General features: G+C 71.2%; 42 protein-coding genes (1 of these 42 cut by a window edge). 28 read left to right on the forward strand and 14 right to left on the reverse strand.

What is annotated here, in order from left to right; all coding sequences use genetic code 11:
• Positions 1–299 carry the beginning of a hypothetical protein gene (locus tag OM076_RS20940; protein ID WP_270042005.1) on the reverse strand. The gene continues 724 nt to the left of window position 1, outside the view, so 299 of the gene's 1,023 nt are visible here — the first part of the coding sequence; the start codon lies at positions 297–299; the stop codon falls past the left edge of the window.
• Positions 300–342: 43 nt separating this feature from the next.
• A complete protein-coding gene (locus OM076_RS20945) occupies positions 343–852 on the reverse strand; it encodes a DsbA family protein (protein WP_270042006.1) in 510 nt (169 codons plus the stop codon).
• Positions 853–907: 55 nt separating this feature from the next.
• Between OM076_RS20945 and OM076_RS20950 the strand changes: the two genes are divergently transcribed.
• Positions 908–2,431, forward strand: coding sequence for a Na+/H+ antiporter (locus OM076_RS20950; protein ID WP_270042007.1), 1,524 nt, complete (start codon positions 908–910; stop codon positions 2,429–2,431).
• On the opposite strand, the gene OM076_RS20955 is transcribed toward OM076_RS20950, so the two are convergent.
• From OM076_RS20955 to OM076_RS20965, 3 genes are all read right to left on the reverse strand, one after another.
• On the reverse strand, positions 2,424–2,999 hold the full coding sequence (locus OM076_RS20955) for a DNA-3-methyladenine glycosylase family protein (RefSeq protein ID WP_270042008.1): 576 nt from the start codon (positions 2,997–2,999) through the stop codon (positions 2,424–2,426). The two genes, OM076_RS20950 and OM076_RS20955, sit on opposite strands and share 8 nt — an antisense overlap.
• Positions 3,000–3,051: 52 nt before the next feature.
• Positions 3,052–3,990 (reverse strand): exopolyphosphatase, encoded by a 939-nt coding sequence (locus OM076_RS20960; protein ID WP_270042009.1) that lies wholly within the window; start codon positions 3,988–3,990, stop codon positions 3,052–3,054.
• Positions 3,991–4,056: 66 nt separating this feature from the next.
• Entirely contained in the window at positions 4,057–4,743 is a 687-nt protein-coding gene (locus OM076_RS20965) for a chlorite dismutase family protein (protein ID WP_270042010.1), read from the reverse strand.
• Between the two features lie 75 nt (positions 4,744–4,818).
• Here OM076_RS20965 and OM076_RS20970 point away from each other — a divergent pair, with 75 nt between their 5' ends.
• Positions 4,819–7,125 carry a flippase-like domain-containing protein gene (locus OM076_RS20970; protein ID WP_270042011.1) on the forward strand — a complete coding sequence of 769 codons (2,307 nt, stop codon included), beginning with the start codon at positions 4,819–4,821 and terminating at the stop codon, positions 7,123–7,125.
• Here the strand turns inward: OM076_RS20970 and mug are convergent.
• Positions 7,122–7,631: a G/U mismatch-specific DNA glycosylase gene (gene mug / locus OM076_RS20975; RefSeq protein WP_270042012.1), complete on the reverse strand. Its 510-nt coding sequence runs from the start codon at positions 7,629–7,631 to the stop codon at positions 7,122–7,124. The genes OM076_RS20970 and mug overlap by 4 nt on opposite strands.
• 20 nt (positions 7,632–7,651) lie before the next feature.
• Between mug and OM076_RS20980 the strand changes: the two genes are divergently transcribed.
• Entirely contained in the window at positions 7,652–8,743 is a 1,092-nt protein-coding gene (locus tag OM076_RS20980; RefSeq protein ID WP_270042013.1) for an epoxide hydrolase family protein, read from the forward strand.
• 87 nt (positions 8,744–8,830) lie between these two features.
• Here the strand turns inward: OM076_RS20980 and OM076_RS20985 are convergent, their stop codons facing one another.
• The 3 genes from OM076_RS20985 to OM076_RS20995 all read right to left on the reverse strand — a co-directional run bounded on the left by OM076_RS20985 (position 8,831) and on the right by OM076_RS20995 (position 15,170).
• Positions 8,831–12,367 carry a methionine synthase gene (locus OM076_RS20985; protein ID WP_270042014.1) on the reverse strand — a complete coding sequence of 1,179 codons (3,537 nt, stop codon included), beginning with the start codon at positions 12,365–12,367 and terminating at the stop codon, positions 8,831–8,833.
• A 374-nt stretch (positions 12,368–12,741) separates the two neighbouring features.
• Positions 12,742–14,316: an ABC transporter permease gene (locus OM076_RS20990; protein ID WP_270042015.1), complete on the reverse strand. Its 1,575-nt coding sequence runs from the start codon at positions 14,314–14,316 to the stop codon at positions 12,742–12,744.
• Positions 14,313–15,170: an ABC transporter ATP-binding protein gene (locus OM076_RS20995; RefSeq protein WP_270042016.1), complete on the reverse strand. Its 858-nt coding sequence runs from the start codon at positions 15,168–15,170 to the stop codon at positions 14,313–14,315. Before OM076_RS20995 ends, OM076_RS20990 begins: the two co-directional genes overlap by 4 nt.
• Before the next feature lie 54 nt (positions 15,171–15,224).
• Between OM076_RS20995 and OM076_RS21000 the strand changes: the two genes are divergently transcribed.
• Complete coding sequence (locus OM076_RS21000; protein WP_270042017.1) at positions 15,225–15,680, forward strand: GbsR/MarR family transcriptional regulator; 456 nt, start codon at positions 15,225–15,227, stop codon at positions 15,678–15,680.
• A gap of 57 nt (positions 15,681–15,737) precedes the next feature.
• Complete coding sequence (locus OM076_RS21005; protein ID WP_270042018.1) at positions 15,738–16,715, forward strand: dienelactone hydrolase family protein; 978 nt, start codon at positions 15,738–15,740, stop codon at positions 16,713–16,715.
• Here the strand turns inward: OM076_RS21005 and OM076_RS21010 are convergent.
• Together OM076_RS21010 and OM076_RS21015 are read right to left on the reverse strand one after the other, a co-directional pair.
• The gene (locus OM076_RS21010; protein WP_270042019.1) at positions 16,712–17,794 is read right to left on the reverse strand and encodes a carboxylate-amine ligase; all 1,083 of its coding nucleotides are present in this window, start codon (positions 17,792–17,794) and stop codon (positions 16,712–16,714) included. The two genes, OM076_RS21005 and OM076_RS21010, sit on opposite strands and share 4 nt — an antisense overlap.
• Positions 17,791–18,564 (reverse strand): NAD-dependent epimerase/dehydratase family protein, encoded by a 774-nt coding sequence (locus OM076_RS21015; protein WP_270042020.1) that lies wholly within the window; start codon positions 18,562–18,564, stop codon positions 17,791–17,793. Before OM076_RS21015 ends, OM076_RS21010 begins: the two co-directional genes overlap by 4 nt.
• Before the next feature lie 100 nt (positions 18,565–18,664).
• Between OM076_RS21015 and OM076_RS21020 the strand changes: the two genes are divergently transcribed.
• The 6 genes from OM076_RS21020 (at position 18,665) to OM076_RS46220 (ending at position 24,804) form a co-directional block, all read left to right on the forward strand.
• The gene (locus OM076_RS21020) at positions 18,665–19,705 is read left to right on the forward strand and encodes a PspC domain-containing protein (protein WP_270042021.1); all 1,041 of its coding nucleotides are present in this window, start codon (positions 18,665–18,667) and stop codon (positions 19,703–19,705) included.
• Positions 19,687–20,919, forward strand: a complete 1,233-nt coding sequence (locus tag OM076_RS21025) for a sensor histidine kinase (RefSeq protein WP_270042022.1) — start codon at positions 19,687–19,689, stop codon at positions 20,917–20,919. The genes OM076_RS21020 and OM076_RS21025 overlap by 19 nt, the downstream gene beginning before the upstream one ends.
• Positions 20,916–21,566, forward strand: coding sequence for a response regulator (locus OM076_RS21030; RefSeq protein ID WP_270042023.1), 651 nt, complete (start codon positions 20,916–20,918; stop codon positions 21,564–21,566). The genes OM076_RS21025 and OM076_RS21030 overlap by 4 nt, the downstream gene beginning before the upstream one ends.
• Before the next feature lie 207 nt (positions 21,567–21,773).
• On the forward strand, positions 21,774–22,640 hold the full coding sequence (locus OM076_RS21035) for a DUF1963 domain-containing protein (RefSeq protein ID WP_270042024.1): 867 nt from the start codon (positions 21,774–21,776) through the stop codon (positions 22,638–22,640).
• Positions 22,641–22,829: 189 nt separating this feature from the next.
• The gene (locus OM076_RS21040; protein WP_270042025.1) at positions 22,830–23,459 is read left to right on the forward strand and encodes a hypothetical protein; all 630 of its coding nucleotides are present in this window, start codon (positions 22,830–22,832) and stop codon (positions 23,457–23,459) included.
• Positions 23,460–23,526: 67 nt separating this feature from the next.
• Entirely contained in the window at positions 23,527–24,804 is a 1,278-nt protein-coding gene (locus tag OM076_RS46220) for an SGNH hydrolase domain-containing protein (protein WP_270042026.1), read from the forward strand.
• 456 nt (positions 24,805–25,260) lie between these two features.
• On the opposite strand, the gene OM076_RS21050 is transcribed toward OM076_RS46220, so the two are convergent.
• Entirely contained in the window at positions 25,261–27,411 is a 2,151-nt protein-coding gene (locus tag OM076_RS21050) for a glutamine synthetase III family protein (RefSeq protein ID WP_270042027.1), read from the reverse strand.
• 105 nt (positions 27,412–27,516) lie between these two features.
• Entirely contained in the window at positions 27,517–28,638 is a 1,122-nt protein-coding gene (locus OM076_RS21055) for a sensor histidine kinase (RefSeq protein ID WP_270042028.1), read from the reverse strand.
• An 81-nt stretch (positions 28,639–28,719) separates the two neighbouring features.
• On the opposite strand from OM076_RS21055, the gene OM076_RS21060 reads away from it, so the two are divergent.
• From OM076_RS21060 to OM076_RS21085, 6 genes are all read left to right on the forward strand, one after another.
• Positions 28,720–31,110 (forward strand): SpoIIE family protein phosphatase, encoded by a 2,391-nt coding sequence (locus OM076_RS21060; RefSeq protein WP_270042029.1) that lies wholly within the window; start codon positions 28,720–28,722, stop codon positions 31,108–31,110.
• 52 nt (positions 31,111–31,162) lie between these two features.
• On the forward strand, positions 31,163–32,638 hold the full coding sequence (locus tag OM076_RS21065) for an ammonium transporter (RefSeq protein ID WP_270042030.1): 1,476 nt from the start codon (positions 31,163–31,165) through the stop codon (positions 32,636–32,638).
• Positions 32,635–33,009, forward strand: coding sequence for a P-II family nitrogen regulator (locus tag OM076_RS21070; protein WP_270042031.1), 375 nt, complete (start codon positions 32,635–32,637; stop codon positions 33,007–33,009). Before OM076_RS21065 ends, OM076_RS21070 begins: the two co-directional genes overlap by 4 nt.
• Positions 33,010–33,094: 85 nt before the next feature.
• Positions 33,095–34,288: a PucR family transcriptional regulator gene (locus tag OM076_RS21075; RefSeq protein WP_270042049.1), complete on the forward strand. Its 1,194-nt coding sequence runs from the start codon at positions 33,095–33,097 to the stop codon at positions 34,286–34,288.
• 31 nt (positions 34,289–34,319) lie between these two features.
• Positions 34,320–35,129: a calcium-binding protein gene (locus OM076_RS21080; protein ID WP_270042032.1), complete on the forward strand. Its 810-nt coding sequence runs from the start codon at positions 34,320–34,322 to the stop codon at positions 35,127–35,129.
• A 64-nt stretch (positions 35,130–35,193) separates the two neighbouring features.
• A complete protein-coding gene (locus OM076_RS21085) occupies positions 35,194–35,397 on the forward strand; it encodes a cold-shock protein (RefSeq protein ID WP_270042033.1) in 204 nt (67 codons plus the stop codon).
• Here the strand turns inward: OM076_RS21085 and OM076_RS21090 are convergent.
• On the reverse strand, positions 35,378–35,956 hold the full coding sequence (locus OM076_RS21090) for a COG1361 family protein (RefSeq protein WP_270042034.1): 579 nt from the start codon (positions 35,954–35,956) through the stop codon (positions 35,378–35,380). The genes OM076_RS21085 and OM076_RS21090 overlap by 20 nt on opposite strands.
• Positions 35,957–35,998: 42 nt before the next feature.
• Between OM076_RS21090 and OM076_RS21095 the strand changes: the two genes are divergently transcribed.
• The 11 genes from OM076_RS21095 to OM076_RS46225 all read left to right on the forward strand — a co-directional run.
• Positions 35,999–36,544, forward strand: a complete 546-nt coding sequence (locus tag OM076_RS21095) for a GNAT family N-acetyltransferase (protein ID WP_270042035.1) — start codon at positions 35,999–36,001, stop codon at positions 36,542–36,544.
• 126 nt (positions 36,545–36,670) lie between these two features.
• Positions 36,671–37,411, forward strand: coding sequence for an MlaE family ABC transporter permease (locus OM076_RS21100; protein ID WP_270042036.1), 741 nt, complete (start codon positions 36,671–36,673; stop codon positions 37,409–37,411).
• Positions 37,408–38,205 (forward strand): ABC transporter permease, encoded by a 798-nt coding sequence (locus tag OM076_RS21105; protein WP_270042037.1) that lies wholly within the window; start codon positions 37,408–37,410, stop codon positions 38,203–38,205. Before OM076_RS21100 ends, OM076_RS21105 begins: the two co-directional genes overlap by 4 nt.
• Position 38,206: 1 nt before the next feature.
• Positions 38,207–39,019, forward strand: coding sequence for an ABC transporter ATP-binding protein (locus tag OM076_RS21110; protein ID WP_270042038.1), 813 nt, complete (start codon positions 38,207–38,209; stop codon positions 39,017–39,019).
• Between the two features lie 4 nt (positions 39,020–39,023).
• On the forward strand, positions 39,024–40,370 hold the full coding sequence (locus tag OM076_RS21115; RefSeq protein ID WP_270042039.1) for an MlaD family protein: 1,347 nt from the start codon (positions 39,024–39,026) through the stop codon (positions 40,368–40,370).
• Positions 40,371–40,437: 67 nt separating this feature from the next.
• The gene (locus tag OM076_RS21120) at positions 40,438–42,087 is read left to right on the forward strand and encodes an MlaD family protein (RefSeq protein WP_270042040.1); all 1,650 of its coding nucleotides are present in this window, start codon (positions 40,438–40,440) and stop codon (positions 42,085–42,087) included.
• The gene (locus OM076_RS21125; RefSeq protein ID WP_270042041.1) at positions 42,084–43,493 is read left to right on the forward strand and encodes an MlaD family protein; all 1,410 of its coding nucleotides are present in this window, start codon (positions 42,084–42,086) and stop codon (positions 43,491–43,493) included. Before OM076_RS21120 ends, OM076_RS21125 begins: the two co-directional genes overlap by 4 nt.
• Before the next feature lie 12 nt (positions 43,494–43,505).
• Complete coding sequence (locus OM076_RS21130; protein ID WP_270042042.1) at positions 43,506–45,083, forward strand: MlaD family protein; 1,578 nt, start codon at positions 43,506–43,508, stop codon at positions 45,081–45,083.
• Positions 45,080–46,411, forward strand: coding sequence for an MlaD family protein (locus OM076_RS21135; RefSeq protein ID WP_270042043.1), 1,332 nt, complete (start codon positions 45,080–45,082; stop codon positions 46,409–46,411). Before OM076_RS21130 ends, OM076_RS21135 begins: the two co-directional genes overlap by 4 nt.
• 6 nt (positions 46,412–46,417) lie before the next feature.
• Positions 46,418–48,052 (forward strand): MlaD family protein, encoded by a 1,635-nt coding sequence (locus OM076_RS21140; protein ID WP_270042044.1) that lies wholly within the window; start codon positions 46,418–46,420, stop codon positions 48,050–48,052.
• A gap of 16 nt (positions 48,053–48,068) precedes the next feature.
• The coding region (locus tag OM076_RS46225; RefSeq protein WP_270042045.1) for an MMPL family transporter at positions 48,069–49,437 on the forward strand (1,369 nt) is incomplete at its 3' end.

Consider the following 49,437-nt stretch of genomic DNA (forward strand, 5'->3'; position numbering starts at 1 on the left):
GCGATCATCCCGAACGCCATCCGGCTGTCACCGGGGCTGGTGAAGACGGAGCTGGCGAGCGCCAGCTGCGGTCCGGCGGCCATCTTGTCGGCGAGCTCCTGGAGCGTCGCGCCCTTGGCCGTCGGGAAATCGGCGACGGTGGGCGTCGAGGCCTTCTTGACGTTCTCGCGCACGCCGTTCTCGCTGGGGACGTTCTGCACGGCGTCGGACTTCGGCGTTGCCGAGTCCTTCGAACTTCCGCCGCAGGCGGCGACGAAGAGGGCCAGGAACGCAGTGAGAATGGTTGTGGCGCGCAGCATCAGCCGGGCAAGGGTAGTCGGCGCTCCGCGAATTCGACATGAATCACCTCGTCAGCGCGTCGACCAACGATCCGGCGTCAAAGGACTCGGTGTGACGGACGCCGTTGACGATGAACGCCGGGGTCGCGGCGATCCCCGCCGCACGCGCGCCTTCGGCGTCGCGCTCGACCCGCCCGGTGTACGCCCCGTCGATCAGCTCGGCGCGGAAGCGCTCGACGTCCAGGCCCAACCGACCCGCCACCTCGGCCAGGTCGTCGAACGAGAAGCGGCCGCCGTTGGCGTAGAGCGCGTCGTGCATCTCCCAGAACTTGCCCTGGGCGGCGGCCGCCTCGGAGGCCTCGGCGGCGCGCTGCGCGTCCGGGTGGACCTCATGCAGCGGCAGGTGGCGAAACGCGAACCGCAGCCGGCCGTCGAGCCGCTTGCGCACCCGCGCGACGATCGATTGCGAGGCGGAGCAGTACGGGCACTGGAAGTCGCCGTACATGATCAGCTCCAGCGGGGCGTCCGCCGGGCCGGAGACGTGGTCGTCTGAGTTCAGCGGGGGCACGGGCATGGCGTCGCCGGCGATCTTAGGAGTTCTTCGACGGGCTCTTAGACTCCCGCGCTCCGTGGGCGACCTCGAGCTCCTCTTCGCGCTGCTGTTCGCGGCCGTGCTGCTGGTCCGCGGCGCCGACCACGTCGGCGTGCCGTACCCGATCGTGCTCGTCCTCGCCGGGCTCGGCATCTCGTTCATCCCCGGCGTGAAGCCGATCGAGCTCGACGCGCACGTGGTGCTGCTGGTCTTCATCCCGCCGCTGCTGCTGTCGGCCGGCTGGTACTCGTCGCCGCGGGAGCTGCGCGCCGAGAGCCGCGCGCTGGGCCTGCTCGCACTCGCCCTCGTGCTGGTGACGACCGTGGTCGTCGCGGTCGCCTCGCACGAGCTGGTGGCCCAGCTGACCTGGCCGGCGGCGTTCATGCTGGGCGCCGTCGTCGCCCCGACGGATGCGGTCGCCGCCGTCGCCACGTTCGCCTCCGTGCGCGTGCCCGAGCGCGTCAAGCTGCTCGTCCAGGGCGAGTCGCTGATCAACGACGCGACCGGGCTGACCGCGTTTCGCGTTGCGGTGGGCGCGGCCGGCATCGAGGGCTTCCAGTCGGGCCACGCGCTGGGCGAGTTCGTGCTCGCGACCGCCGGCGGGACGCTCGTGGGCATCGGCGTCGCGTGGGTGATGCTGCGGCTGATCCGGCGGCAGCCCGACGTCACCGTCTCCGTCTTCCTGACGATCGCGGCGGCCTACGGGAGCTACATCATCGCCGAGGAGCTCCACGCCTCGGGCATCCTCGCCGCGGCGGTCGCGGGCCTGTACTCCGGCTGGCATCAGTCCGAGTTCTTCGACGCCGACACCCGCCTGACGGCCAGCGCCTTCTGGAGCATCATGGTCTTCGGGCTGGAGGCGCTGCTCTTCATCCTGCTCGGGCTGCAGCTGGACTCGATCCTCAACGACGTCGGGGACGGCACCGCGGGGACGCTGCTGGCCACCGGCGCGCTGCTGGCGGCGCTCGTGATCGCGGTCCGCGTCGTCTTCGCCCTGCTGCCGCTGGCGCCGGGACTCTCCCTGCGCGAACGCATCGTGGTCGGCTGGTGCGGGATGCGCGGCGCGATCTCGCTGGCCGCCGCGCTCTCGATCGACGAGACGATCGACGGCCGCGCGGAGGTCATCTTCCTCACGTTCGTCGTGATCCTGATCACGCTCCTCGGCCAGGGTCTGACGCTGCCGCCGCTGATCCGGGCACTGCGGCTCTCGACTCCGCGCGAGTGGTCACCTGAGGAGGCGATCGCGCGCCTGGAGGCGGCGCAGTCGGCGCTGGACCGCCTCGACGAGCTCGAGGACGAGGATCGGGTGGGAGACGAGCCGCTGCGGCGGCTGCGCGACCTCTACCGGGCCCGCTTCCGCCAGTGCATGGCGGTGATCGGCGGCGAGAAGGCACCCGACGCGCTGGCCGAGCAGCGGATGCGCTTCGGCGAGGTGCGGCGCGACCTGATCCAGGCCGAGCGCGCCGCGGTGCTCGGGCTGCGCAACGACGGCAAGGTCAGCCAGGACGTCCAGCGGCTGATCGAGCGCGACCTCGACCTCGAAGAGGCGCGCCTCAGATAGGGGCGTTGTTGAGCGAGCGCCAGAGGTACTCGCAGGCACGCGTCCGGTAGGGACGCCACGGCTCCGCGAGCTCGATCATCGCGTCCGGCTTGGGCACGACGTCGAGGCCGTATGCCCGCTTGAAGGCGTTCTTGATGCCCTGGTCGCCGGTGGCGAGGATGTCCTGCCGGTGCAGGGTGAACATCAGGAACATGTGCGCCGTCCACTCGCCGATGCCCTTGACGGCGACCAGGTCGCGCATGACCTCGTCGTCGGACTGCGCTTCGAGGTTGGTGAGCTGGAGCTCGCCGGCGAGGATGTGCTCAGCGAGTGAGCGCAGGGCGTTGACCTTGGCGTGCGAGAGGCCTGCCGCGGTGCGCATCGCGTCCGGGTCGTCGGCGAGCAGCTGCTCAGGCGTCGGTGGGTGGCCGCCGAAGCGCTCGATCAGCCGCCCGTAGATCGCCTGGGCGGCCTTGACCGAGAGCTGCTGGCCGGTGATCGCGCGCAGCAGCGCGCTATAGACGTCGGTGGGCCGGCTCCGTGACTCCTTCGGGAGCGGCCCGCCGAAATCCTTGATGAGCCCCGCCATGACGGGGTCCTTCGCGAGGTGTGAATCTGCGGCGTTCAAAGCCGCGCGGACACTACCCGTCGGCGTTGATGGCCCCGATCAGCTCGACCAGGACGCGCGCCGCGTCCTCGTTCTCCACCTGGCAGGTGCCGGCCGCATCGTGCCCGCCGCCGCCGTAGGTGAGCATCAGCGAGCCGACGTTCGTCTTCGAGCCGCGATCGAGGATCGACTTGCCCGTCGCGAACACCGTGTTCTGCTGGCGCAGGCCCCAGAGCACGTGGATCGAGATGTTGCACTGCGGGTACAGCGCGTAGAGCGTGAAGCGGTTCGTCGGGTGGATGACCTCCTCCTCGCGGAGGTCGAGGACGACGAGGTTGCCGTGCACGGTCGAGCAGCGGCGGATCTGCTCCTCGGCGGCTTCGGCGTGCGCGTTGTAGAGCTCGACGCGCTCGATGACGTGCGGGTTCTCGAAGACCTCGTCGATCGACATCGCGACGATCACGTCGATCAGCTGCATCATCAGCTGGTAGTTGGAGATCTCGAACTCGCGGAAACGACCGAGGCCGGTGCGCGGGTCCATGAGGAAGTTGAGCATCACCCAGCCGGTGGGGTGGCGGATCTCCTCGAGCGAGAACTGCGCGGCGTCGCCCTTGTCGACGGCGTCCATCAGCTCTTCGATGCCGGGGAAGGCCTCGGCGCCGCCGTAGTAGTCATAGACCACGCGCGCGGCGGACTGGGCGCCCGGCACGATGACGTGGTTCTCGCGCGGGCCGCCGACCCGCTGGGCCTCAGAGCTGTGGTGATCGAAGGAGATCGCCACGTCCGGGTTGTACGGCAGATTCGTCGTGACGTCGTTGGGGCCCATCTCGACCTTGCCGTCCTGGACGTCCTTCGGATGGACGAACAGGATGTCGTCGAGGATGCCGAGATGCTTGAGCAGGGCCGCGCACACGAGTCCGTCGAAATCCGACCGGGTGACGAGCCGGTAGCGCTCGGCGTGGGTGGAAGTCATAACTGGAGTCATCCCCCAGGGAGATCGGCCGCACGCCGGGAAAGTTCAGCCGCGGCTGCGGCGGGACTACGCGGAGACGTGGACCGCGGCGCCGTCGAGCGCGTTCAGCGCGCGTTCGACGGACATCGACACGCACGTGAACGTGGGGGTGTCGCGCTTGGTGAACAAGCTCGACTCGGTGGTGCGCAGGCGCTGGACGAGATCGAGGAAGACCGCGGGCTCGTCGCCCTCGAAGGCGACGACGAACTCCTGGTCGTCGAGCCCGAAGGAGTAGCTCGTGTTGAGGTCGATGCTCGGGTATTCCTTGCCCATGCGGATGTGCTCCTGCATGATCCGCCAGCGTTCCTTCGGATCGAGCCCGTACCACTCGCGGGTCTTCACGAAGGGGTAGACGAAGAGGTACTTGGAGTGCGCGGGGCGGACCTCGAGGCGCGACTCGTCGCTGTACTCCGACGGCTTGGTCATCGCCAGGAAGCTGTACGGCGTGTCGCACCAGGCCATCAGCCCGCTCTGGGCGAGGACCACGTGGAACTCGTGGATGCGCTCGAGGTTCTGCGCCTGACTGAGCAGCAGCAGATCGGCGTCACCTCGCGTACCCACCAACGAGAAAGCCCGCAAAAGCCGCTCTTGCGCGTAGTCCTCGCAGGCGGCGATGACCTCGCGCTTGTGGGCCTCGCGCTCGGCCGGATCCAGGCGTCGCCACGCGGGATCGACCTTCAGGAAGGTGTACTTGACGAAGTGTCGTTCAGGCATGTCTCGGGTCTTCAGCATAGGTGAAGAGCGGTTAGCCGTACCGGAGTCGTCGTTCGCGTTTCATAGGATCGCCGCATGCGGGTCGCCCTGGTTTCCCCGTACTCGTGGACATACCCCGGCGGAGTAACGCGCCACATCGAAGCCCTCGCGACCGAGTTGGATCGCTCTGGGCACGACGTGAAAGTGCTCGCGCCCTTCGATCCGGATCGCCGCCGGACGGCTCTGCTGCACCGTGGAGCGCGGCCTCAGGTGCGGGATCTGCCGGAGTGGCTGGTCCCCCTGGGCGGCACGATCGGCTGGCCGTCCAACGGCGCGGTGTCCAATCTCGCGGGGACGCCGTCGGGCGTCGCGACGCTCCGGCGCGAGCTGCGAGCGGGCGGTTTCGACGTCGTCCACGTTCATGAGCCGGTCGCGCCTGCCATCGGTTGGGACGCTCTGACGAGCGCCAACGCGCCACTTGTGGGCACGTTCCACTGCTATTCGGAATCGGTCGCGCCGCACAAGATCGCGGCGCTGCTCGGCGCCCGGCGCAAGCTGAACCACTTGAACGTCCGCGTCGCGGTGTCCGAGGCCGCGGCCTGGACCGGGCGGCGCTTCTACGGCGGCCGCTACCGGGTGATCCCCAACGGCGTCGTCATCCCCGACGGCGGCGTGCCGGCGCCGAAGGTCCGGCGCCCGGGCCAGCCGCTGCGGATCGCGTTCGTCGGCCAGGCCGTCGAGCGCAAGGGCCTGCCTGTGCTGCTGCGCGCCTTCGAGGCGCTGCGCCGCGAGGTGCCCGCCGAACTGATCGTGATCGGCTCCACCGCCGAGGAGCTCGCGCCGCTGCTGGTCGAGAGCGAGGGCGTGATCGCGCTCGGCCGCGTCGACGACGCGGCGAAGGAGCTCGCGCTGCGCTCGGCCGACCTCCTCTGCGCGCCGTCGCTCGGCGGCGAGTCCTTCGGGATGGTCCTGACCGAGGCGTTCGCCGCCGGCACGCCGGTCGTGGCGTCCGACATCGCCGGCTATCGCGACGTCGTCTCCCACGGGCACGACGGGCTGCTGGTCCCGCGCGCGGACGCGACGGAGCTGGCCGAGACGCTGCGCGATCTCGCCCTTGACCCGCGCCGCGTCGCCGCCATGGCGGTCAACGCCCGCGAGAGCGCCGAGCGCTACACGTGGCCGCGGATCGCCGAGCAGCTCGTGTCCGCCTACGAGGACGCGCAGGTCGTGCCCAAGCCGGAGACGGCGGGAGAGCGCGCGGCGGTCAAGATCGGCCTCAAGCCGGCCGACGGGCTGGAGCGCATCCCCGCGCGGCGGCTGCCGTCGCTGGAGCCGATGCCGTCCGGCGGCCGCGGGCGGTTCGTGCGCCGCGGGCTGCTCGCCGGCGCAGCACTGACCACCGTCGCCGGCTCCTACCTGGCGGTCCAGCACATCGGGCTGCAACGGATCGGGGACGCGCTGGTGCGCTCGAGCCCCGCGTGGGTGCTGGTCGCGTTGGCTTTGATGTGCGCCTCGATGCTGCTGCGCGCCGTCTCCTGGCACGCGATCCTGAAGGCGGCGATGCCCGACGCGCGGCCGCGGATGGTCGACGCCGTCCAGGGCATCACGATCGGCGTGCTGATGTCGGCCACGCTCCCGGCGCGCCTGGGTGAGCCCTCGCGCGCGCTCGTCGTCGCCCGGCGCCTGGGCCGTGCGCGCGACCGGTTGCCGGTCGTCCTCGGCACGCTGGTCTCACAGACCCTGATCAACGTCCTCGCCCTGGTGATCCTCGGCGCGGTGATGTTCACCACGATCGGCCTCTTCGCGGGTCGCCAGCAGGCGCTGCTCTGGTACGGCCTGGCGCCGTTCGGGGTCCTGTGCCTGGTGCTCGTCGCGCCGGCGCTGATCCGCAGTGGCTTGCCGTCACGCTCCGCGCGGGTGGCCAAGTGGGTCGCCCAGGGGCGCGAAGCGACCTCGCGCGTGCGCTCCGGCCTGACCGTGTTCACGCGTCCGCGTGAGGGCGCCGTCGCGATCTCGATGCAGCTCGCGGCATGGGCGCTGCAGTGGGTCTCCTGCTACGTGCTGCTCGTCGCGCTCGGGCTCGAGCACAAGGCCGATCTGGGCGCCGCGGCCGCGATCCTCTTCGCGGTCAACGTCACCGCCGTCCTCCCGGTCACCCCGTCGAACCTCGGTGTGTTCCAGGCCGCCTGCATGGCCGTGCTGGTCGGCGCGTACGGCGTCTCGCCGGCGCAGGCGCTCGGCTACGGGATCATCCTGCAGGCCGTCGAGGTCGCGACCGCCGTGATCATGGGCGGGCCCGCGCTGCTCAAGGAAGGCCTGTCGTGGCGCGAGGTGCGCCTGCGCGCCCTGCACAGCGCACCGGTCTCGCTCAGTTCGCGCCAGCCCGCGGAGGCCGACGTCTAGAGCTGCTCCGCGTGTTCGCGGGCTTCGGCGTAGAGGCGGGCGAAGTCGGCGGGCTTGTAGTGGGCGTTGAGGCCGCTCGGGTTGGGGAGGATCCAGACCGGCCGCCCGCCGAGCGTCGATTCCTGGAGGCCGAGCGTGGCCTTCGGGCGCGCCAACGCCGTGCGATAGGCGGTCAGGCCGAGGAAGGCGACCAGGCGGGGCTGCACCTCCGCGACGAGGCGCTCGAGGTCGGCTGCGCCCTCGCGCAGTTCTTCGTTGGAGAGCTCCGCGGCCGCGCGGGTCGGGCGGGCGGCGATGTTCGTTATGCCGACGCCGTAGCGCGGCAGCGTCGCATCCTCCTCCGGCGCCAGCCGGCGCGGGGTGAACCCGGCGGCGTGCAGCGCCGGATAGAAGCGGTTGCCGGGGCGGGCGAAGTTGTGGCCCACCTCCGCCGAGCGCAGTGACGGGTTGATGCCGACGAACAGGACCTTCAGGTCCGGGCCGACGATCGGTTCCAGCGCGGGCACGTCCCTTAGGATGCCCGGCGATGCACGTCGAGCCGTTCGTGATCGATGTCGAGGAACCGGTGCTCTACGACCTGCGCGCGCGGCTGGAGCACACCCGCTGGCCTGGCCCGGCGCCCGGCGCGCCGTGGGCGCAGGGCACCGATCTCGCGTGGCTGAAGTCGCTCGCGGCCTATTGGGAAGACGGCTTCGATTGGCGGGCGCGCGAGCGGGCGCTAAACGCCTGGCCGCAGTTCGTCGCCGACGTGGACGGCGTTCGCGTCCACTTCGTGCACGTCCGGCGGGGCGGGCTCCCGCTGATCCTCACCCACGGCTGGCCGAGCGCGTTCACCGAGCTGCTGGGGCTGATCGACCGGCTGCCGGCGTTCGACCTCGTGATCCCGTCGCTGCCCGGCTATGGGTTCTCCTCGCGCCCGCCGGTCTGCACCACCCGCGACGTCGCCTCGCTCTGGCACACGCTGATGCAGGGTCTCGGCTACGAGCGCTACGGCGCCGGCGGCGGGGACTGGGGTGCGGCGGTCACGACCTACATGGCGCTCGAGGCACCGGAGCGGCTGCTCGGCATCCACCTCTCCAACCTGGACAACGCGCCGACGCCGACGACGCCCCTTACCGCCGCCGAGCAGGCGTTCGTGGCCGCGACCGAGCACTGGGACGCGACCGAGCGCGGCTACAGCTTCGAGCAGGGCACGAAGCCCCAGACCCTCGCCTACGGCCTCACCGACTCGCCGGTCGCGCTCGCGGCCTGGCTCCTCGAGAAGTGGCGCAGCTGGGCCGACACCGGCGGCGACCTCGCCCGCTTCGACCGCGACTTCCTGCTCGAGCTGGTGACGCTCTACTGGGTCACGAACACGATCGCCACCGCGAACCGCGACTACTTCGACAACCGCGCCGCCGGCACCGCGCTGCTCGGCCCCGACGACTTCGTGACCGTCCCGACCGCGATCGCCAACTTCCACTCGAACTTCGTCTCCGAAGGCTGCCTGCCGCGCGAGTGGGCCGAGCGGATCTACAACGTCCAGAGTTTCAGGAACCTGCGCCACGGCGGCCACTTCGCGGCCGCCGAGGAACCGGCGCTGCTCGCCGCCGACATCTCAGCGTTCTTCGCGCCTTAGAGCGAACACGGCGAGCGGGAGCAGGAGCAGTCGGCGCACGCAGCGAGTCTATTTCGCTGAGCGTGCGCCGAACACTCCGACGATTGGCTAGCCGGTGACGCCGGCGGGGGTGGCGCTGTCGAGCGTCTCCGCGTCCGCGAAGCGCGAAGGGTCGCGCGGCGTGCCGCGGATCACGTCGTCCGGGGAGCCGTCGGGCAGCAGGCGGCCGTTGCGCATGCCGTAGTAGCCGGCCTGCGGGTGGTGGCAGATCAGGGCGAGGGTGGACTGCTCCGGGATCGGCGCGTAGCCGTCGGAGATCTCCATGCCGATCTGGGAGATGTTCAGCAGGCGCTCGACCTTGAGGTGCTCGGACTGGTCGGGCACGGCCGGGTAGCCCCAGGAGTAGCGGCGGCCCTGGGTGACCGGGATGCCGAGGTCGTTGCGGACGCGCCAGTGCAGCCACTCGGCGAGGCCCTCGGCGGTCTGGACGCCGAGGCCGTGGACGAAGAGCTGCTCGGCGAACTCGCCCTCCTGCTCCAGGCGGGCCATGATCTCGGTGACCTCGGAGCCGACCGTGACCGTCTGCAGCGCGACGACGTCGAGCTTGCCGGAGTCCTTCGGCTGGTAGAAGTCGGCGAGGCAGAGGCGGTCGCCCTTGGGCTGGCGCGGGCAGGTGAAGCGCTCGATCACCGTCGAACGGTCTTCCGGGTCGAGCACGACGATGTCGTTGCCCTCGCTGTAACAGGGGAAGTAGCCCAGGAGCGCGCGGGGGTGCAGGTAGTCGGACTCGGCCCACATCCGCTCCAGCCGCGGGCGGAAGTCGTCTTCGAGCAGCTTGCGCCACTCCTCGCCCTTCACGCCGCGCCCGCCCCAGTGCAGCTTGAACAGCACGTGGGTGTCGAGGTGGGTGTAGAGCTCGTCGCGGTCGACCTCGATCTCGCGCACGCCCCAGAAGGGCGGCTCGGGGATCTCGACGTCGGTGCGGACGGGGGAGCGGACGGTGTCGTCGGTCGTGTCGAGGACCTCTTCCTCCTCGCCCACCTCGCGCAGGCGGGTGGCGGCCTCGCGGACCTCCTTGACGATCTCCGCGCGGCGCTCGGGCTCGATCAGGCGGTCCATCACGGCCAGGCCCTCGAAGGCGTCCTTGCAGTAGAAGACGCCCGGGTCGTACTGGACGTCGGACTCCTTGCCCTCCGGGTACAGCGTCCGCAGCGCGAACTTGCGGTTGATCGCGGCGCCGCCGAGCAGCACCGGGAACTCGAGGTTCTGTGAGTGCAGCTCCTGGACGGCGAGCGGCATCTGCTTGGACGTGCTGACGAGCAGCGCGCTCAGCCCGATGGCGGTCGCGTCGTGCTCCTTGGCGGCGTCGAGGATCGTCGAGATCGGCACCTGCTTGCCGAGGTCGACGACCGTGTAGCCGTTGTTGGTCAGGATCGTGTTGACCAGCGACTTGCCGATGTCGTGCACGTCGCCGAACACGGTCGCCAGCACGACGGTGCCCTTGGTGTAGCCCTCGAGCTTGTCGAGGTACTGCTCGAGCTGGGCCACGGCGCGCTTCATGACCTCGGCGCTCTGGAGCACGAACGGGAGGATCAGCTCGCCGGCGCCGAACTTGTCGCCGACCTCCTTCATGGCGGGCAGGAGCACCGTGTTCAAGGTCGGAACGGCGCCGATCTTCTCGACCGCGGCGTCGATCTGCGCCTCGACGCCCTCGCGCTTGCGGCGCAGGATGTGCCAGTGCAGCGCCTCTTCGGGCTCCATGCCGGCCGTCGGGTCGGCGGCCTCGGCCTCGGCCTCCGGGCCCTTGGCCTCGAAGTGCTGGATGAAGATCTCCAGCGCGTCGTCGCGGCGGTTGAAGACCAGGTCGTCGGCGAGCTTGCGCTCCTCCTCGGAGATCTCGCCGTAGGGCGTGATGTGGTTCGGGTTGACCATCGCGAGGTCCAGCCCCGCCTGCACACAGTGGTGCAGGAAGACGGAGTTCAGGACGCTGCGCGCGGGCAGGCCGATGCCGAAGGAGACGTTGGAGACGCCCAGGGATGTCTTGACGCCCGGCAGCTCCTGCTTGATCAGCCGGATGCCCTCGATCGTCTCGACCGCCGACGGCTTCCACTCCTCGTCTCCGGTGGTGAGCGTGAAGGTGAGCGCGTCGAAGATCAGCAGCTCGGGGTCCATCCCGTGCTGCTTGCAGACGAGATCGACGATCCGCGTGGCGACCTCGAGCTTGCGCTCGCGGGTCTTGGCCATGCCGACCTCGTCGATCGTCAGCGCGATCAGCGCGGCGCCGTGCGCCATCGCGATCGGGACGACCGTGTTGAGCTTGTCCTCGCCCGCCTCGAGGTTGACCGAGTTGACGATCGCGCGGCCCGGGATCTGGTCCAGCGCGGTGGCGATGACGTCGGGCTCGGTCGAGTCGACCTGGATCGGCGCGGGCTGGGTGAGCGAGACCTTCTTGGCCACGCGCCGCATCTGCTCGTCCTCGTCGGAGCGCTCGGTCAGCGCGACGCAGAGGTCGAGCACGTGCGCCCCGCCCTCGACCTGGTCCTCGGCGACCTGCAACAGGCCGTCGTAGTCGTCGGCGAGCAGCAGCTCCTTGGCCTTGCGCGAGCCCTGCGAGTTGACGCGCTCGCCCACGATCGTGGGCGCCGGCTCCTGCACGAGCGGGGCGGCGGCGATCATCGAGGACACGTGCGGCGGGCGTGGGGCGGGGCGGGCGCCGATCTCGTGGGCGCCGCAGCGCTCCTTGATCGCGCGGATGTGCTCCGGCGTGGTGCCGCAGCAGCCGCCGACGATGCCGACGCCGTAGCGCTCGACGAACTCGCCTAGCGCCTCGGCGAGCGGGCCCGGCTCCTCCGGGAAGACCGTCTCGCCGTCCGGCCCCTGGTGCGGGATGCCGGCGTTCGGGATGCAGTGCACCGGCAGCGGCGAGTACTCGCCGAGGAAGCGGATCGCGTCGCGCATGTCCTCGGGGCCGGTGGAGCAGTTGAGGCCGATGACGTCGACCTTTAGCGCCTCGAGCGTCGCGAGCGCGGCGCTGACGTCCGTGCCCAGCAGCATCTTGCCGCCGTTGGGCAGCAGGGAGATGGAGGCCTGGATCGGCACGCTGCGGCCGACCTGCTTGAACGCTTCGCGCATGCCGAAGATCGCGGCCTTGACCTCGAGGATGTCCTGCGCGGTCTCGACGATCAGGAGGTCGACGCCGCCCTCGAGCAGGCCCTGGGACTGCTCGCGGAAGACCTCGACGAGCTCACGGAAGCGGATCTGGCCGAGCGACGGGTCCTCGGACGCGGGGAGGAAGCCGGTCGGGCCGATCGAGCCCGCGACGAACCGGTGCTCGCCGACCGCCTTGCGGGCGATCTCGGCGGCCTTGCGGTTGATCTCGAGCGTGTGCTGTGCCAGGCCCCACTCGTCGAGCTTGAGGCGGGAAGCCTGGAACGTGTCGGTCTCGACGACCTCCGCTCCGGCCTCGACCATCGACTCGTGCACGCCCTGGATGACGTCCGGACGGTTGAGCACCAGCGCCTCATGGCAGCGGCCGGGCAGCTTGTAGTCGCGCTCGAGGGATAGGTCGAACTGCTCGAGCGTCGCGCCCATGCCGCCGTCGAAGACGACGACGCGGTCACGTGTGGCGGCAAGGAAGTCGCGCATTACCGACATAGGCTAGCGCAACCTTGACACAAGTTTGGCAAGGTTGGCCGATGTTCGCGCGCTGACGCGGCTTGGGGAGCCAATTTGGGGCCGGGCGAGATGCAACGGAATCCCGCCTGTCGACCGCGGTTAGCGTTGTGCTCGGTCGAGTTTGCGGAGGGAACGAGGGACGTGGAGCGCAGGCCGCATGCGACGGCCTCGCTCCCGTGCCCTCAGCCTGAATCCACCGATCCCCGCGGCGCCTCGCCGCCGTCGGCACCGCCCCTGACCGATCGGCCGGAACCCGAAGGGATCACCCTGCGGGTGCCCGGCCGATCGGCCATGGACGCGGCCCACGACGCCGAGTCATCCACGGATCATCGGCGGATTCAAGCTCAGTCGACGTCGCGTCGCTGGAGCGCCGCCAGACCGGCGGCGCCCAGCGCCACGGCGATCGCCGCGAGCGCGAGCGGCGCGGCGGTGACGCTCCCGCCCGGCAGCTGCGGCGAGTGCGCGAACGGAGAGAGGTCGACGACGGCCTTGGAGAGCTTGAGCACCGGGCCGAGCTCCGCGAGCGCGAGGCAGAGGGCGAGCGCGGCCCAGCTGGCGGCGGACGCCCGCGGGGCGATCCCGAAGAGCGCGAGCGCCACGCCCGCGAGCACCCACGCGGCCGGAACCTGCGCCAGCGCGGCGCCCAGCACGCGCGGGAACTGTCCGACGTCCCCTGTCTGGGCGGCGTGGGCGAGGCCGGCGGTCAGACCGGCGGCCGCGAGCAGGACCGCGGTGCCGGCGAGCGCGATCACCGTGTGACTGAGCGCCCAGCGGGTGCGCGAGACGGACGTCGCGAGCAACGGCTCCGCGCGCCCGCCGCTCTCCTCGCTCGAGAGTCGCAGGACGGCCTGGATCGCGTAGCCGGCGGCGATCAGGGCGAGGACGCCGAGCGTGGCGGCGAGGTAGGCGTCGGCGAGCGAGCGTTCGCCGCCGAGGCGCTTGATCGCATCGCGGACCTCCGGGCTGTCGCCGATCACGTCGCCGATGTCCTTGGCGATGCTCCCGAACGCCGCGCCGAGGATTGCGAACCCGGCGGTCCAGGCGGCGAGCGCGCCGCGCTGGAGACGCCAGGCCAGCTGGAGCGGGGTCGCGAGCGCGCCGCGCGCGGGACCGGGGCGCGGCGGGACGATGCCGGCGCCGAGGTCGCGCCGGATCGCGAGGTGCGCGGCGGCGACGGCGGCCGCCGCCGCGAGGGCGAGCAGCGCGAGCAGCAGCCACCAGCGCTCGTGGCCGAACGGGCGGATCGCCTGGCCCCAGCCCAGCGGGGAGAACCACGCGACGGCGTGCGGACCCGCGTCACCCACCGCGCGTAGTGCGAAGGACGCGCCGAGCACCCCGACCGCGAGCCCGTTCGCGCCGCGACCGGTTTGTGCGACCTGCGCCGCGATCGCGCCGACGCCCGCGAACACCAGCCCGATCGCCGCGAACGACGCGCCGAGGGCGGCGGCGCCGCTCAGCGCGAGCCCGTTGGCGACGACCGCCAGCGTGACGATCAGTCCGAGCGCGAGGCTCGCGGACGCCGCGGTGATCAGCGCGGCGGCCAGCGGCGCATGGCGACCGACGACGCCCGCCCCGACGAGCTCCGCCCGCCCGGTCTCCTCCTCCGCGCGCGTGTGCCGGACGACGATCAGGATGCTCATCAGCCCCGCGAGCGCGAGCGCGATCCCGCCGAGGCGCCACGCGACGAGCCCGCCGACGCTGTCGGCGTAGATGCGCCCGTAGAGCGCGAGCGTCGCCGGTGTGGTGCCGAGCGTCTGGACGACCTCGCGCCGCGAGGACTCCGTGGCGTAGAGCGACGAGTAGGACGAGGCGGTGACCGCGACCGCGGCCCCGAGCCCGAGCACCCACGCGGGGATCATGACCCGGTCGCGCCGGAGCGCGAGGCCGACGAGGATGCGCGTGCCGGTGAGCGCGGTCACGGCACGGGTTCCTTCCCGGCCTGTTCGGGGGTCTCGTAGTGGCGCAGGAACAGTTCTTCGAGCGTCGGCGGGCGACTCACGAGCGACTTGACGCCCACGCGCACGAGCTTCTCGAGCGTCGCCTGCAGCTCGCCCGGCGAGACCTGCTCGACGACGTGCTCGCCGTCGGCGGTCTCGGCCTCGATCGTGATCTGGGTCAGGTGGCGCAGGCTCGCGAGCGTGCCGGTCTCGACCGTGCGGCCGGAGCGGATGATCGTCACGCGGTCGCACAGGGCTTCGACCTCGGAGAGGATGTGGCTGGAGAGCAGCACGGTGCGGCCGCGGCGGCGCTCGTCGGCCACGCACGCGCGGAAGACCTCCTCCATCAACGGGTCCAGGCCCGAGGTCGGCTCGTCGAGGATCAGCAGCTCGACGTCGGAGGCCAGCGCGGCGACGAGCGCGACCTTCTGGCGGTTGCCCTTGGAGTAGGCGCGGCCCTTCTTGGTCGGGTCGAGCTCGAAGCGCTCCAGCAGCTCCGCCCGCCGCGTCTCGTCCAAGCCGCCGCGAAGGCGTGCCAGGAGGTCGATCGTCTCGCCGCCGCTGAGGTTCGGCCACAGCGTGACGTCCCCCGGCACATAGGCGAGGCGGCGGTGGAGCGCCGTCGCCTCGCTCCACGGATCGCCGCCGAGCAGAACCGCGCTGCCGCTGTCGGCGCGCAACAGACCGAGCAGCACGCGGATCGTGGTCGACTTGCCCGCCCCGTTGGGCCCGAGAAAGCCATGCACCTCGCCCTCGGCGACCTCCAGGTCCAGCCTGTCCAGCGCGCGCGTCGAACCGAAGGTCTTGACGAGGCCGGAGACGGAGATCGCGGACACGGTTCACAACCTACACGAAAACGTGAAAGTTCTGAAGCTTGTAAAGTCTGTGAGGTGACCGAGGAGGTCTCTCGTTTCGTCGAGCGCTTCGCGTCCGTGCTGGTGGACGCGGGCATGCCGCGCATGCCCTCGCGCGTGTTCGCGCTGCTGCTCGCCACCGACAGCGGCCGGCTCACCTCGGTGGAGCTCGCCGAGCGTCTCCAGGTCAGCCCCGCCGCGATCTCGGGTGCGGTCCGCTACCTGACGCAGGTCAGCCTGATCAGCCGCGAGCGCGAGCCCGGCTCGCGCAAGGACGTCTATCGGCTCCACGACGACCAGTGGTACGAGGCGATCGTCCGCCGCGAGCCGTTGCTCACCCGCTGGGAGCGCGCGGTTCTCGACGGCATCGACGCGGTCGGCCCCGACACGCCCGCCGGGCGGCGTCTGCGCGACACGGCGTCGTTCTTCGAGTTCCTCGCGATCGAGATGCCCGCCCTGCTGACACGCTGGCGCGAGCAGCGTTCTCCTTGAACTCTCATGTGGCACCCTGCGTAGGGCGTTCAGACGTTCTCGAACAGGGGAGGCCGGATGACGGAGCTTCAGCAGTACCTGGCGGAAGAGGTCGCCGAGGACCACGTCGACGGGATCATCACGCGGCGGGAGGCGATCCGGCGGCTCGGATTGCTGGGCGTGAGCGCCACGGCGGCGTCGGCGATGATCGCGGCCGAGGCGGCCGCAAAAGGCGGAGGAGGGCACGGCGGCGGACATGACGGCGGCGGCGGGCCGGGTCACGGCCACGGCCACGGCCATGCGCCGGAGTCGGCCACCTCGACCTGGGCGCCGGTCCCGCGCGAGTCGATCACGTTCGCCGGGCCCAACGGCACGCTGATGGCGGCCTGGGCGCCCGCGACCACGCCGCGCGGCGGCGTCCTCGTCATCCACGAGAACCGCGGCTTGACCGAGCACATCCGCACCGTCGCGGGCCGCTTCGCCGCGAGCGGGTACTCCGCGCTCGCGCTCGACCTGCTCTCCGAGGAGGGCGGCACGGGCGCGTTCCCCGGCGAGGCCGAGGTCGCCGCCAAGCTCTCGGAGATCTCCGGCACGACCCCGGAACGCTTCGACAACGACATGAAGGCCGCGGTCACCGAGCTCGCCAAGCGGCTGCCGCGCAAGAGCTCGCTCGGCGCGATCGGCTTCTGTTTCGGCGGCGGGATGATCTGGCGGCTGCTCGCCGCCAAGGAACCGCGATTGTCAGCGGCGGCGCCGTTCTACGGGCCGTTCCCGACGACGCCCGGCGTGAGCCTGAAGGGCAACAAGGCGGCGGTGCTCGGCGTCTACGGCGGGCTCGACGCGCGCGTGAACGGCACGATGCCGGCGGCCAAGGCGGCGCTCGACGACGCGCGGCTGGACTACGAGCTGCTGACCTTCAACGAGGCCGACCACGCCTTCTTCAACGACACCGGCGCGCGCTTCCAAGTGCAGGCGGCCGGGGAGGCGTGGCGCCGCGTGGTCGGCTGGTTCGACGACGCGCGCGACGACGACGACCACGACCACGGGCGCCGCTAGAAGCGATCGGCCAGCCATGCGGCGACGCCGCGGACCCCCGCGTCCGCGGCGACCGCCCGCGTGCGGATCGCGCCGTTGGAGCGCACGAGCGCGCGGGTGTGTTCCAGGCCGGGGGCGTCCGGGAGCGAGGCCAGGCGGGCCAGCAGCACCTCGCGCGTGTTCACCCGCTCGCCGGTCTCCAGATCGGCGAGCGTGCCGGTGACGCCGTCGCGCATCGCCGCCCAGCGGTTCTCCTCGATCCGCCAGTCGTCGGCGACCGGGAGCGTCTCGCCCGCGTCGAAGCGGCCGGCCAGCCAGTGGATCAGGCCACACGCGAACGCCGCGACCCCATGCAGGTCGTCGATGCTCGACTGCGCGTCCGGCACCCGCAGCTCGAGCGTGCCATAGGTCGCGTGCAGGCGCAGCTCGAACCACCACTTGCGCGGGTCCGGCACGGTGTCTGACACCTCGCCCCAGCTGAGCGCGTCCGCCATCCACTCCCAGCTCGGGATCGCCGGCGGCACGCCCTGGCGCTGGAGATAGACCGCGATCGTGGGCCGGATCGAGGCCAAGCCGGTGTCGCGGCCCGCGTACAACGGCGCGTTGGCCGCCAGCGCGGCCAGCTCGGGCAGGAACGAGCGCATGGCGTTGTAGACCGCCAGCGTGCGGTCCGCGCCACCCAACGAGACGTGCAGGTGCAGGCCGGAGACCAGCTGCCGGCGGGCGCGCTCCCCGTACTCGGCGAGCGTGCGGACGTAGCGCGGGTCGTCGGTCAGCACGCCGAGCTCGTCCGCGAAGGGATGCGCGCCCGCGGTCATCAGGCGCCCGATCGGCGCGGCCGCGGCGGCCAGGTCGCGGCGCGCGGCGGCCAGCGAGGCGACGGCGGACGCGACGTCGGGACACGGCGGCGTGACGATCTCCAGCTGCGCGGCCGGCATCTCGAGCTTGAAGCGGGCGTCGCCATCGACGCGCTCGAGCACCTCGCGCGCCCGCGGCAGCAGGTCGAGCGTCTCCGGGTCGAGCAGGAACAGCTCCTCCTCGATGCCGATCCCGAGCTCGTCCGGCGCGTCGAAGCGCGCCCGCAGGGTGTCGGCGTTCATGTCGCCCAACCGCCGTGGTCGCGCGCCGCATGCGCTCCGGCCTGCCACGGGTAGTCCTCGCCGTCGAGCCCGTCGGCGTGGACCTCGGCGTCGTCCTCAGGCACGAACCCGACCGATCGGTCCGGCGGCCACCAGCGACGCGTGTTGGCCGAGGCGCCGTACACGATCGCGAAGCGCACGTCGTCGGCGGTAAGCGCGGCGCGCACGAGCCGGATCGCGTCGGCGTGGCTGAGCCACGTGGAGAGCTCGCGGAGCTCGCGGGGCTTCGCCTGAAACGCGCCGATCCGCAGGCAGACGACGCTCAGCCCGAAGCGATCGGCGTACATGCTGCCGAGCGCCTCGCCGTAGACCTTCGACGCGCCGTACAGGCCGTCCGGACGCGGGCGCTGGGACCCGTCGAGCGGCACGCCCACCGGGTACATGCCGGACGCGTGGGTGGAGCTCGCATAGACGATGCGCCGCACGTTGGCGCGCCGGCAGGCCTCAAAGACGTGGTAGGCGCCGTGGAGGTTCGGGCCGGCGATGACCTCGAACGCCGCTTCGGTCGACACCGCCCCGAGGTGGATCACCGCGTCGACGCCGTCGACCGCGCGCTGCACCGCGTCGAAGTCCGTGAGGTCCGCGAGCGCCGACGTCTCGGGCGCGACAAGGCTTTCCGGGGCGCGCAGATCGGAGAGCCGCAGCTCCTCCAGGCCCGCCCGCAACGCGGGGCGCAGGACCGTGGCGATGGTTCCGCAGGCGCCCGTCATGAGCACGCGTCGTGGCTCCATCGGGTCGTGTCTACCAGAGCGCGTCTCCGGGGGATCCCGGAGACGGCTCCGGACAATCACGACTGGTGAACCTGCATGACGCCTCCGACAATGGATGGCGATGAACGACGTGCCCGCCCCCACCACGCGACTCCGCCATGGCCGTTGGCTCGGCGGCGTGTGTGCCGGGCTCGCCGCGCGCTGGGGCGTTCCCGTGGCCCGCGTGCGGCTCCTGTTCGGGTTCGCCGCCTTGGCGGTGGGACTCGGAATCCTGGCCTACGTCGCGGCTTGGCTGATCCTGCCGGCCGATGACGAGAGCGGCGGGCAGCGGGGCATCGTCCTGCTGGCCCAGGCCTGCGGGGCGCTTCTGGGGCTGACCACCCTGGCGGGGGCGGGTGCGATCGCCACGGTCTTCGGCTTCGGGTGGGTGGTCGTGGCGCTGGCGGCGGCCGTGCTGGTCGGGACGCTGGCGGGCTGGACGCGGCTCGGCCCGGCCTGGGCGCTGCTGCCGGTGGGCGCGCTCGTGCTGCCGTCGGTGGCGATGGCCGTGGGTGGCGTGCGGGTCCAGCCGAGCACGTCCGCGGAGACGATCGCTCCGCGGTCGCTCGGGGAGTTGCCGCGGGCGCCGGTCCGCAGCGGCCTGGGCCTGCTCACCGTCGACCTGCGACGCACCGTGCTGCCGACCGCGGGCGTGATCCCCCTCAAGATCGAGGCCGGCGTGCGGCGCACGCTCATCGCGCTCCCCCACGATCGGTGCGTGCAGGTGAGAGTGGTCCAGCACGACGCGCCGGCGCTGCTGCGGCTCGGCGCGGTCTTCGTCGGCGACGGCAACCTCGGCACCCCGTCGACCAGGGTCTTCGGCCGTTCCCCCGGCGACCCGGAGCCGCCCGCGCGGCGGCTCGGACCGACGCTGACGGTGGACTTCTCCTCGGCCGGAGGCGAACTCGTCGTGCGCGACTACCCGGACGACGTCAACCCCGACTACCAACCCGACTGGCCGGGCTATCCCGTCTACGTCGAGGATCGGCCGGACACGACCGGTGTGTCGCGAGGCGCGGCGAAGACGATGCTGCGCGACTGGCGCGCGCGCCGCAAGGTGCAGCAGCGCTCCAAGGAGCGCATCGACCGGCTGATGGGTGGACCGTGCACGGCGAAGCGCTAGAGACCGGCGAGGCGACGCTCGAGCTGCCACGGCCCGCCCGCGGGTTCCTCGCCGACCCGGTCGGGCGCGTCACCGCGATCGCGGGCGTGCTGCTCGTCGGCGCGCTGGCGCTGGCGTTGGGCGACGGGGGCGCGACGGCGCCGCTGGCGCTGGCCGGCGCGGGCGCCGTGCTCGCGCTGTTCGTCCTGGTGCCGCGCGGGCTTGCGGCGGCGCGCCGCCATCCGGCACTGCTCCTCGGGGCGATCGTCGCCGCCTTTCCGGTCGCGCTGATCGCGTTGACGGGCTACCTCGGCGACAACCGCTACCTCTACGGCCTGTCGGACCTGGTGCGCGCGCTGCTGCCGCTCTCGATCGTCGCGCTCGCCGCGATGGGCGGGCTCGTGCTCGTCGCCGAGGATCTGCGGGTACGGCTCGGCCCTTCGGGGCTCACGCCCTGGCAGCGGATCAGCGGTACGCCCGACACGCCCGCGCCCTGGCGCGCGGTCGCCGGGCTGGCGCTGGTCGGGCTCTCCGCCATCCTCGCGCTCGGCTTCGCCGGCGCCAACGGCGGCGATCTGTTCGTGCTCGTCGTGCTCGGGGCGGGCGCGCTGGCGTTCGTGATCACGCCGCTGCTGATCGCCGGCTTCGCGCGCGCCGACCGCGTACGGGTCGACGACGCGCGGGAGGACGAGCGGCGCCGCGTCGCCGCGCATCTGCACGACTCCGTGCTGCAGACGCTGGCGCTCGTCCAGCGTCAGGCGCACGACCCGGCGGCGGTCGCTCGGCTCGCGCGCCGCCAGGAGCACGAGTTGCGGGCGTGGATGGCGGGGGAGGTCGAGCTCGGATCGGAGACGCTCGGCGCCGCCTTGCGCGCCGCGGTCGCCGAGGTCGAGGACGACGCGGGCGCGCTGGTCGAATTGACCGTGCTCGGCGACCGGCGCCTTGACCGGCCGACCGAGGCGCTGGCCGCGGCCGCGCGCGAGGCGCTGCGCAACGCCGCGCGGCACGCTCCCGGCGCGCCGGTCTTCGTGTTCTGCCAGGCGAGCGCCGACGGCGCGGAGGTGTTCGTGCGCGACGAGGGGCCGGGGTTCGAGTTGTCGGCCGTGCCGACCGAGCGGCGCGGCGTGCGTGATTCGATCGTCGGGCGGATGGCCGCCGTGGGCGGGTCCGCGGTGGTCGAGACGCGACCTGGCGAGGGAACGGAAGTGGCGCTGCGGATCGGGGTGGTCGGATGACGCCGCGGCTGCGGATCGTCGTCGTCGACGACCATCACCTGTTCCGCGCGGGCGTGCGCGCCGAGCTCTCCGCACATCACGACGTCGTGGGCGAGGCGGCGACGCCCGCCGAGGCGCTCGCCGTGATCGCCGCCACCGCGCCCGACGTGGTCCTGCTCGACGTGCACCTCCCCGACGGCGGCGGCGTCGCGGTGCTGGCGGCGCTCGGCGGGGCGGGGCCGAAGGTGCTCGCGCTCTCCGTGTCCGACGCGGCCGAGGACGTCGTGCCGATGATCCGCGCGGGCGCGCTGGGGTACGTCACCAAGACGATCGACACCGACGAGCTGCTGACCGCGATCGCGACCGTGGCGGCCGGCGAGGCGTCGTTCAGCCCGCGGCTGGCGGCGTTCGTGCTGCAGGCGTTCTCGGCGCCGGCGGCGGCCAGGACGCCATCCGAGCTGGAGGCGTTGACGCCGCGCGAGCGCGAGGTCCTGCATCACCTCGCCCGGGGCTACTCGTACAAGCGGATCGCGCTGCGGCTGGGGATCAGCGACCGCACGGTCGAGTCCCACGTCGGCGCTGTCCTGCGCAAGCTCCAGCTCACCTCCCGGCATGAGGTCTCGCACTGGGCGGCGACCCGCGGGCTCGTGACCGGCGAGGAGCCTTAACGACGTACGACCCCGGGGGCGGGGTCGTACATCGGGGTCTATTTGAGGGGAGGCGAGCCCGCTCGCAAAGCCTCATCCGATGGGAGGAGGGGGTCTGTTGTGGACGAGAGTTGCGGGCGGGCTCACACCCTGTATCGGCACGCATTTCGAGGACTTGAGCAATTTCTTTGGGAAATTTTCGCGGGCGATCCTCTACATTTGCGCGCCATGCGCCTTCGCACTACCGGGATCCTGTCCGTACTGCTCGCACTGACCGTCGCCGCGCCCGCGTCGGCGCGCGACGTGGGCAAGATCGCGAAGGCCCACGGCTACGGAGCGATCGCCGACCAACTGGTCGCCGCGTCGCGGCCGACGGAGTTCTTCCGTCCGGCGGGGACGGGGCGCTTGCCGGGCGTTCTCGGAACGTCGCGGCTCGGCGGCGATCCCGACCTTCCGGTGGGGGTGAAGTGGCCGCGCTGCAAGGGCAAGCCGCAGAGCTTCCTGGCGCAGGTGCGTGTGAGCGATCTGCCGAGCGGGGCGGGCGAGCTCCGGCGCCTCGGCGGGACCCTCTTGTTCTTCACCTGGGTCGAGTTCGAGGAGGGTGAGACCGAGTACGGGATGTGGGCGGGTGACTGCTCCGCTGTGCTGTACGCCCGCCCGGGGGCGCGCTTGAAGCGCACGGTCGCGCCCGGCGGCGGGACGGTCATGCGCCTGAAGCCGGTCACGCTGCGCTTCGCGGAGCGCCCGGGCATTCCGGATTTCGCGCTCGACTCCGACCACCTGATGCCGCCGCTCGAGGACGTGAAGCCCGCGGGTGGCTTCGACGGGTGGTTCAGCTTCCAGGAGGCGCTCTACGGGAAGCCGTTCGTCGAGACCAAGCTGCTCGGTTACTCGGTTGCGCCCAACGGTGGGGATGCCTGCTCGGCGCGCGCCGAGCGGCCGAAGGACACCTGGCGGCACCTCTTCACGATGGGCCCCGACGACGACTTCGGGTTCGAGGTCGCCGATGCCGGCCGGCTCCAACTGCTGATCTCGCCCGCGGATCTGCGCGCCGGGCGCTTCGATCGCGTCTGCGGCACCTTCGACAGCGCGTAGACCATCTGTCGAGTCCGCTCAGCGCATGAGCGGACCGTGCCGATTCAAGGGGCAGGTCCTCGGTGGGATCTTCGTCAGAAGACCCAGGAGCGACCGAACACGATGAGCATGACCGTAGGGGGCGCCGCAAGCCCCAAGTGGCCGGAACGGGATTGGCCGACCAGCAGCACCAGCCCTGTCGTCGAACGGGTGAACAGCATCCAGAAGGTCGTCGACGACGAGCGCAGCCTCGGGCCGCTCGCCAGCGGCACCGCCCGCCATACGAGCTCGACGGCGGCCCTGACCCAGCAGGACTTCGAGGTCGCGACGCGGCTCGGGCCGAACGGCGTGGCGATGAAGTCGGTCGACCAGCTGGTTCCCGCGCCGAAGGCCGATCGCAACCCGTGGAACCCGGCGGCCGACCGCACGTCGGTCAACCAGTACGACCACGTCATGGACGCGCTGCGCACGTCCGCGCTCAAGCGTGACGCGGCGCTGGCGGGCAGCTCCGGCACCGCCGCGGCGGCCGACACGACCGCGGACACCGCCGCCGCACCGGCGCCGGCGACCGCCGAGGCGCAATCGCCGGCCCACGCGCCGCTGACGCCGGACCAGTTCGGCGAGGCGTACGTCCGCGACGCGATCGCCGCCTACGAGCGCAACTCGAGCTTGCACGGCGACCCGGCCCCGGTGGACGATTCGCCCGTCGCCGACCCGGTCGACGAGTCGCCGGTCGCCGGCGCCGACGACTCGCCGCTGGCCGAGTCGCCCGACGAGACGCCGCCGCCGGCCACCCCGCAATCGGGCGGCGAGCGGCTCAAAGAGCTGCTCGTCCCCTAGCGTCCCCGCGCCCGGAGCCCGCGACCGTGCGGGCTCCGGAATCCGGTCCGTGTAGGGTGCCGGACCCGTGTTCGAGGCTCCACCTCCGCCATGGAACCCGGCGCCCGCCGTGTACGAGTCGCCGGCCAACCCGCAGGCGGGCCCGCTTGACCTGGCATCCGCCTCGCTCGGCCAGGACGGCACCAACCTCACGCTGACGATCAAGACCCGCGGCGAGTGGAAGCCGCAGCAGCTCGACCACCGAGGCCCACGAGCCCTGTGCCTGACGGTCAGATACGGGACCACGAAGGCTGCCCTGTGCGTCGCGGCGACCGCCCACGGCACGCCGATCCTGCGCCGCGTCCCGCTCGACCCGCCCGGCAAGGCGACCCGCGTGGTCTCGACGGAGAGCTACGCCGACGGCACGTTCACGGCCGCGTTCACGCCCGTCGACGCCGGCCTGCCGTTCGGTCCCTTCAAGTGGTCGGTCCTGTCGACCTGGGACGGCGGCACCGACGCGATCCCGGAGGCCACCGCCCGAGCGCGCCTGCTCGCCGTGCCCGACTGCTTCGGCGCCGCCGCGCGCGACCCCGCCCACCCGTGCACCAACGCGGCGCTGCGCAAGGTCGTCACCCCGACCCCGAGCGACGCGCTGCTCACCCCCAACGCGCCCTGCGCGCCCTACAAGCCGCATGGCCTGGTCTACCCGTGCTACTTCGGCGTCGCCCCGGACCGCGCCCGCGCGACGTTCGCCGTGATCGGCGACAGCCACGCCGAGCACTGGCGCGCGGCGCTGGAGGTGGTCGCCCAGTCCAAGCGCTGGCGCGGCATCTCGATCACCCGCTCGGGCTGTCCCTACAACACCGCCGGCGCGAAGCTGCGTACGGACAAAGACTCCGACGAGTGCCACCGCTGGCAGGGTCAGCTGCGCCAGTTCCTCGCCGACCATCACGAGATCCACACCGTGTTCGTCGCCGCCCGCGCGAGCGCCGACTTCACCCGCGACCCGGCCGAGGGCGCCCGTGAGGCCCTGCGCGCGCTGCCGTCGAGCGTCCGCCGGATCTTCGTCATCCGCGCCACGCCCGAGACCTTCGGCCCGGAGAACGGCTGCGTGAGCCGCCGCCTGCGCGCGAAGCTCTCGATCGGCACGACCTGCGCACTCCCACGCGCGACCAAGCTCCTCCCCGACCCTCAGAGCAAGGCGGCGGGAGGCCGCGTCAAGGTGCTCGATTTCACCAAGTACATGTGCGACGCAACCAAATGCCCGTCGGTGATCGGAGGCGTGCTCGTCCGCAAGGACGGCAGCCACATCACCCGCGCGTTCTCGACCACCCTCGGCCCGTTCGTCCTGCGCGCGATCGGCTGACGAATTCGTCCCGCGGGTGGCGCGGGCGCCCCGGATCAGGGATGCTGTAGCCAGGTCGTAGGTCGGGCCTTCACTGCGAACACACGGAGCAGATCCGCTGAATACGACCATCCATGGCGCTCAGCGCGGAGAATGGCCGGAGCCCAACCGGAAGACGAACGTTCCGCCGGAGCGGACCGACCGGACCCGGAGTGGACAGGAAGACCCGCGCGAGACGACACCGCAGGCGTTCGACGCGGCGCAGGTCGCGAGCACGGCCGCCGCCGAGCGAGCCCGGCAGGCCGCCGCCGCCTCGCCCACCGTCGACGCCGCCGCCGTGACGGCGAGCATCGTCGCGGCTGAGGCCGCCGCCAAGGCGCGCCTCGCGGCCGCGACGAAGCCGCGCAGTACGTAGAACGACAGAAGCCCTGCCGCAAGGGCAGGGCTTCCGGGTACCGCGCCGGTGCCGGAGCGGGGTTACTTGATGAAGAGGATCTCCGAGTACTTCGGGAGCGGCCAGAGGTCGTCCGGGACGATGCGCTCGAGCTTGTCGGCGATCTCGCGGACGCTGCCCATCGCCTCGAAGACGGTGGTCTGGACGTACTTGGCCTCGTCGATGAGCTCGCCGTCCTCCGGGTGGTCGCGGTTCGCGGCCTCCAGGACGAAGATCCGGTCGACGAACTCGTCGACCAGGCCGGCGGTCTCGTCGAGCAGCTTGGCGATGCCCACCTTCTGCAGCGTCTCGAGCCAGCGGACGGCGGCGGGCAGGAGCATCGTGCGGGCGATCGTCGCGGCGGTCTCGGCCTCGATGTTCAGCGTGGTGATGTACTGCTCGACCGCGACCTCGTAGCGGGACTCGAGCTCGCGCTCGGAGAGCACCTCGTACTTCTCGAAGACCGCGACGGTGCTCGGGGCGACGTACCAGGGCAGCGCGTCCGGGCTCTGGCGCAGGTTGGCCAGGCCGCGGGTCTCGGCCTCGTCGTGCCACTCCTGCGAGTAGTTGTCGCCGGAGAAGACGATCCGCTTGTTCTCGACCCAGTTGGCCTTGACGACGTCCAGCACGGCCTCTTCGATCGAGACGCCGTCACTGGTCTTGCCCGCGAGCTTGGCGGCGAGGTCGTCGATCGCCTCGGCGATGATCGTGTTCAGGACGGTGTTGGGCATCGAGAGCGCCATCGACGAGCCGAGGGCGCGGAACTCGAACTTGTTGCCGGTGAAGGCGAACGGCGAGGTGCGGTTGCGGTCGCCGCCGGCCAGCGGCAGGCGCGGGAGCACCGAGGCGCCCATCTCCAGGTACGCCTGCGGGGTGGCGGCGTCGCCGCTGCCGGACTCGATCGCCAGGAACGCCTTCTCGAGGTCGGCGCCGAGGAAGATCGAGATGATCGCCGGCGGGGCCTCGTTGGCGCCCAGGCGGTGGTCCTGCCCGGCGTTGGCGACCGAGGCGCGCAGCAGCTGCTGGTGCTTGTTGACGCCCTGGATGACCGCCGAGCAGAAGAACAGGAAGAGCAGGTTCTCGTGCGGGGTGGCGCCCGGGTCGAGCAGGTTGATGCCCGTGTCGGTGCCCATCGACCAGTTGTTGTGCTTGCCGGAGCCGTTGATGCCGGCGAAGGGCTTCTCGTGCAGGAGGCAGACGAGCCCGTAGCGGCGGGCGACGTTCTGCATGATCTGCATCGTCAGCTGCTGGTGATCTGAGCCGACGTTGGAGTTCTCGAAGATCGGTGCGACCTCGTACTGCGCCGGCGCGACCTCGTTGTGGCGGGTCTTGATCGGCACGCCGAGGCGGGCGAGCTCGGACTCGGTCTCCATCATGCACGCGAGTACGCGCTCGGGGATCGAGCCGAAGTAGTGGTCGTCGAGCTCCTGGCCCTTCGGCGGCTTCGCGCCGAAGAGGGTGCGCCCGGTGATGACCAGGTCAGGACGCTCGAAGTAGTACTGCTCGTCGATCAGGAAGTACTCCTGCTCCGGACCGACCGTCGTGAAGACGTGCTCGGCGGGCTCACCGAGGATCGAGAGCGCGTGGACGGCGGACTTTGAGAGCGCGTCCATCGAGCGCAGCAGCGGGATCTTGTTGTCCAGCGCCTCGCCCGACCACGAGGTGAACGCCGTCGGGATGCAGAGCAGCGCGCCGTTGGGGTTCTCGAGCAGGAACGCCGGCGAGGACGGGTCCCACGCCGTGTAGCCGCGGGCCTCGAACGTCGAGCGCAGGCCGCCGCTCGGGAACGAGGACGCGTCCGGCTCGCCCTGGATGAGCTCCTTGCCGGAGAACTCGGCGAGCGCGTTGCCGTCGCCGGTCGGGCCGTAGAAGGAGTCGTGCTTCTCGGCCGTCGTGTTGGTGAGCGGCTGGAACCAGTGCGTGTAATGCGTCGCCCCGCGCTCCATCGCCCACTCGCGCATCGCCGAGGCGACGGCGTCGGCGAGCGAGGACTCGAGCGGCTCGCCCTTGGCGATCGTCGCTTCGAGCTGCTTGAAGACGCCCTTGGGCAGGCGCTGACGCTGAACGGCGATCGAGAAGACGTTCTCGCCGTAGACGTTGGCGCTGGGCTGGGTCAGGTCCGCCTGGCCAAGGGCGCCGCCGTTGGGGCTCCATTGGGCGGCGGCGACATTTGGCGTACGGGTGCGGGACGGCATTCGGGCGGAATCCTCCTCAGGATCGAGACAGCGCGCCTTACCCTAGGCGGGCGCGCGACACGGCTCTTTGTCCACGTGTCCAAAGAGACGGGCTTCGCGTTCGACTCACGTGAGCCCGGGCCACGTGAAGCAGAACACGCTACCCCCACCCTCGCGCGGCTTCACCCAGATCCGCCCGCCCGCCGCTTCCACGACTTTCTGGGCGATCGCGAGCCCGATCCCGGTGCCCGGATACTGCTCGCCCGCGGGGGAGCGGGCGAACATGCCGAAGATCCGCTGCGCGTGCGGCGCGGCGACGCCGATGCCGTTGTCGGCGATCTCGAAGCGCCACGCCGCCCCGTCGGGCATCGCGACGACGCTCACGCGCGGCTTGACGTCGGGCGCGACGAACTTGACCCCGTTGGAGATCAGATTGGCCAGCAGTTGCTCGAACTCGCGCGGGCGCGCGAGAACCACCGGCAGCTCGCCGATCTCCAGCACGGCGCCCGCGGCGGCGGTCGGGGCGAGCCGGTGGACGAGCTCGCCGACGTCCACGCGCTCCGGGTCGCGGCCCGAATGTCCGACGCGCGCGTACGCGAGCAGGTCGTCGACGAGCGAGTGCATCCGCTCCGAGCTCTCGCGCGCGAGCAGCAGGAGCCCGCCCGCGCCCTCCGGCAACTCGCCGCCGAAGCGGCTCTCCAGCAGCGCCAGGAACCCCGAGACCGCGGTCAGCGACTGGCGCAGGTCATGCGAGACGACGCCCGCGAAGCGCTCGAGCTCGGCGTTTGAGCGCTCGAGCTCGGCCGTACGGCGCACCGATCGCGTCCGCTCGCCCGCCAGCTGCTCGACCGCCTCGTGCAGGTCGGTGACGTCCATCGCCGACAGGTAGACGAGCGGCTCCGGGCCCTCGATCGCCACCGCCGCGCTGCAGCGAAACCAGCGGAACGAGCCGTCCTTGCACAGCGCCCGCGCCTCGACCTGCCCGCTCTCGCCCCGGTGCGTGTGCTCGAGCGCCAGCGCGAACGCCATCACCTTGTCGCGGTCCTCGGGGTGCATGAAGTCCAGGTACGGGCGCGCGTAGAGCTCGGCCGGCGTCCAGCCGGTCGTGCGTTCCCACGCGGCGTTGACCCAGCGCAGGTAGCCGTTCGCGTCGGCGGCGCCCAACAGATCCTGGGACAGCGCGAACAGCCGCTCGGCGTGGGCGGCTTCGGCGCCGCCGGGAATTGGTGCAGATGGCGGTATGGGCAAGCCTCCCGGCGCGATCCTGCCAGTCGCGGGGGCACCCGGCAACCCCCCACGTGTCGTCAACAAGCTCGTAGAGTGCGCCGCGTGCGCCGACCTCTGGGCCTCCGATTCCGCGTGCTCGGCGCCGCGGGGCTGATCGCGCTGGTTTCGCTGATCACATTCGGCGTTCTGCTCAACGGCCTCTCGGACCAGACCAGCCTGGCGAAGAAGGGCCGCTCGGTCACCGACGGGGTCAACGCGGCGGCGACGCTCGAACGGCTCGCGCTGGAGATGGAGAGCAGCGCACGCGGGTTCGTCGTGACGCGCGACGACGTGCAGCGCGAGGCGTTCGAGCACTCGCGCGCGGCGGTGCCCGCCGCCTCGCGGAGGCTGCTCGCCTCGCAGACGGGCGCGCCGGAGCGGGCGCGGGTGACCGAGATCAACCGCCAGGCCGCGGAGTACGCCGCGTTTCTCGCCGGCGTGGTCGCCGACCCACGCGCCGATCCTGCGGCGGCCGCGCGGCAGAGCGACGTCCGCCTGAGCGCGTTCCGCTCCGCCCTGACGAGCTTCGCCGCGACCAAGCGCGCCCAGCAGATGCAGCTGCGCGCCGACAGCAAGCACCTGCGCACGCGCGCGACCCGGATCGCGATCGGTGGCCTCGTGGTCCTGCTGGTGCTGATCGCGGTGCTGGCCTTCGCCGCCCACCGCGCGATCGTCGTCCCCGTCAACCGGCTGCAGAAGTTCGCCCGCGAGCTTGGCGCCGGCCGCTTCCAGACCCGCCTGCCCGAGGACGGCCCACCGGAGACGGCGGAGCTCGCGCAGGCGTTCAACGTCAGCGCGGAGCGCCTCGAGCGTGCCACCGAGCGCCACCTCGCCGAGCTCGACGCGGTCTTCCGCGACTCGCCGCTGGGCATCGCCTTCCTCGATCTCGACCTGCGCTTCCTGCGCGTCAACGAGGCGCTGGCGCGGATGAACCAGGTGCCCGCCGCCGAGCATCTCGGCCGCACCGCCGGCGAGGTCACGGGCCAGAACGACGTCGAGCGCGCGCTGCGGCAGGTGGTGGAGACCGGCGAGCCGATCCTCGATGTCGACGTCGCATTGCACGGCCGCCGCTTCGAGGCCAATTACTTCCCGGTCCGCGACGATCGCGGCGAGCTGCTCGCGGTCGGCAAGGCGATGAGCGACGTGACCGCCCGCCGGCGCGCGGAGAACGCGCGCGAGCGCCTGCAGGACGCGACCTCGGCGCTGGCCAGCGCGGTCACGGTCTCAGACGTCGCGGCGGTGGCGATCGAGCAGGCGCGCGGCGCGCTGGATGCCGAGGCCGCCGTCCTGCTGCTGCTCGACGCCGACCGCTACGAGCTGGAGATCGTCAGCGACCAGGGTCTCGACGACGGCGCGCGCGGGCGCTGGGGCAGGCTCTCGCTGGCGGAGCGGATGCCCGCGACCGACGCCGCCCGCACCGCCACGGCCATCTTCATCTCCGCCGAGGCCACGCTGCTGGAGCGCTATCCCGGGCTCGCCGGCACGCCGTATCCGCGTGCCGGCGCGTACGCGTCGCTCCCGCTCGTCGCCTACGGGCGCACGCTCGGCGTGCTCTCGCTCGGGTACGCCCGCCCGATCGAGTTCGACGCCGACGAGCGCGGGCTGCTCAACGCGCTCGCGGCCCAGACCGCGATCGCGATCGCCCGCGCCCAGCTCTACGAGCGCGAGCACACCGTCTCCCAGACGCTGCAGCAGTCGCTGCTCCCGCGCGCGCTCCCCGAGATCCCGGGGTTGGACATCGCCGGGCGCCTGGAGGCGGGGGCGAAGGGCGTCGAGGTGGGCGGGGACTTCTATGACGCGTTCGCGATCGGCGAGAACGCGTGGGGCGTGGCGATCGGCGACGTCTGCGGCAAGGGCGTCGACGCGGCCGCGCTGACCGCCCTCGCGCGCCACACCGTGCGCGCCGCCGCGCACGCGCACGAGTCCCCCGCGGCTGTCCTGGAGGCGCTCAACCGCGCCGTGCTGGACGAGAGCCGGCCGGGGCAGTTCCTGACCGCGATCTTCGCGCGCCTGACACCCCGCCCGGGCGGCGGGTTCCGGCTGCGCGCGGCCTGCGGCGGGCACCCGCCGCCGGTGGTGCTGGACGCCGCGGGCCGGCCGCGCGAGCTGCCCTGCGCGGGCACGCTGCTCGGCGTGGTCGACGATCCGGACATCGCCGACAGCGAGGTCGACCTGGAGCCCGGCGACACGCTCCTGCTCTACACCGACGGCCTCACCGAGGCCGCCGCTCCGCAGCACACGCTCACCACCGCGGAGGTGGGGACGCTCCTGGCGCGGGTGCACACCGACACCGCCGAGCAGACCGCCCAGGCCTGCCTCGCCAGCGCCATCGCGGCCGGTGGCGGCGTCAACCGCGACGACGTCGCCGTACTGGTTGTACAGGTGTCAGAGCCGGCGCTCGACCGCAGGGACAACGGCGCGGATCGAATCTTCGACACCGGGACAATGCCGTGAGATAGGCCTCCAGCGAGCATGCTCCTCGATGCTGTTTGACAGAGGAGGATGGATGCGTAGGACCCGTTGGGCCGCCGGTGCGGGTGCCGGATTGCTCGCACTCATGGCGCTGCCCACAGCAGCGCTGGCCGATGGCAAGACACTTCAGCTGGCCAACGACGGCAAGCTGCCGCTTGAGGTCGGGCTCAACTCCGTCTGGGTGCTCGTAGCCGGCATCCTGGTGATGTTCATGCAGGCGGGCTTCGCCTTCCTGGAGATCGGCTTCTCACGTGGAAAGAACGCCGGCACCGTGGTCGCGAAGATCCTGGTCAACTTCTCGATCTGCGCCATCTGCTTCTACGCCGTGGGCTTCGCTTTTGCCTTCGGCGAGGGCAACCAGTTCATCGGCACAAGCGGCTTCTTCCTGGCCGGCGTGGACGCCGGCAAGAACTTCCCGCTCGTCGACGTCGCGCAGGGCACGATCACCGTCGAGACGCTCTGGTTCTTCCAGTTCGTGTTCGCCGCGGTCTCGCTCGCGATCGTCTGGGGCACCACGCTCGAGCGGATCAAGTTCGGCGTCTACGTGATCTACGCGATCGTGTTCTCGTCGATCATCTACCCGATCGGCGCCCACTGGATCTTCGGCGGCGGCTGGCTCGCCACGAGTTTCCACATGCAGGACTTCGCCGGTTCGACCGTGGTCCACCTCATGGGTGCCACCGGCGCGTTCGCCGCGCTGCTGCTGCTCGGCGCACGCCGCGGCAAGTACGGTCCTGACGGCAAGCCGCGTGCCATTCCCGGCCACAACATGCCGCTGTTCGGTCTCGGCGTGCTGATCCTGTGGCTCGGCTGGTTCGGCTTCAACCCGGGGTCCGGCCTGAACGCGCTCGACGGGCGCTTCCCGGAGATCGCGATGGTCACCAACCTCGCGGCCGCCGCGGGCGTGATCACCGCCGTCGCGATGATGTACTTCAAGACCAAGCGGATCGACATCGGCATGGCCGGCAACGGCGCGATCGCCGCGCTCGTGGCGATCACGGCCCCGTCGGGCTACGTCGAGCTGTGGGCGGCGCCGATCATCGGCGGCATCGCGGGCGTCATCGTCGTCGTCGGCGTGCTGGCGATCGACAAGTACATCGACGACCCGGTCGGCGCGCTCTCCGCGCACGGTCTGGCCGGCATCTGGGGCACGATCTCCTGCGGGCTCTTCACGGCGCCGCGCCTAGCCGCGAAGAACGGGGTGGGCGAGGGCGGCCTCTTCTACACCGGCTCGTTCACGCAGCTGTTCGACCAGATCGTCGGCGTCCTCGCCGCGTTCGCCTTCGTGTTCAGCTGTTCCTACCTCACCTTCTTCCTCATCAAGAAGACCTACGGGCTGCGCGTCAGCGCCGAGGAAGAGGACGCCGGACTGGACATTTCCGAGCACGGCATGTACGGCTACCCGGAGCAATTCATCCCGGCTCCGGAACTGGTCGGGTACGCACCGGCCGCCACGCCGGTCGGACTCGGTCAGTCGCCCGCGGCCACGACCCGTGAGGTTCCCGCATGAAGAAGATCGAGGCATTCATCCGACACGAGGCATTCGAGCCGATCCGCATGGAGCTGCTCGAGCTGGGGTTCCCGTCCCTGTCGATCTCCGAGGTCAAGGGATCGGGGCGCCAGAAGGGCATCACCGAGCGCTATCGCGGCGCCGAGCTGACCAACTGGCTGCGGCCGAAGGTCAAGATCGAGTGCGTGGTCGCCAGCGGTGACGTGCAGACGGTCGTCGACGCGATCCTCAAGCACGCTCGCACCGGCTCCATCGGCGACGGCAAGGTGTTCGTCCTGCCGGTCGAGGAGGCCTACCGGATTCGCACGGGCGAGTCCGGCGAAGAGACCCTGCAGGCACACCCAGGGGTCGCCGCGCAGGCGGCCTCTTAGAGGCACCCTGGCCATAAGGCGGATTTGAGCGGGGCGGCCCACCACAGCCGCCCCGCCCAGTGAAGGAGGCGTATTGAACGTGGCGATGGAGGTCCAGCCGGAAGATCGCGGAACCACCGTGATGGAGCGGGTGAGGGCCGTGCACTTGCGGATGGTGGACGCGGTCCTGAGCGGTGATGGTCTCGAAGGCGTGGCCGCGCTGGCCGCGTCGGAGACCGGTGGGGTCGTGGCGATCGTCGTTCCGCGCCTGGGCGCGGCGGCGGCCTCCGGAGCCGTTGCCGATCTCGCGGGGCTGCGCCGGTACGTCGGCGAGCGGGCGCGTGCCCGGGCGGCCGCCGTGCCGCCGGGTGTGGCGGCCGAGGTGCCGATCGCCACAGGTGACGAGCAGTTGGGCGCGGTCCTGCTGCTCTCAGACGACGAGCCGGCTCCCGACGCGATGGAGTTCCTGCACGTCGCCGCCGTGGCCTGCCTGACCGAGGTCGCCGTCGAAGAGGCGCGGCTCGAGGTCGAGCAGAACCTGCGCGGGTCCTTCCTGGAGGAGCTGCGCGGACGTGATGACCTGGAGCCCGACGAGGTCCTGCGTCGTGCCGCGCGCTTGGGCTGCGATCTCTCGCGCGGGGCGGTGGCGCTGTGCGCGGAGCTCTCCTCGGATCGCCCGCGGCACGTGGTCGCGACGATCGCGGGGGAGCACCCGGGCGCGCTCGCCCAGCACATGGACGGCGGCGGAGGCTCAGGGCGGGTCTACGCGCTGCTGCCGGCCGTCGGCGGGGCGGACGCCTCGGCCACGCTGACCGCGGCGCGCCGTCTGGCGGCGCGGCTGCAGCGCCACGGGACCGTGGGCGTGTCGTCCTTCTACGCCGACGTGGGTGACCTCGGGCGCGCGATCCAGGAGGCCGAGCTCGTGCTCGACGTCCTGCGCCGTTCAGACGTCCCGATCGACGAGGACATCGGCACCGGTACGTACCGCCTGTTGTTCCGCGTGCTGGCCTCGCACCCCGAGGAGGTGCGGTCCTTCTACGACGACACCGTCGCGCCGCTGGTGGCCTACGACGGCCAGTATTCGACGGACCTCGTGGGGACGCTGTCGGCGTACCTGGAGCGCAACTGCAACATGAACGCGACCGCCTCGGCGATCTACGCGCACCGGCACACGGTCGCGTACCGCCTGGAGCGGGTGAAGGAGCTGACGGGCCTGGACCCTCTGCTGTCGGAGGATCGTGAACGGCTGGGCCTCGGCTTGAAGGCCTACCGGATCATCGCTCCTCGTTTGCATAGGTAGGCCGAACCTTCCGGCGTCATCCTGGGTTCCAATGCCCAGGATGATGTTGGGACGGATCGCGGCCGCGGCGCTGGCCTTGACGTTCGCCGTGGCGGCGCCCGCGACCGCCGCGGTGACGATCGAAGGCACCGACCTCGGTGACTTCCTGTTCGGCACGCCGACCGAGGATCAGGTGCTCGCCAAAGGCGGGGACGACACGGTCTTCGGCCTCGGCGGCAAGGACCGCATCGACGGCGGGCCGGGCAACGACCGCATCCAGGGCGACGGCGTCTGCCCGCCCGGTGCGGAGCGGCCTGACGTCTGCACGGACGACGACGACCGCTCCGGCGACGAGGACGTCCTGCGCGGCGGCGACGGCGACGACGTCCTGCTCGGCGGGCGTGGCAACGACCACCTCGACGGCGGGCCCGGGGTCGACTCGATCTCCGGTGACGTCGGCAACGACACGATCGTCGGCGGAACGGGCGACGACGAGATCGACGGCGGCACCGGGATCGACAAGATCGACGCGGGCGACGGCGACGACTGGATCGCGACCGGGCCGGGCTCGGACACGATCGACGCCGGCGCCGGGAACGACCTGATCGCGACCGAGTCCGGCAACGACCGCATCGACGGCGGCAAGGGCAACGACGAGATCTCCTCCGGGGGCGGGAAGGACCGGATCGACCCCGGGCCGGGCCGCGATCTGGTCGAGTCCGGGGCCGGTGCTGACACGATCGACGCCCGCGACGGAGAGCGCGACAAGATCAACTGCGGTTCGGGCACTGACACCGTCTACGCCGACGCTCGCGACAAGGTCACTGGTTGTGAACATGTCAAGCATCACGCACGCACTTAACACTGGTACTTTTCCGCGCTCCGGCCGGGCGTGTGGCCCGGCGAAAGCGCAGTGGAGAGGCCAAATGGCGACCGGCACCGTGAAGTGGTTCAACGACGACAAGGGCTTCGGGTTCATCACCCCCGACGACCAGGGCGCTGACCTCTTCGTCCATCACTCAGGCATCAACGCCGACGGGTTCCGCACGCTCCGTGAAGGCGCGCGGGTGTCTTATGACTCGGAAGCCGGTCCCAAGGGCCCGAAGGCCGTCAACGTAACGCCGCTCTAGTCACGCGTCCGTCCGCGCCGACGCGCGCGGGGACCGGGAGGTCGGCGATCGTGACGTCGAAGGAGCCGCTGGTGTCGCCCTGGGCCGCGGTCGCGCGGCCGGTCAGGCCCGGGGAGACGCGGTAGTCGACCGTGAAGCGGCCGGCGCGCGAGGCGACGAGCTTCCAGACCAGGACCTTGGACTCGCCAGGGCCGAGCGTGCCCGCCGACCACGTGTTGACCGTGACGACGTCGCCGCCGACGGGTCCTGCATCCAGGACCCAGATCGGCCGGCCCGAGTCGGCGAGCGCGGGGTCGTTGGAGCGCTGGCCGAACGAGATCGCCGCGTTGCCTTCGACGGGCTTGGTCTCGACGGTCACGGCGACGTTGCGCAGGGTCTCGTCGTCGGCGTTCTTGACGCGCACCCGCAGCTGCACGGATTCGGCGATGTGCTGGCGCTTGGGGAAGGTCGCCGAGACGATCTGGACCTTGAACTCGCCCGAGGGCTCGTCCGCGTCCTGGCGCTCGGCCGCGCCGCAGCCGGTGGCGAGCACGGCGAGGACGATGACGGCGCGGCGCATTTGACTGCGGAACGTACCAGCGGGCGTTAATCTCGCGCGCCAGTGCCGAGCCTGCCCGTGCCGGAAGGACTCTCGCGCGACGGTGTCGCGCTGCGCCGCCTGCGCGCCCGCGACGCGGGCGCGTTCGCGCAGGCGTTCCGGGAGGACCCCGAGCTGGGCATCGTCATCGGCGCCGAGGAGGACCCGACGGAGAACGGCGTGCGGCGCTTCATCGCCCGCCAGCCCGGGCTGCGGGCGCGCGGCGAGTTCCTCGGCCTGGCGGTGACCGACGAGACCAAGCGCCCGTTCCTCGGCCACGTGATGCTCCACACGCTCGCGTGGCGCCACAAACGGGCGGAGGTCGGCTATTGGCTCGTGCCCGCCGCCCGCGGGCACGGCGTCGGCGGTAAGGCGGTCAGCCTGTTGGTCGATTGGGCGTTCGAGCAGCTCGAGCTCGAGCGGATCGAGATCACCACCACGCCCGACAACGGGGCCGCGAGGGCGCTCGCCACCTCGCTCGGGTTCGTCGAGGAGGGGGTGATGATCGGCCGCAATCTGGAAAGAGGGCGCCGCGTGGATGTGATGCTCCTGGCCCGTTTGCGCAAGTAACTGCGCGTCAACACGTTCCAAGCCCGTAATCTAGGCGCCTCTAGAGGGGAGAGGAGACAGGTGGTTCGCAGCGCCGCTGACCGCGTCTTCCTGCCGGCAAAGGGCTTGCTGGAGGAAGTCGGGGACATGATGATCCTTACGGGGAAGACGATCGTCTCGGCGATCCGTCCGCCCTACCCGTACGGCGGCGAGTTCGTCCAGCAGTTCCTGTTCGCGCTGCGCCTGTGCTGGTTCCCCCTGATGATCTCGACGATCGCGTTCGGCTACGCGGCGCCGGGGCTGCAGGCCTCCAACTTCCTGACGCTGTTCGGTGCCAACGACCGGCTCGGCGGCTTCTTCGTGCTGGCGTCGATCCGCGAGTTCGCGCCGTTCGTGACCGCGATCGTGCTGGCCGGCGTGGCGGGCACCGCGATCACCGCCGACCTCGGCGCGCGCAAGATCCGCGAGGAGCTCGACGCGTTGCAGGTGCTCGGCGTGGACCCGGTGAAGAACCTCGTCGTGCCGCGCTTCCTCGCGCTGATGCTCGTGACGGGGATGTTCGACGTCTTCGCCGTGCTCTTCGGCATCTTCGGCGGCCTCGTCGCCAACGGCGTCAACCAGCAGCCCGTCGGCCCGTTCTTCGCGAACCTGCTGACCAACGCGAGCATCCCGGACCTGTGGGGCAGCGTCCTGAAGTGCACGCTGTTCGGCGCGATCATCGCGGTCGTCTGCTGTTACAAGGGCATGACGGCGAGCGGTGGCGCCGCGGGCGTGGGGCGCGCCGTCAACCAGGCCGTGGTCATCTCGACGCTCGGCGTCTTCGCGTTCAACTACGTGTTCACGCAGACGCTGCTGGCCACCCACCCCGACATCCTCAACATCAAATGAACGACTGGCTGGCGGTCCCGCGCGACTGGCTCGCGACGTTCGGCGAGATCATGCGCTTCTCCGGGCGCGTCGTCGGCGAGGTCTTCGGCCTGAAGGTCTTCAAGTACTTCGGCGAGGCGCTGCGCCAGGCCGGCGTGCTGATCCTCTCGAGCACGCTCGTGATCTGGGGCCTGACGTTCATCATCGGCCTGCAGTGCGGCATCGAGGCCGCCTACTTCAACCGCGCGACCGGCGCCCCCGCCTACGCGGGCGTCTTCGCCGCCTGGTGCGATCTGCGCGAGCTGATCCCGTACGCCTTCGGCTACATGATGGCCGCCAAGGTCGGGACCGGCATCGTCGCCGAGCTCGGCAGCATGCGGATCTCCGACGAGATCGACGCGCTGGAGGTCATGGGCATCTCGTCGATGACCTTCCTCTGCGCGACCCGCCTGATCGCCTCCTGGCTCGTCCTGCCCTTCGTCTATCTCGCCGGCATCGGCGCGGGCTTCCTAGCCTCCTATTTGGCGGTGGTGGAACAGATAGGCGAGGTTTCAAGCGGCGGCTACTCGCTGATCTTCTGGATGTTCCAGAACCCTCCCGACCTCCTCTTCAGCTTGATCAAGGCGATGGTCATGGCGACCGTGATCGTCCTCGTCGGCTGTTACTACGGCTACACGGCGAGCGGCGGCCCCGTCGGCGTCGGCACGGCGACGGCGAAGTCGATGGTCCTGAACATCGTGCTCGTCCATCTCATAGGCATGCTCGGAACCCAGGTCTTCTGGGGCGCGAACCCACGCGCACCCATCGGAGGTTGACGTGACGGACCACGAAGACGAATACAAGTGGCACACCGGAAAGAAGCGCCCCAGCGGCGTCGAGGACGCGGTCGAGTTCGTCGACGTCCACAAGGCGTTCGGGCGCAACAAGATCCTGCGCGGGCTCAACATGGGGATCCCGAACGACAAGATCTCGATGATCCTCGGGCCGTCGGGCACCGGGAAGTCGGTCTGCATCAAGCACATGGTCGGGCTGCTCTATCCCGACCAGGGCGACGTGCTCGTCCACGGCGAGTCCGTGCCCGGGATGCGCGACGAAGAGCTCTTCGAGATGCGCAAGAAGTTCGGCGTGCTCTTCCAGGACGGCGCGCTGTTCGGCTCGATGAACCTGTGGGACAACGTCGCCTTCCCGCTGCGCCAGCACACCGACAAGAGCGAGGACGAGGTCGCCGACATCGTCAACGGACGTCTGCGCGAGGTCGGCCTGGAAGGCTCGGCCGACAAGATGCCCAACGAGCTCTCCGGCGGCATGCGCAAGCGCGCCGGCTTCGCTCGCGCGCTCGTGCTGGACCCGGACATCGTGCTCTTCGACGAGCCCGACTCGGGCCTAGACCCCGTGCGCACTGCGCTGCTGTGCGAGCTGATCCAGGAGATCCACGAGGAGAACGGCGGCGCCTACGTCGTGATCACCCACGACATCATGTCCGCCAAGCGCGTCGCCGAGTACATCGCCGTGCTGTGGAAGGGCCGGATCGTCGAGTCCGGGCCCGCCGACGAGCTCTTCGACTCCGACAACCAGTTCGTCCGCCAGTTCCTGTCCGGGGCCTCGAAGGGCCCGCTGGGCATGGAGTAAGCGCTTGACGGTCGCCCGCTCCGCCGTTCTGATCGCCGTCGCGCTGGTCGCCGCGCTCGCGATCTACCTCTTCGCCGTGCGCGGGGGCGGGCATGAGTACACGCTGATCTTCGAGAACGCGGGCCAGCTGGTGAAGGGCGACAACGTCCAGATCGGCGGCCGCGCGGTGGGGTCGGTGCGGTCGATCGAGCTGACCTCCACCAACCAGGCGGCGGTGCGGATCGGCGTCGAGGAGCCGTACGCGCCGCTGCGCGAGGGGACGCAGGCGATCATCCGGCTGACGTCGCTGTCGGGCATCGCCAACCGCTACGTGGCGATCTCGCCGGGGCCGGACGCGAGCCGCACGCTGCCCGACCACTCGACGCTGACCACGGCCTCGACGACGACGGCGGTCGACCTCGACCAGATCTTCAACACCCTGGACCCGAAGACGCGCAAGAGCCTCCAGGGCGTGATCACGGGCTTCCAGACCGAACTCGACGGCAAGGGCCCACAAGCCGCGGCGGCGACGGAGTACTTCAACCCGCTGCTCTCGAGCGCGCGCCGGCTGGTCACCGAGACGACGGAGGACGAGGATGCGCTGACCCGCTTCATCGTCTCCTCGTCGCGCACGGTGAGCGCGATCGCCGAGCGCCGCGACGACCTCGCCGATCTCGTCGGCAACGCGAACGCCACCACCGGGGCGATCGCCTCCGAGAACCGGGCGCTCTCGCAGGCCTTGTTGCTGCTGCCGACGACGCTGCGCCGCGCCAACTCGACGTTCGTGAACCTGCGCGCGACGCTCGACGACCTCGACCCGCTGGTCGCGGACTCAAAGCCCGCGACCAAGGACCTGGCGCCGTTCCTGCGCGAGCTGCGCCCGCTCCTGCGCGACGCGCGGCCGACGATCGCCGACCTCTCGACGCTGCTGGGCCGCCCCGGGCCCAACAACGACCTCGTCGACGCGACCCGCAAGCTCCCGGGCTTCCAGAAGGTCGCGAGCCCGGCGTTCGCCAACGGCACGGGCGCGCTGAAGAAGGGCGAGCCGGTGCTCGAGTTCGCGCGCCCCTACATTCCCGAGCTGGTCGGCTGGTTCCGCGACTTCGGCGTCGGCGCCGCCAACTACGACGCCAACGGGCACTACGCGCGCATCCAGCCGATCTTCAACGCCTTCCAGCTCGAGGAGCTGCCAGCGGGCCCCGCCCAGCTCGTCCCGCTGCCGGTTGCCCAGCGCCTCGACGGCCTGCAGACCGGCATGCTCAAGCGCTGCCCGGGCGCCGCCAGCCAGCCGCCGATCGACGGCTCGGCGCCGTACCGCGACTCCGGCGGCAACCTCGATTGCGATCCCACCCAGGTGGTGGCGGGCCCATGATCGAGCCCGGCCAGCGGCTGCGGCGGGACCGACCTCAGGTTTCGGGCACCACCAAGGTGGTGTCGTGATGCTCAGGCGGCTCGTCCCGATCGTGCTCGTGCTCGCGGTGATCGTCGTGGCGATCGTGCTGATCGCGTCGCAAGATGACAAGCAGGGCTACCAGGTGCGCGCGATCTTCGACAACGCCGGGTTCGTCATCCCCGGTGAGGACGTCAAGATCGCGGGCGTCAAGGTCGGCAAGGTCGCCTCGCTCGACGTCACGCCGGACTTCAAGGCGGCCGTCGTGCTCGACATCACCGAGCCCGGCTACCAGGACTTCCGCAACGACGCGAGCTGCATCGTGCGCCCGCAGAACCTGATCGGCGAGCGCTTCGTCGAGTGCAAGCCGACGCAGCCGCGCTCGGCCACGGCGCAGGCGCCGCCGAAGCTGAAGGAGATCCAGCGCGGGCCAGGCAAGGGCCAGTTCCTGCTGCCGGTTTCGAACACGATGCAGACGGTCGACATCGACCTGATCGGCAACACGATGCGCGAGCCCGAGCGCGCGCGGCTGTCGCTGATCCTCAACGAGCTCGGCACCGGCCTGGCGGGTCGCGGCAGGGACCTCAACGACGTGATCCGGCGCGCCAACCCGGCGCTGCAGGAGACCGACAAGGTGCTCGCGATCCTCGCCCGCCAGAACACGCAGCTCGAGCAGCTCGCGGTCAACTCGGACACGGTGCTGGCGCCGCTCGCGCGCGATCGGGCGAGCGTGGCGGGCGCAATCCGCAACTCGAGCTCGGTGGCCGAGGCGACGGCCGAGAAGAGCGCCGCGCTCGAGGCGGACATCCAGACGCTGCCGCGGTTCCTCGACGAGCTCCAGCCGACGATGGAGCGCCTCGGCTCGCTGTCGGATCAGACCACGCCGCTGCTCGTCGACCTGCACGCGCGCGCCGGTGACATCAACAACGTCGTGCGCCGCCTCGGGCCGTTCTCCACCGCCGCGATCCCCGCGGTCGACTCGCTCGGCGAGGCCGCCAAGACCGGCACTCCCGCGGTGGTAGCCGCGCAGCCCGTGATCGCCGACCTGCGCGGCCTCGCCAAGGCCGTGCTGCCGGTGGGCGTGACGCTGCGGCAGGTGCTCGAGTCCTTCCAGGAGACCGGCGGCATCGAGCGCCTGATGGATTACATCTTCTACCAGGCGTCCGCGGTCAACGGCTTCGACGCCGTCGGCCATTACCTGCGCGCCGCGCTGATCGTCAACCAGTGCGCGACGTACGTGCAGGTGCCGGTCGCGGGCTGCTCGGCGAAGTTCCCGACGGACACGGCTTCGTCCTCCGGAGCCACGGCCAACGTGTCCAGCGCGGTCGACGCCGTCGGTGACGACCCGGTGCTGCGTGCGACCGCGATCGCGCTCGCACGCGCGCTCGGGCAGGAGGTCGAGAAGGCCAAGAAGGAGGTCGCGGCCGGGAAGCGGACGACGGCGAAGAAGACGCCGGCGTCGAAGCGGGCCAAGCGGGCGAAGGACGCGCCGCTTGAGTCCGTCCCGACGGTCGCGCCCACCGCGTCGGCCACGCCCGCCCCGCCGCTTGAGTCCGTGCCGACGGAGACGCCCGGCACGCCACCGGCCGAGACGGCCGCGCCCGCGACGGCCGCCGCACCGACCGAGACCGCCACCCCGAGCGGCGATCCCGCCGACGCGCTGCTGGACTACCTGTTCGGCAAGGACGGCGGCGGATGAGGACGCGCGGCGGAAGCGTCGCGGGCAACCCCGTGTTGATCGGCGCCGCGACGGTGCTGGTGATCCTCGTCGCCGTCTTCCTCTCCTACAACGCCAACAAGGGCCTGCCGTTCGTCCCGACCTACCAGCTCAACGCGGAGGTCCCGAGCGCGGCCCAATTGGTCGTCGGCAACGACGTCAAGATCGGCGGGACCCGCGTCGGCGCCGTCTCGACGATCAAGCCCAAGACGCTGCGCGACGGGTCCGTGATCGCGGTGCTCGGCCTGACGCTGGACAAGGACGCCGGCCCGCTCCCGAAAGACTCCACGCTGCTGGTCCGCTCGCGCTCGGCGCTCGGCCTGAAGTACGTCGAGATCACCCGCGGGCATTCGACCCAGGGCTACCAGGACGGCGACACGATCGCCCTCGTCCACGCCAAGACGCCGGTCGAGCTCGACGAGTTCCTGAACATGTTCGACGAGAACACGCGGGCGGCGTCGCAGGCCAACCTCGAAGGCTTCGGGACCGCGTTCGCGGGCCGCGGCGAGTCGATCAACACGGCGATCGGCGCGTTCCGCCCGCTGCTGCGAGACCTCGTCCCGGTGATGCGGAACCTCTCGAGCCCGCAGACGGGGCTCGGGACGTTCGTCACCGAGCTCTCGGACACCGCCGCGATCGTCGCTCCGGCGGCGGAGACGCAGGCTTCGCTGTTCCGCAACGTCGATGCCACCATGGCCGCGCTGCGCGTGGTGTCGCGCCCGTACATCCAGGACTCGATCACGGGCGCCAAGCCGGCGCTGGACGCGGGCATCGAGAGCCTCCCGCGCCAGCGGCCGTTCCTGGCCAACACCGAGGGCCTGATGCGCGAGCTGCAACCGGGAGTCCACGCGCTGCGCACCGCCGCGCCGGAGCTCGCGAGCGCGCTGCAGACCGGCATCGAGGTGCTGCCCAAGACGCCGCCGCTCAACCAGCGCCTGAACTCGCTGCTGCAGGAGCTCAAGACGTTCGCCGAGGACCCGCTCGTCCCGCGCGGCATCCAGAACACGACCGACCTCGTGAACTCGCTCAAGCCGACGCTCGACTACCTCGCGCCCACGCAGACCGTCTGCAACTACCTGACGCTGTGGTTCCGCAACATCTCTTCGCTGCTGAGCGAGGGCGACCGCAACGGCACCTGGCAGCGCTTCATCATCGTCACCACGCCGCAGGGCCCCAACAACGAGGGCGGCCCCTCGTCGGGGCCGGCCAACGGCCCGACCGCCGCCAACCACCTGCACATCAACCCGTACCCGAACACGGCGGCGCCGGGCCAGCCGAAGGAGTGCGAGGCGGGCAACGAGCCGTTCCTGACCGGGCAGACCGTCATGTCCAACCCCCCGGGCACGCAGCAGGCGCGCACCGAGGGCTACTCGAAGGACAGCAACTAGATGGGCCGCCGCGTGCCCAAGCGCTCGAATGGCTTCATCGGCCTGATGGGGGCGATCCTGGCCGCGGTGATCCTGTTCTTCGGCTTCACCAAGGACATCCCGTTCACCCACGGGTTCCAGATCAAGGCCCAGTTTGAGTCGGCGAACTCGATCCGGCCCAATTCGCCGGTGCGGATCGCGGGCGTCGAGGTGGGCAAGGTCAAGTCGGTCACCGGAGTCGAGGGTTCCAACGCCGCGCTGATCACGATGGAGCTCAAGGACACCGCGCTGCCGATCCACGAGGACGCGACGGCGAAGGTCCGCCCGCGCATCTTCCTCGAGGGCAACTTCTTCGTCGACCTCAAGCCGGGCACGCCGGGCGCGCCGGTGCTGAAGTCGGGCGACACGATCAAGATCACCCAGACGGCGTCGCCGGTGCAGCTCGACGAGGTCCTGACGTCGCTGCAGAGCGACTCGCGCGAGGACCTTCAGAGGCTGCTGGTTGGGCTCGACGCTTCGCTGAACTCGAAGCCGACCCCGGCCCAGAACGCGGACGCGTCGCCGCTGGCGCGCGGGCAGACCGGGGCGGAGTCCTTCAACGACGCGCTGGACGACATCCCCGAGGCCGAGCGCTCGACCGCGCAGGTGCTCGAGGCGCTGCTCGGCACCGAGCCGGGCCGTGACGTCGAGCGGCTGATCAAGGGCACGGCGAACACCGCCGAGGCGCTCGACCGCAGCGAGGGCGCGCTCAAGGACCTGATCACCAACCTGAACCTGACGACCGCGACGTTCGCGTCGGAGTCGGCGAACCTGCGTGCGACGATCCGCGAGCTCCCGCCGACGCTCGCCACCGCCAACGCGGCGTTCACCTCGTTGAACGCGGCGTTCCCGCCGACGCGCGAGTTCGCGCGTGCGATCCGGCCGGGCGTGCGCGAGACGCCGGCGACGATCGCCGCCGCGTTCCCGTGGATCGAACAGGCCCACGCACTGGTCGGCAAGCCCGAGCTCGGCGGCCTGGCGGAGGAGCTCTCGCCCGCGACCCAGGATCTCGCCCGGCTGATCGATCGCGCGACGGAGCTCTTGCCGCAGACCGACCTCGCGTCCAAGTGCCTGCGCGACGTCGTGCTGCCCGCCGGCGATCAGGTGATCAACGACGAGTTCGCGACCGGCTCGGAGAACTACAAGGAGTTCTTCTACGCGCTGGTGGGCATCGCGGGCGAGGGCCAGAACACCGACGGCAACGGCATGTACGTGCGCTTCCAGACCGGCGGCGGCACACAGAGCGTCTCGCTGGGATCGAAGACCGCGAGCACCGGGCAGCTGTTCGGCAACAACGTCGCGGTCCCGCTCGGCAACCGCCCGGCGTACCCGGGCAAGCTCCCGCCCTACAAGCCGGACGCGCCCTGCTACAAGCAGAAGATCCCGGACGTCAACGGTCCCGCCGCCGCCAAGTCGCTGCCGACCGGCGCGCCCGCCGAGACCGCACAGGTCAAGTCCGCGCGCGAGAAGCTGCTCCGCGAGGCCGACCTCTCCGCGGTGCGCCGCAAGCTGCACCCCTTCGGCACGGCGAAGAAGGGTTCGTTGCCGCCTTCGCAGGAGAAGGCGAAGTGAGGACCGCGATCCGCAAGCACTACCTGGACTTCCTCGCCATCCTCGGCCTGCTGGTCGTCGCCGCGGCGGTGTCGACGGTGATCCTCGGCAAGCAGCGCCTGGCGCTGCCGGGGTGGGTGCCACTCGTGGGCAAGGACTTCTTCGTGATCGACGCCGAGATGTCGACCGCCCAGGCCGTCACGCCGGGCCAGGGGCAGACGGTCAACATCGCGGGCGTCGAGGTGGGGGAGATCGCGTCGGTCAAGCTGCGCGACGGCAAGGCGATCATCGGCCTGCGGATCCGGCCCAAGTACGACCGGGTGTACAAGAACGCGTCGGTGCTGCTGCGCCCCAAGACCGGGCTGAAGGACATGGTCGCCGAGCTCACGCCCGGCACGCCCGACGCGGGCCGGCTGCAGGAGGGCGGCGTGATCCCGATCTCCCAGACGCTGCCCGACGTCAACCTCGACGAGATCCTCGCGGCGCTGGACTCCGACACCCGCGACTACCTGGTGCTGCTTTTGAATGACGGCGCGCAGGGGGTCGGGGGCGAGGTCAAGGGGCGCGAGCTGGCGCAGGCGATCCGGCGGCTGGAGCCGACCGCGAAGTACGCGCGGGCGATCAACGAAGGGCTGGCGGAGCGCCGGCGCAACCTCGCCCGCGTGGTCCACAACTTCTCGCTGCTGACCGACGAGCTCGGGCAGCGCGACACGCAGCTCGCGAGCTTCGTGTCGAACTCCAACGATGTCTTCGCCACGCTCGCGGGACAGGACGCGTCGCTGCGGCAGATCCTTCAGAAGCTGCCGGGCACGCTGCAGACCACGCAGACGACGCTCGGGAAGGTCAAGACCTTGTCCGACGAGCTCGGGCCGACGCTGAACGCGCTGCTGCCGGCGGCGAACGCACTCGCGCCGTCCTTGCGCGCGACGCGCCCGTTCCTGCGCGAGTCGACGCCGATCATCCGCGACGAGATCCGCCCGTTCACCCGCGCGGCGCTGCCGACCGTGCAGGAGCTGCGCCCCGCGATGCGCGACCTGGCGGCGGCGACACCGGACCTCACCGCCTCCTTCAAGGTCGTCAACCGCCTGCTCAACGAGGTCGCCTACAACCCGCCCGGAAACACCCAGGAGGGCTTCCTCTTCTGGCAGTCGTGGGTCAACCACGCGGGCAATGCGATCTTCTCGACGCAGGACGCGCACGGGCCGATCCGGCGCGGCCTCGTCGTCCTCTCCTGCTCCAGCGCGCAGCTGCTGGGCTCCGTCGCCCAGGCCAACCCGCAGCTCGGCACGCTCGTCCAGCTGCTCAACGCGCCCTCGCCGGCGCAGATCTGTCCGACGACGGGCGGGTGATTGCGCATGGTTAAGGACGCTCCCGGCCTCGGCAAGATCCTCGCGATGGTGCTCTTCGCGCTGTCGTGCTTCGGGCTGCTCCTGTTCTTGTGGCTCGCCTTCGGCGGGACGGTGCCGCTGAAGCCGAAGGGCTACCGGTTCCACACGTCGTTCGCGGAGGCGGGGCAGCTCGCGCTGGAGGCCGACGTGCGCATCTCCGGCGTGCCGGTCGGCAAGGTCAAGACGATCACGCCCGACAAGCAGACCGGGCGGGCGGACGTCGTCATCCAGCTGCGCTCGCGCTACGCGCCGCTGCCGTCGGACGCCAAGGCGATCCTGCGCCAGAAGACGCTGCTGGGCGAGACCTACGTCGAGCTGACGCCGGGCCGGTCGTCGGCGCAGCCGATCCCCGAGGGCGGCGAGCTGCCGGCCTCGCAGGTGTCGGACACGGTCGAGCTCGACGAGATCCTGCGCGCGTTCGACCCCCAGACGCGGGCCGCGTTCCAGGACTGGATGCAGACTCAGGCGCAGGCGATCTCCGGCCACGGCCAGGATCTCAACGACGCGTTGGGGAACCTGGCGCCGTTCGCCGAGGACACCGCGGACATCGTCTCGATCCTCAACAAGCAGGAGGGCGCGGTCTCGCGCCTGATCGCCAACACCGGCGTCGTCTTCGGCGCGCTGTCGGAGCGCGACGGCCAGCTGCGCTCGCTGATCCAGAACACCAACACGGTGTTCGCGACGACGGCGTCGCGCGACGAGCAGCTCAAGTCCGCGTTCCGGGCGCTGCCGACGTTCGAGAAGGAGTCCGAGCTGACGTTCAAGCGGCTGGACGAGTTCGCCGCCGAGACGGACCCGCTGATCACACAGCTGCGGCCGGCGGCGCGCGAGCTCTCCCCGACGCTGCAGGAGCTCGAGAAGATCTCGCCCGATCTGCGCCACCTGCTGGAGCAGCTGCAGCCGCTGATCGACGCCTCGGTGAAGGGCTTCCCGGCGGCCGAGAAGACGCTCGAGGACCTGCGGCCGCTGATCGCCCAGCTCGATCCCGCGACCGCTCAGCTCACACCCGCGGTGGACTTCATCGGCGGCTACAAGCGCGAGCTCACCTCGTTCTTCGCCAACACGACCGCGGCGACCCAGGCCAAGGACCTCGCGACCGGCATCCACTACCTGCGCACCAGCAACCCGCTGAACCCGGAGAACCTCGCGGTCTATCCGCACCGGTTGCCGACCAACCGGCCCAACCCGTACCGCGCGGCGGGCGGCTTCGACGAGCTCGCGAACGGGTTGCCGGTGTACGAGGATCGCCAATGCGTGGCGTCCAACCTGATGCCGACGGTCGTCAACACGCCGTCGACGCTGGTCAACAACGTCGTCGACGCGGTGCCGACGGCGATCCCCTCGCCGGTGGCGACGATCGTGGGCGGGGCCGTGCCGCTTCCGCCGGTCGGGCTGCCGCCGATCCCGCAGGTGCCGCTCACCCCCGAGCAGGCCTCGGCGCTGATCCCCGACCAGCTGCTGCAGCAGATCCAGACCTACGCGTTCGGTGGCGCGACCGGGACGGGCGTCGCCGCGCCGCCGTGCCGCAAGCAGGGACCCTTCACGGTGAGTGGGAAGACCACGCAGTACCCGCAGGTCGACGCCCGCTCAAGCGGGGGGTAGCCGCGTGGTGGCGTGGGTGGCAGCGCGGCCGGCGCGAGTGCTCGCGGTGGTGCTCGTGCTCGCTGTGGTGGGTGGCGGGCTGGCGCTCTGGCGGCTCTCGCCCTCGGCGGCGACGTCGACGCTCGTCGGCTCCGGCTCGGCCTCGGGGCGGGCGACGGACATCGTGCACCGGCGCTTCGGCGACGACGCCGTCTACGTGCTCGTGCGCGGCGACCTGCCGCGGCTGGTCCTGACGTCCGACCTCAACCGGTTGCTCGGGCTCGAAGGGTGCCTGTCGGGGAACGCGCCGGCGGGTGCGGCGGTGCCGGGCGGCGCTTCCGGGGCCTGCGCGGCGCTCGCGCGCGAGAAGCCCGTGCGGGTGGTCTACGGGCCCGGGACCTTCATCAACTCCTCCGTCGAGGAGCTCACCGCGCAGCTGCAGGGCCGCACGCGGGCGCGGGCGGCGCAGGCCGACCGTGCCAAGGAGGCGGCCACCAAGCTCGCGCTCGGGCAGGGCAGGTCGGCGGCTGAGGCGCGCAAGCTGGGCAAGCAGGCCGAGCAGCTGGTGTACGCGCAGTTCGCGCAGGAGCTGCTCGCGTTGAACGCCAAGTACGGGCTGAACCTGACGGGCGCGCCGAAGGTCAACGACCCGGACTTCGTGTACCAGCTCGTCTTCGACCCGGCGCGGGGCGCGCGCGTGCCGAAGGCGCGGTTCGCGTATCTGTTCCCGTCGGCGGACTCGGCTTTGGTCTCGGTCCGTTTGAAGGCGGGGCTGTCGGACGCGGCCCGCGCGCGGGCGGTGGCACTGATCCGGTCCGCGGTGGCGATGCCCGAGTTCAAGCTCGACGGCGGCGGGCGCTACGTGGTCACGGGCGTGCCGGTGCTTGCGGGGGATCTGACGTCGGTGCTGAGCGCGTCGATCTTGCGGCTGCTGCTGGTGGCTGTGGCGGTGATGGCTTTGGTGCTCGCGCTGTTGTTCCGGTCGCGGCTGCGGCTGCTGCCGTTGGGTCTTGCGCTGTGCACGGTGGCGATCGTCTTCGGAGGGTTGGCGCTGTTGGGATTGCCGCTGACGATGGCGTCGATCGCGGTGCTCCCCGTGTTGCTGGGATTGGCGGTCGACTACGCGATCCAATACCAGGCGCGGGCGCGCTCGGTGCGCTCGATCTGCACCGCCGCGCTGGCGACGGCCGTGGGCTTCCTGGTGCTCCTGCTGTCGCCGGTGCCGATGGTCCGGGGCTTCGGGGCGCTCTTGGTCGTGGGTGTGGGGGTGGCGCTGGCGGTCGCGCTGACGGCGGGCACGGCGGTGCTCGCGCTGGCGTCGCGCCGGCGCGCGTCGGCGGGCGCGGTGGCGCGATCGCTGCGCGGGGCGGGCGAGCTGTTCGACGGCGCGGGCGGCGCGTTGCGGC

The organism is Solirubrobacter ginsenosidimutans, from assembly GCF_027587205.1.

What these genes read in the sequence shown, in the direction of transcription:
- OM076_RS20980 (WP_270042013.1), top strand. Translation starts at nt 7,652, where the DNA reads ATGCACGTCGAGCCGTTCGTGATCGATGTCGAGGAACCGGTGCTCTAC.
- OM076_RS21005 (WP_270042018.1), top strand. Translation starts at nt 15,738, where the DNA reads ATGACGGAGCTTCAGCAGTACCTGGCGGAAGAGGTCGCCGAGGACCAC.
- OM076_RS21020 (WP_270042021.1), top strand. Translation starts at nt 18,665, where the DNA reads ATGAACGACGTGCCCGCCCCCACCACGCGACTCCGCCATGGCCGTTGG.
- OM076_RS20945 (WP_270042006.1), bottom strand. Translation starts at nt 852, where the DNA reads ATGCCCGTGCCCCCGCTGAACTCAGACGACCACGTCTCCGGCCCGGCG.
- OM076_RS20965 (WP_270042010.1), bottom strand. Translation starts at nt 4,743, where the DNA reads ATGCCTGAACGACACTTCGTCAAGTACACCTTCCTGAAGGTCGATCCC.
- OM076_RS21120 (WP_270042040.1), top strand. Translation starts at nt 40,438, where the DNA reads ATGCTCAGGCGGCTCGTCCCGATCGTGCTCGTGCTCGCGGTGATCGTC.
- OM076_RS20960 (WP_270042009.1), bottom strand. Translation starts at nt 3,990, where the DNA reads ATGACTTCCACCCACGCCGAGCGCTACCGGCTCGTCACCCGGTCGGAT.
- OM076_RS21070 (WP_270042031.1), top strand. Translation starts at nt 32,635, where the DNA reads ATGAAGAAGATCGAGGCATTCATCCGACACGAGGCATTCGAGCCGATC.
- OM076_RS20970 (WP_270042011.1), top strand. Translation starts at nt 4,819, where the DNA reads ATGCGGGTCGCCCTGGTTTCCCCGTACTCGTGGACATACCCCGGCGGA.
- OM076_RS20955 (WP_270042008.1), bottom strand. Translation starts at nt 2,999, where the DNA reads ATGGCGGGGCTCATCAAGGATTTCGGCGGGCCGCTCCCGAAGGAGTCA.
- OM076_RS21015 (WP_270042020.1), bottom strand. Translation starts at nt 18,564, where the DNA reads ATGGAGCCACGACGCGTGCTCATGACGGGCGCCTGCGGAACCATCGCC.
- OM076_RS21085 (WP_270042033.1), top strand. Translation starts at nt 35,194, where the DNA reads ATGGCGACCGGCACCGTGAAGTGGTTCAACGACGACAAGGGCTTCGGG.
- OM076_RS21030 (WP_270042023.1), top strand. Translation starts at nt 20,916, where the DNA reads ATGACGCCGCGGCTGCGGATCGTCGTCGTCGACGACCATCACCTGTTC.
- OM076_RS21075 (WP_270042049.1), top strand. Translation starts at nt 33,095, where the DNA reads ATGGAGGTCCAGCCGGAAGATCGCGGAACCACCGTGATGGAGCGGGTG.
- OM076_RS21125 (WP_270042041.1), top strand. Translation starts at nt 42,084, where the DNA reads ATGAGGACGCGCGGCGGAAGCGTCGCGGGCAACCCCGTGTTGATCGGC.
- OM076_RS21080 (WP_270042032.1), top strand. Translation starts at nt 34,320, where the DNA reads ATGCCCAGGATGATGTTGGGACGGATCGCGGCCGCGGCGCTGGCCTTG.
- OM076_RS21065 (WP_270042030.1), top strand. Translation starts at nt 31,163, where the DNA reads ATGCGTAGGACCCGTTGGGCCGCCGGTGCGGGTGCCGGATTGCTCGCA.
- OM076_RS21140 (WP_270042044.1), top strand. Translation starts at nt 46,418, where the DNA reads ATGGTTAAGGACGCTCCCGGCCTCGGCAAGATCCTCGCGATGGTGCTC.
- OM076_RS21050 (WP_270042027.1), bottom strand. Translation starts at nt 27,411, where the DNA reads ATGCCGTCCCGCACCCGTACGCCAAATGTCGCCGCCGCCCAATGGAGC.
- OM076_RS21100 (WP_270042036.1), top strand. Translation starts at nt 36,671, where the DNA reads ATGATGATCCTTACGGGGAAGACGATCGTCTCGGCGATCCGTCCGCCC.
- OM076_RS21105 (WP_270042037.1), top strand. Translation starts at nt 37,408, where the DNA reads ATGAACGACTGGCTGGCGGTCCCGCGCGACTGGCTCGCGACGTTCGGC.
- OM076_RS20985 (WP_270042014.1), bottom strand. Translation starts at nt 12,367, where the DNA reads ATGCGCGACTTCCTTGCCGCCACACGTGACCGCGTCGTCGTCTTCGAC.
- OM076_RS21090 (WP_270042034.1), bottom strand. Translation starts at nt 35,956, where the DNA reads ATGCGCCGCGCCGTCATCGTCCTCGCCGTGCTCGCCACCGGCTGCGGC.
- OM076_RS21010 (WP_270042019.1), bottom strand. Translation starts at nt 17,794, where the DNA reads ATGAACGCCGACACCCTGCGGGCGCGCTTCGACGCGCCGGACGAGCTC.
- OM076_RS21035 (WP_270042024.1), top strand. Translation starts at nt 21,774, where the DNA reads ATGCGCCTTCGCACTACCGGGATCCTGTCCGTACTGCTCGCACTGACC.